This window comes from Pseudomonas sp. Leaf58, assembly GCF_003627215.1.
Taxonomy (GTDB): Bacteria; Pseudomonadota; Gammaproteobacteria; order Pseudomonadales; family Pseudomonadaceae; genus Aquipseudomonas.
On sequence record NZ_CP032678.1, the window covers coordinates 838,460 to 895,118 of the forward strand.

Here is a 56,659-nt window from a genome sequence, read left to right on the forward strand (position 1 = left end):
AACAAGTCGCTGCTCAACATTCACTACAGGGCGCGCTCGGCAGGCGCATGGGCTATTCGCTCTGGCTTCTCGCCCAAGGCTGCAGCCAAGGCCCTGGATCATCTCTACATGCGCAAAATGACCAAGCTGGGCAACAGCTTGCTCCGCCTGGACACCTGGTTTAATGGCCAAGGGGTCAAGTCTTCCATGGGCGTTGGGGTAAAACGACGCCAGCAGATCATGGTCGATGAGTTGCAGCAGGCTCAGGGAGTGGTGAACAGAAACGCTCGGAAAACGCGTTATCCTGAAGCTGACATCACCCCTCCTGGATTAGAACATGGCTAAGGCACCGCACCCAATCTTCGCTGAAGATGCTCCCGATGGCTTGACACAAAACCAGGCAGAATTCGCCCAGGCGTTCGATCACACCGAGAAGGATATGGAGGCTCTTGATCGCGCCTGTCTACTGATCGATGAAGTGCTGGATGCCGTGGCTCAGCCACCTGGCCGCCAGACCCATTGAGCGACTGGGCTTGCCAGCGCCTACAAGCCAAGATCCATGGACAGAAAACTCTCCCGCGTTGTTTCATCCATGTCCTTATGGGTGAGCATCAGCGTGGTTTGAAGCCCCAGTTTGTACAGGTTCTGAAAATGCCTAGGCTCAAGATCCGTGCGCAGGAATTCAGTGACATGCGAAGCAAGGTAGGCCTGCGAAAACTCCCGGTGGGTTGCGCCTCGCGTCCAGCCTTTGTTGGCAATCGTCATGATGACCTGCTCGGCAGGCGAACTGGCTTCAATGGCAGCCACCTCATTGGCCGCTTCCTTGCTGACAACGCCCGTCACGGGGTTCCAGAACAGATTCCGGATTTGCAACGCTGGCACTCCCAATGGCACCAGCAAAGCGCTTTGCCTTGTGTTCAGGCCATGTTCCTGGGCGAACTCAGATCCCCAGCTTAGTAGTGGCAAAAATTGCCAGGCGGCGTACGTAGACCCCAGTAGGGGCGCGGAGGAGGCAAACAAGGCACGAATCCGCTCATCTGCCTGACCAACCTGTTCCTGGTGGATAGCGAGCAACACGCCATAGAACAGCATGGCGTCAATCACCTGGGGCTCACCCGACTCGCTAAGGCGAGCGGGATCATTCAGCGCAAAGGGCAGGCTCGACATTCCCAGCGTTGCTGCCGAGGGCCCGCCAAGGCCCACCACAAGCTGCTCCCGCACAGACTCACCCAGCTCGTTCGCGAGCAGGACAACCAGGTGCAGGATTTCCAGGCAGCCACCCCGGCCAATGTCGCTCAACAGCACGCTTACGCCCAAGCCGAGGGTCTCGTAAGGGTCATCTTGCCATTCACATCGACCGAACAAACCGCTTTGCACTGAGGTCAAGTAGGCTTTGCGATCATGGCTCGCAATGACCTCCAGGCCATCGATCGCAGCGCGAATTTGCATGTCCCGCTCAATTTGAAATGAAGATCGATGATACCGGATACCGGCGAGGGAAAACGGCTGAGTGGATTCAAGCGTTGCGCCAAATCCTGCCAGAATGCCTGCTGCCTTCAGCCGTTAGCGAAACGCTGTGCGTCAGGCGTTCTGGCTTGTAACGAATAAGACTCACTGGTTACGTCAAGCAACTGGTCGGCGATGGTCACTGAACTTCTCCTTTTCTCCATTCTAGGCCCATCGCAGACACCCGATCAAACCTGAACTCAGGTTGCGCCTTCGGTGTTGGCCATACAATGCACAGCGAGGATTTTTCGCAGCAGCACCGCGTCCTCATTAGCCACATGGGGCCAGTTCAGCACTTCGATTTGCTCATGGATCTTGGCAACGGTTTGCGCCGGCAGGTGATCACTAAACAGCAACACGGAAAAGGCCTGACTCACGTCAACATCGTCATACAGCTTTTTCATCCACTGGATGTCCCACGGACTGTCCACGATGAGGGTTTTGCCCGCAAGCATGGCATTAAGTTCACGTGCGACCAGAAACGCATCACGGCCATGGGTGATGATTGTCTCACGCTCGATACCATGCAGGATCTCGGCTACCGGATCCCAATCATCCCAGTGTTCCAGCGGGCAGACCAAGCGATACCAGGTCTGCCCGCCTGGGCCAGCAATACCAATGGAAACAGGATAGGACTCATCGTTGTTGTAGCTGCTGGCTTCGATATCCAGCGTCAGCAGCTCGGCAAGGTCTAGGCTCATGCTTCAGTGCTCCTACGCTTTGGGATCAAACGCCACACCCTGGTCAGACAGGATGACCCTTGCCACATCCCTGGCATCATCCACGCCCCGGTGCCGGGTGCCAGAGAAAGCAAGGTTCTGGCGCTTCACTGCTGCTCCTAGCCCTCGACGCTTGACCCCACTGCGCGTTTTCGAATAGATCATCTTGGCGTTGAAGTGACGCTCTGCAGGAAAGACCATTTCAGCCCCTTTGCGCTTGGCCTCCGCCGTCATCTGGTGCAGGTCGTAGAATCCCCAGGAACACCAGGCAAATTCACCCAGCCCTTCAAGCCACGTCTTGGCCACCTGCATGGCCTCGGAAAAATTGTCAGTGCGCACGATGTCATAAGAGACGTTCGGGTCGTCCTGCACCTTGCCTTCAAGCAGGTCATTGGTAATGGAGGTTAGGCCCACGCAAAAATCCGACAGTATGGGGTGCTCGACAGGTTTGACCAGGATGGAAAGTTCGCGGGAGATGGTCAGTGTTGCTACGTCAATGGCCACCATGCCAATCTCGATCACCTCATAGTGCTCTGCACCGGGGTCATTAGGGTCACCCTTATCCCAGCAAGTCGCCTCGATATCCAGGCAACACAATGACGTCAGAGGCCCAGCCTCTTCAAGAATTTTGTCCAGCACGGTGCTTGTTTGCATAGCCCATCTCCATTTTCTTGCCTCAGTGTAACACGCAAAAATAGGGATTCAGATCTCGCCTGAGTCAGCGAACCGCATGGAGCAGGTATTTTGATCAGGGCGCAGGATGGGTCTTGGCAACTGCACTTGTCTTAGGGCTGTTCACAGCCCAAGGAGAGTGATGGCCAATATATCGGAAAGCGATTGCATGCATGTGCAGGATCGCGTGCAGCCCTGGCACCAACCTCGCACCAGGACTTCATCGATACCCCTGTCGTTGAGCCACGGTAGAGGGTGTTGGACAGTTCAGCGCGCAGGTAGCAGCGAGCTACCAGATATTGCCAATCCCTGGCGTTGATGTCGCCCAGGCCTTTTGCACAGGGCTGAGTGAAGCAGTGAGGCCTTTGACCGTATGTTCGGGTGTCGGCGCATTCATCGCATTCATGACATCGATCATCAACGCGTAACGCTCGGCTTTGGGTGTATGATCCGCCAGGTACGCAGCAATACTACCCAGGTGCTCAGGTCTACCCAGGATGCGCCAGCTATTGGCCTTGCCAGTCAGCGGGCTGTCGACCGTGCTGTGGGCATACACGGCGTTTTCTGGAAGCGTCATGACACGCTGGGTAACCGGGTCGGTAAAGGCCTGGTTGCTGACATTTTTGCGCACCACCATGTGACCCTGCTTGAACACCCCGCCTTTTGTCAGCAGGTCATGAATCGCCTGCGCCAGCACGGGGGCAAAGTCCATGTAGGTCAGTTCTTGAAAGCTAATTGCCCTGTTCATGTCCATTTTAGAGCCCTAAGTCTTGTTCGAGTTTTCCGCTGATGTACATTTCCAGGACATTCTTGGGCAAATGTTCGGAAACACCCACAAAGTCGAATTTCGATGCCAGGAATTTCATGCGCGGCGCCGTGGTTGCCAGCCTGGCCACCTCTACGATGTCCAGACGATCCAACAGGCCTGCTGCCATGTCCTTGATTTTGTCCTCCTGCGAGCGAACGGCTTTGGCCACCCAGGCCTCTGGGGTATCCCCCAGCGCGCTCAAGTCCGCACTGTGACGCTCGCCCAAGCTCGCCCTCAGTCGAGGATGATCGCCCAGGCTGTTGGCATACCCCTGTCGACCTTCGATGTGATAGCTGATCTCCTCGGTAAAGCCCAGTTTCTGGCTTGCCATGAACTCAAGGAAATGCAGCGGCGCGACGATTCTGAATTGAATGTCCCCGAGCGTTTCACGGTAGGTTTTCAGCAGGTCGAGCACCACGGCCAGGTTTTCATCATCGCTTAGGGCACGATCGTAGGTGCTCACACTAAGGCGCTTGGTCTCCTCGGGCCGCGTCTCGTTTTTCATGAATTCCTGGCTCAGCTGTTCACGCTCCAGTGGGCCAGTGAAATATTTGAGCAGACCCGGTGAGCTGTGCAGCTCCACGCCAATGTCCAATTTTGCCAGTTCCCGCGTCTTGGAGGAGAACTCCCGATTGGTGTCGAAAAATGCCGCAGGCACCCCTTTGAGGTACAGCCTGGTATCCAGAGAACTGGAAATCCTGCGTTCCAGCTGCCCTCGAATCTTCAGCACTTCCGGGCGATGGTACTGCACGGCCAGGGCCAATTCCGCTGGCACATTCGCCTTTTCACGGGGGAAATGACTGGGCACTAGAATCACGGCCATCGTTGGGTCGGGTGCGATCGACTCCCTCAGCATCGCAATCTGATCGTTGGCCAGCAACGACATGGCCAGCCGGACTTCCACATCAGAGGTCTTATCGCTCACGCTGGCAAACGCATGCACCGGAGCCATGAAGCGGCCATTGTTACCCTCAACGAGCTGATCAGCACTGACCCTCAGTGCAACGGCGCCATGACGCTCCAGCGCCTTGGCATCGGCTGCCGCAGCCACGGCAGGGTAGTAGTTCGGGAAATGCTCCAGATGCCAGCCGCCCAGCGACGCCGCATAGGTCTGTCCCAGCGCAAAGGCCTCGCCCAGCGTCGCATCTTTGACCAGGGGAAGCTCGCCAGCCAGGGTGACCTTGGGTATGCCAATATTGCGCTCCAGCATAATATCGCCGACGTAATCCACCTGGGCGTTGAATCGGCTTTGCGACCAAAGCCCCCAGGTATTGTCCTGGCCGGTAATGTCAGCAAGGTTGGCACTGGGCGGCATGTCCAGACCCAGAAGGTTCAGCACCTGTAAGGTCGAGCGATCCCATGTGCGGTAGTTGCCCATGATGCGGAAGAACGCCATCTCCTGGTTGATGCGGGTGTAGTGACGCAGATCCTCATGCATCATCAGCCGGATCTCGTCCAGCGAATCCAGTGACTTCAACATGGTCAGAGCCTGAACGTGGTGACCTTTGGAGCAGAGATCCGCAATGAAATGATGCCTGGACTCAGGCGTGGCCTTGAGCGCCACCTCTTCAATAAAATCGAGGTATCCCGGCAGCAGGCGCAATTTGGACGACAGCAGTCTCTCGACTTCTTTTGCCGAATATTGGCTACGCGTCAGGGCTTGACGCCAGACCTCAGAAAATACGTCATCATGGTTTTTCTGCCCGTCATCCTCCCTGTTTCGGATGACAGTATCGAGCCGATAAGCTAAATCTTCGAGCTCGATGAAAGGCGCGGCGACTGCAATGAGATCAACGCGCTTTTCACGCTCGGCAAGCTCAAACAGGAGCAGCAGGGCATCTTTGGTGTTGCTTGGAGGGTAATCTCTGGCCATGTTGGTCTCGCGCCTTTTTTACCAGTATTGCGCGCTGCCAACAGGCGAAGCAAGGTTTAGCCCTTGCTCAGGAATACATTTTTGAAATCAAGTGAACAGCTACCCCCATCGACACCGCGCCGACTGGCACCGCCCACTGCGGCATGCGAGGGGTCAGTGACGATGCCATCTGCAAGGAGAATGCGCAGAACACCGAGGCGATGGCTGAAACCACCCACATGCTGGTGCTGGGGCTCCAACGTCCGGACAGACTGGTCAAGAAAATCATGGCCGTCTGCACCATGTAGATGGAGACGAAAAAGGCATGCCAGGCCAGGACACCGTTCAGGTACGCCTCGGAGAACCGCTGAGTAAACGGCAGGCCTTTGGGCATGGCCAGGATGGTGGGTGCCGACATGAAGCCAATCATCAGAAGGCACGAAACGGCCATGAAGATGCCCGCCTGCAGCCCCATGACCATCGCCGACATGATGAACAACGTCGCGGCGTAGAGGCCGATCCAACGCAGCTTGTAGCCAGGATCTTCCTGGGCCCACGCCTGCATCACCAGGGGTGCGTGGGTAATGGAACCAATCACGTAATGAATGGGGTGTTGAGCGACTTTCAGGAACATGAGGGGTGCCCACTATTTTTCGTTATATTGTGCGCATATGAATCCACAAACCTTTTTCTGGGTCAAGCGAAAGAACTCGGTTAACCAGTTAATTGACAGCTACCAAATTCCTCCTTAGTATTTCCCCCACCCCTTATTGCCTGTAGGAGGCGCATGTGACTTCCATCAACACCATCAACCTGGACAAAGGCCAGCGAATCAGCCTGGACAAGGCGGCTCCGGGCCTGAAGAAAATCATTGTCGGTCTCGGCTGGCGCGAGAGCGGTGTGCCGGGCGTCGCGTTCGACCTCGACGCCAGTGCGTTGATGCTGAACGCACAGAACCGCGTGGGCCAAGATCACCACTTCATCTTCTACAACGCGGCCTTCCAGGTCAGTCCGTGCGGCAGTGTGCGCCACTCCGGCGACAACCTCTCGGGCGCCCAGAACGATGAAGAGTGCGAACAGATCAGCATCAACCTGGAAACCCTGCCCGAGTCGGTGAAGCGCATCGTCGTTGCGGTGACCATCTACAAGGCCACCGAGCGCGGGCAGAGCTTTGGTCAGGTGCGAGACGCCTTTGCCCAGATCAAGAACGAGGAAACCGGTGAAACGGTGGCCCGCTACAACCTGACCCACACCTACGACAAAGAAACGGCCCTGGAAATGCTGGAGATCTACCGCTACAGCGACGGCAACGTCAATGAATGGCGTGTCGGTGCGATTGGCCAGGGTTACTCCCAAGGTCTGAATGGCATCGCGAGCCGATACGGCCTGGACGTCACTGGCGGCTGACAGCCGGCAGCGATGCCGCAAGAAAAAAAATCCCGGCCCAGCCGGGATTTTTTATCGCCTGCATATTGCACCATAATTTTCAGCAATATATATTTAACTCGTAGTGATCGAGACGATACTACTCACGTGCCTGCGGGGCGTGATTTTCCATTTATTGTCGCTCTTGGAGGACAACATGAACCAAGCCCATCTGCTTTTCAACCTGACTTCCGCCTTTGAATCCCTGGCCTCGCGCCAGCAGACGCCCGGCAAAGACTGGTCATACCCACCGACCGATTTGCTCAAAACCGGCGAGAACAGTTACGAACTTCATTTTGCACTGGCCGGCACCCGGCTTGACCAAATTGACATTTCGTCGGAGCTTCAGCAGCTCACCGTCAGCGTCAAGTTCCCGGAACCTGCTGGTGAAGACCAGTACGTCGTCAAGTCGATTGCACGACGCTCGTTCACCCGAAAATTCGCCTTGGCCGAACATTTCCAGGTCGGTGAAGCAACGTTTGTCGATGGTCTGCTCAAGATCAAGCTGGAGCAGGTCATCCCTGAGGCGCTGAAAAAACGCACCATCCCAATTACCTGATACTCCTACGAAGAGGGGGCCCTTGGGCCCCCTTTTTTCATGCTGAGGTACGCATGCTGGACACCATTCTGAAAGAAGCCGCAGAAGCCGGGCGCCTCGATCGCAAAGACCAATCTGAATGTGCCCCTTACCACTCCGCACGGTACAAGGCGCTGCGAGAGAAGCACCCGGAAAAACATGAGCGCAAAATGCTCAAAGCCTACCTGGATGCCCACCGGGGTTATGTCCTGGACGTCTCCAAACTCCCCCCCCACTGTTCAACAGGTAATGCCCCATCATGACAACCCTTGACCGCACTTTAGATGTGGCTGTTCCAGACCAAGAAAAACGCCATCTGCTTGAACTGGACGAGAAACTCCAGCAGCTCCTGGCGGCTAAACGATCGGGAGCAGAGGTGGCTGATGAGGCCGTGCTGTTCGCCTACACCTGCCGAGCAGCAGAAAGCCGCCGCTTGCAGCTGCAGGTACTGTCTCAGCGCGAGCAATGTCGAAATCACCTGGGGATGCTGATGCTCGATTTTCTGCGGCGCCAGGACAACACCAATCCAGAGGTCACATGGCTGCTGCATGCCTTGGGCGAATCCTACCAGACGCCCACCAAAGAACATGTCTTGCAGGCTTTCCGCGCCGAAATCTATGAGCGCGGCCAGCACCTGGATGCTAATAACAGTCTTCGCTGGAATGAGATCGCCTACGGTTTTGCGCTGGCCCGAGGCTGCTCGCAACCGGTGGCGCAGGAAATCATGGTTGACTGGTACGACTACTGCCGCGCCAGTGACACTGCTTGACCGAGCATCATCGACCCCGGCACGCTGTAGCAAACGAGATTGGACTGCCTGAAATGCGCAAAACTTATGTGATTTACCATGCACACTGCCTCGATGGCATGACCTCTGCCGCCATCGCCTACCAAAAGTTCGGCGACCAGGCGACCTATCTGCCGGGCGTCTATGAAAAGCTCCCGTTCGATGAACTGGTAGACTCGGACGTGTACCTGCTCGACTTCACCCTCAAAGAACAGCCGTTGCGGGATTTGCTCGCCAGCGGGAACCAGGTAACGATCATTGATCACCACGAAGATGCGGTGAAGGCCATTGCCCATGTGCCCATCCACGAGCTGATTTTCGACAACGAGGAGAGTGGTGCGAGCCTGACCTGGGGTTATTTCTTCCCGGAGCGTGAGCCACCGCGAATGGTTACCTACGCCAAGGATTACGACCTGTGGAAATTCAGGCATCCAGAAACCAATGGCTTCATCGCCTGGCTGGAGCAGTTCCCGCTGGACATCCAGGTCTTCGCACAGAAGCTGCAAATGGATGATGCTGCTTACACCAAATCCCTGGAAATCGGCACTCCGCTTTACCAATACAAGATGAACCTGGTGGCCTCAATCGTCGATCAGGCACGCCCCTGTGTGATCAAAGGTCATCATGGCTGGATGGTGAACGGGCCATACCCGTTGGCCAGCGTGATCGGTGAGCAACTGGCGCGCAAATACGACACCTATGCCATGATCTGGTCTGAGCGCGCCGACAAGACGGTGAGGCTGTCTTTCCGGGCCACCAGCGGCATCGTTCCCCAGCTAATTGCACAGGCCCTGGGTGGTAACGGGCATAAGAAGGCGGCGGGGCATTCACTGCCCATGGTGGCGTTCCAACGCCTCATTGCCGCCAGTGACAGGGCCCTGGAGCAACCAGAACCCTGATTGATCAGCAAAAGGCGATTACTTAGCGCCCCATTGGCTGTAAGGGCGCTTTGCCAATGACGAGTTGTAGTACTCCAGTCGCCCGGTCACCTCCTCGCCCAGCCACTCGGGGCGGGTGAAGTCTTCACCCTTGGTCTTGAAGCTGATTTCGGCCACGACCAGCCCTTCGTTCTCGCGATGAAATTCATCGACCTCAAACAGATGGCCGGCATGCCGGATGAAGTGACGCGTCTTGTCGATACCGCCCGGCTCACACAGGGCAAACATGAAATTCGCCTCCTCCAACGTCAGCTGCTTGTTCATTTCCGGGCATTCTTCCCCGGATTCATCACTGGGGCCCTTAATGGTCAGCACGCCACGCCCGTCCTGCACCCGCACTCGAACCGTGCGTTCCGGGTTGGAGTTCAGATAGCCCTGGCGAATTACGGCGCTGTGCTCAATCTGCTCGCGCCAGCCTGCCTTGACCAGAAACTTGCGCTCGATTTCCTTGCCCACACTGTTGCTTTCGGCGAACGCGGCACCTGGGTCAGGGCTGTTGGCAGCCACCAGTTGTTGAATGGTGCTGGCCAGGGCATTGAGCCCTTCCTGGTCATCGATGTGGTAATAACCACAGGCCAGGCCATTGAAGTGCTCGCGTGGCGATGGACAGCCCCCGTGGCCATCCACCCGCACGCTGTGGCCGTGTGTAGCATGCAGGGCTTCGGCAGTCTCGACATCCAGGCCCGGCCCCTTGGCTTCCCAGTACCGCCAGCTGCGCAAAAATTCCCAACCGTGCAAATGCCCGCGTACCGAGGTGACGACCTCATTGTTTTCTTTTCGAAGAAACTCGTGACTGAAGACTTCAATGCCGGCGAGGGTCAACTCTTGCGTGAGTATCGCGTCATTATCCGGATGGTTGCCGGCCCTGTTCAAAAACCCCATGGTTTTCTCCCCTGAACTAAACACAGAAAAACCCGGTGCAGGCACCGGGATTTGATTGCAAAAAACGCCGATCAGCCAATCAGGCGCATCAAGTCGTCTTCATTCAGCACCGGAATCTTGAGTGCGTCGGCTTCGGCCAGTTTGCCGCCGCCATCAGCCCCCGCAATCAGCGCGGTGGTCTTCTTGCCCACACTCCCGGAGGTTTTCGCGCCTTTGGCCTCCAGTTTCGCCTTGGCTTCGCCACGAGACATCTGGCTGAGCGTTCCGGTCAGCACGTAGACATGGCCTGCCAGCGATGTGTCTTGTTGCGCCACCGGGGCAATGTCCACACCCAGGCTCAGCATGCGCTCGGCCATGACCCGGATCGGCGAGCCTGGCTCAAACGCCTTGGTCAACGACAGCGAGGTTTTTGGGCCGAAGTCCGGCAGTGCCAGGAAGTCGTTGTAGGTCTTGCCGAGGATCGCGTCGAAGCTCAAGAATTGCTTTGCAAGATCTTTGGCCGTTCCTTCACCTGCGTTGCGGATGCCCAGCGAGCGCAAGAAGCGGTGCAGCTCGGTCTTCTTAGCAGTTTCGATGGCAGCCAGCAGCTTGTTCACACTGGCGTCAGCCATGCCCTCGACGGTGATCAGCTGGTCATAGGTCAGGGCAAACACGTCCGACAGGTCTTTCAGGATACCCATGTCGCACAGGGTCTTGACCGTGGTTTTCCCCAGGCCATCGATATCCAGGACTTCTCGGGACACCGCATTGATGATCATTTCGTCGCGCTGTGCGTCACACACGATACCGCCCTGGCAACGGCGGTAGGCCTGCTTCACTTCAATCCACTTACCCTTCTTTTTGATCAGGTCGGTGTCATTGAGGATTTCGCTGTTGCAGCGCGGACAGTGGGAGGGTGCCTGGATGGGCTTGGCATCGGGCAGGCGCTTCTCGGCGACCGACATCATCATCTGCGGGATCACATCACCGGCACGGCGGATAATGACTGTATCCCCCTCATGCAGATCCAGCCGCGCCACTTCGTCCCAATTGTGCAAGGTCACATTGGACACGACGACGCCGCCCACCTGCACCGGTCTGACCCGTGCCACAGGCGTGGCAAGGCCGGTGCGGCCAATCTGGGTATCGACCTTCAGCAACTCGGTGGAGACTTCCTCGGCGGGGAACTTCCAGGCAATGGCAAAGCGCGGCACGCGCCCGACAAAGCCCATCTCTTCCTGAAGCTCGATTTTGTTGAGCTTGAAGACGATGCCATCGATGTCGTAGTTCAGCGTAGGGCGGCGCTCCAGCAGGTTTTCCCAGGCCTTTTTGCCCCCTCGAACCCTTTGATTACCGCAAGGCCTGGAGTCACCGGGATACCCCAGCTTTTGAGCAGCTCCATCGCCTCGATGTGCGTCTCTGGGCGCAGGCCATCGGCCTTCACCAGGCTGTAGGCGCAGAATTCCAGGGGTCGGCTGGCGGCCACGGCGCTGTCCAGCTGGCGCAGCGATCCCGCTGCTGCATTGCGCGGGTTCGAGTAGGTTTTCAGGCCCTGCTCGATCTGGCGCTTGTTCAAGGCCTCAAAACCATCACGAGGCATGAACACTTCGCCGCGCACCTCCAGGAAGGCCGGGTAATTGCCACGCAGCTTCAGCGGGATGTTGCGTACCGTACGCACGGTGTGGGTGACATCTTCACCGGTATCGCCGTCACCACGGGTAGCCCCAAGGTTCAGGATGCCATCGATGTAGATCAGCGAGGTGGCCAGGCCGTCGTACTTGGGCTCCTCCGCATACTCCAGCTCGGTTTCGCCGAGTTCGACTGCGATGACCTTTTCGAACTTATGGAAATCCGCGTCTTCGAAGGCGTTGTCCAGACTCAGCATGCGCACCGCATGGGTGACCGGTTTCAGTCCGCCAACGGCGACGTAGCCGCCCACCTTTTGCGTGGGTGAGTCGGGCGTCAGTTGCGAGGGGTCGGCAACCTCGATCGCCTTGAGCTCCTGAAACAGAGCGTTGAATTCACCGTCCGTGATAATCGGGGCATCAAGGACGTGATAGCGATGGTTATGCTCGTTCAGCAATTGGCGAAGTTCGGCGGCACGGGGGTTGATAGGCATAGGGGTCTCCTTGGTATAGTGTCAATATAACGCAAAATAGATGCATTGAAAGAGGCAATTCCCGTGGCCGCTAAAAATACCCCGCGAAGCCCTAAAAAGCTGTTATGCCTTGATCTGGATGAAACCTTGATCCACGCCAGCGTCAAGCCGTTTGAGCACTATCAGCTGATTGTGGGCGGTGATTTCATGGCGGTTCGACCGGGGTTGATCGCCTTTCTCGACAGGCTGGCACCCCACTATGATTTCATGCTGTGGAGCGTCTCCGGGGAGGAGTATGTCAACGCCATGTTGAACGTCATCTGGCCCAAAGAGCACGAGCTCAAGGCCATTTACACCGGCAAGCATGCCAGGCCCCATGTGGAAAATGGCTACGGAATTCCCACCTACAAGGAATTGTACAAGGTCTCCCGGCGCCTGCCGTATAGCCGCAGCCAGATCCTTGCCCTGGATGATCGGCCTCTCGCCCACAAATTCAACTACGGCAATTTGGTGCAAATTCAGCCCTTCTTGGGGGATCCGGACGATCGAGAATTTGAAAAGGTGGGCAACCTTCTGGAAAACCTGGCGGGGGTGCCCGACGTTCGTACCGTCGAGAAGCGCTGGTTCAAGATGATGCCTGACATGTATGCCGACAAACGCGCTCAAGGTGCAGGCGAGCCGTCTCCAGGCTCCTGAAGCGTTGCCTCGACGACTGCCAGGCTACGCAGGGTCTTCTGGATCTTTTGCTCGCACATCTGGCAATACTCAAGGCTCATGGCAGGGCCTGATGGGTTGATGACCCTGTCGGCGATGGCAGGGAGGTAGAAATACAGCGAGTTGGTGCCATACACCGGCCTGTCGAGATCCCTGAGCAAATCACTTTTGGTAATGTTGTCGATCAGCCGCTCGATCAGCATGCTGCTGGGCAGGCTGGCGACTTGTGTTCGAGCCTCTTCCGCCTTGATGGACAAATCGCCCAGCACCGTACCTGGCTTGGCCAGATGACTCAGCGTTTCTTTGAAGGGGAAAAATAACCCTCGGGTCTTGTAGGTCGAGGATTTCAGTCCAGACTCAAAACCACAGAACCCGTTGATGGCGGAGTAAAGTCGCTCAGCCTGATTTAGCGTTGGCAACGCTGAAGCCCTGCCTGGCTTGATTAGATCGGCCAATGGCACAAGCGCTGACAGCCGATCATCCAACTTTTTCCTGAGCTCGACAACCGTGGCCAGACTGTTTTTAACGGCCTCGCTGGCCCATGAGCCGCAAAAGCGAAACAGTAGCTCATCCATCAGCTCAGATGTTCGAAACTGAGGCTTCTGATCTCCCTTTAGGTCATGCATGTCCATGTTCACATGGCGCATGGAGTCCTGGATCAGCAACAACAGCAGCTCCACGTCCGGCACATGAGGCCCGACGAGTGAATCCAAGTCCGCAAGGGCAACGCGTCGGGTAGCTGCGTCCGTTTTGGAGGCCATCAGCACAGTATCGAGAAGAATGGGGAGGATAGAGGGCATCAGAAAGGCCTTTTTTCTTTATGTTACAGGCATGGCGCGGAAAAATTCAAAGCCACATATCGCTTTAGCTGTAAATTGACACATTGGCCATTTCTCCCTATAGTCTCGCGATCAAGGAGACTAGCATGAAGCCCGAACTCTACCTAAAAACCCTGAGTGATCAGTGGCCTGTCGTCAGCACGCTGTGGGCCAGCCATGAATCCCGCACCTTCTCGCAAGGCGAACTCTACCGGGTTGCCCGCGATGTCGGTGGCGCGCAGCAAATCGCCGCCAGTGCCATTGCCGCCAGGCTGGTCTCCTGCGCAATTCTGGTCGAGAACAAGCGGGGTGGCCAGGGTTATTCCTTCAATACCCACCTGGTGCCCTTCATCCAGTTCCTGCTGGATGAACAAAAGCTCGGGCTCCTGGCAGAAATCACCGCCAACACCGACACGCTACGCGATCACCTTGATCAGATTCGCATTGCCCTGTTCGAAGGGCGACGCACCGGATTCTTTCAAAAGTGCCAGGAGATGGAGTCGCGGTTTCACACGCTTCAGCGCCTGGTCGATCAGAACACCAAGGCCATCTACCACCTGGTCGATGAAGCCAAGCAGGCTGACCGCAGCCAGCCGATCAAGGAGCGTTACGCCAAGGTCATTACCGCCTGGGATTCCTACGTTCGCCCCGCCCTGGAAATGAAAAGTCCGGGCCAGCCGTTCACCACCTTGATTACCCAGATTACACGGGAATTTCAGGCTTGGCTTGAAGACGCCACCCTGAGCGTATTGATGGCTGACGATGCCCGTCACCAGCTTGAAAGCGTGCATTTCAGGATGCTGGATTTCCGTGAACTGCTCGATCGCTCGATCGACATCATGTCGCGCAAACTGACGCCCCTGATCCAGCAGGCCCGCATCAACACACAGATCTCGCAAGGGGCTTCCATCGCCTTCCGCAGCCTGGCCAAGACGGGCAGCATTGCCGGGGAGCACGACCTGAAGCTTCCTGCCAAGGTCAGGCTGGTACGCCGGGCCGACTCCAATGCCCTGCTGGAGTTCTACAGCTCATTCATGGATGCGGTGGTGACCGAGGAGGCCGAGTCGTTGCCGGTGGGGCTGAAGGTTGAAGCCGCTGCACGCAAGGCTCGACGCGAGACCGTCGCCGACATGATTCATTGGATCAAGACGGCTCGACCGGTGGAAGACATTTGCCAAACCCTCAAGGATCAGTATCCACAGGCCACGGCTCAATCCATCTGCAAAGCGCTCGGCGCCCTCAGTCGTGACCCCGCGACCCGCACCTATGTCATGCGTCACGATGACCGGCAGGAATATCACTTCGAGAACCTCACCGTGATCATGATGCGACGCTCCTTCAACCTGGCCTTGGCCCACAAGGTCGCCCCCTACACAGACGTCCTCGACGTGCTCCCTCAACGCAAACCAAAGGTTGCTGCACACCATGGATAACGCCGAACTGATCAACACGGTCGAAACTGAGGCCGAATCCCTGCGCCTGAACCAGGAAATCGAAGCTTCGACTTTGTACTCAAAGCAACTGCAGCAACTGTTGCCACGCTCTGCCGAGATTATTGGCCTGCTGCAAGCGGGCACGTTCATCAGCTCCAGCGGACACATCAAGCTGCACAAAGAGCTGAGCCGGCACACCCATGCCTATCAGGTGCTCATGGAAATGACCGGCAACACCCTGGTGCATCACCACGTCGGATTCTTCCACCTGCAGCCTCTGGAAACCAGGACGCTGAACCTTCGCGAGCGGCAGATTGCCGCCGCGATGTTTGCCTTGGTCGAATGGCTCTCGGATCAAGGCCGCTCGGTAGAGTCCATGATCAATGCTGAAGACCCCATCAGTATGAACGATCTGAACCTGCTGGTTGAGCACCACCGTGAGCGCCTACAGCCGCTGGGGCTCGGAAGCGTGGATGACTACCTGGTTAATGGCATCAAGAAGCTGGTGGAGGCAGGTGTCATGCAAACGCACACTAATGCCATGAATCAGCAAACCTACACCCTGGGGATCCCCACGTATTACTACCTGGACATTACCCGTAAATTGGCGAAACAGAAGGAGTCGCAGGCCGCCCAGCAAGAGATTGCCGTCATCGATATCGATGCGGCGGCTGAGGATCTGCTCGAATCCCTGGACGAAGAACTCTGAGGCTCACCATGACCAAAGCAAAACGCTCGAACTACGGCATTCGCCACTACTGCCTGATCAACAGCGGCCCCCACCTGTTGAGTGTCCTGCCGCTTTCCGGCCCCCTGTCGATCGCCGGCTCCAACAACGCCGGTAAATCGTCCGCCATCCAATCGATGCAGTACTTACTCTTCCAAAACCAGTCGCACATGGATTTCGGCAATCACGATGCCAAGGCCTCGCGGGAGTTTTACTTCCCCAAGGACAACTCTTTCGTGATGATGGAAGTCATGCTCTCCACGGGCATTTTCATCATTGGTGCACATGGAAAGGGCGCAGGTTCCGGTTACGACTATGAGCTGTTTGTGGCGCGTGGCGAACTCAACACCGATGATTTCCTCGACGACAACCGGCTGCTGTCCTACCGCGAGGTATTTTCCCGCTGGTCTGCCGCAGGTCGTGAATACATGACCGTCTCTCGCGAAGAGATGCGTCAGCTACTATACGGCGAATACGTCAAGGTGCGTGGCGGTAATTGGAACATCACCCTGGCCCCGATTGCCAACGCAGGCGAGCGCCGCTACGGGGTGTTCCGCCAGATCTACAAGAACCTGCTGACCCAGTCGGTGCTCAGGAGCAAGGAATTCAAGGAGCTGATCCTGAACGTGTTCAGCGATAAGCTCTCCAACAGCTCGATCAATTTCACCCAGGTACGCAAAGAGGCGTTCCGTGACCACGCCTTGCTGGCCCATGAAGTGCTCTCGCTGGAGCAGCGTCGCCAGGACATCCTTACCCTGTTCCAGGAGCAGCAAACCCTGCAAGACAAATCTGCTGAAGGCGCCCTACTGACGCGACAGCTCAAGGTCAACGTGGAAACCGCCGCGATGGCCTATCCGGAGCTGCTGCGCAAGTGGGAGGCGGAACTGCTCGAAAAACAGGAAAGCAAGAACCTGCTCAACCAGGGTTACAAGGCCCAGCATGAAACACTCACCCAGTTGCACCGGCAAAAAGGCGTGCATGACGCCATGGCCAAGGAAATCGTGACGCTCAAGCAGCGCACCTCACTGGGCAGCCAGGCGGAAACGGAAGCCAGCCTGCAAGCGGTGCAGCGTGACATCGCCAGTCTCGAAGCCAGCCTGGCGCAAGCCGGGGTGTTCCAGCCGGATGTGATCGAGCGCAAGCTGCGCTCGGTCGAAGCACAGATCAAAACCCTGACTGACAAGCACACCCGCCTCAAGGATGGTGATGGCCTAGCCCACAGTCTGGGCCTGAGTGAAGGCCAGATCAGTGAGGCTTCCCGCCTGCTGAACCCGCAACTGTTCGGTTTGAGCAAGCACTGCCTCAAAGAAGCGACCAAGGGCAATTTCAAGAACTATCTGCTGGCGCACCTCACGCCAGAGGATGGCATGCTGGAGCGCGCAGGCTTCAGCCTGAATGCCCAAGGGATCGCCCCAGTCACCTTTGAACTGGATCAGCTCCCTGAACTGGAGCAGCAAATCCAGCTGGAACGAAACAACCTGCAGGCCTTGCAAAAAGACCTGGCTATTGCCAATGACCAGGAAGGCACGCGCCAGCGCCTGGCTGAACTGAAACAGACCGCCAGAAAGCTCTCCAGCTCTGTGCATGAGTATGAGCGCCTAGAGCAACTGGAAGCTGATTACCTCGACAAGAAGGGGGAGATCGTCGGCTTGGAGCTGCAAATTGAAGAGTTGACCGAAGCCACTGATCAATACGCAGTGAAGCTCGAAGCCCTCAATACCGCCATCCATGCCATTGGCGTCGATCTCGAAGCGCTTCGCCGCAAGCAAAAAGCCGTCCGCGAGGTTCAGGAGAAACTCAGCTACAAGATTGACTTCTTTGGCTTGGCCGAAGGCGATGACGAAGCCTTCCTTTGCGACCTGAGCGAGTTTGACTTCGACGAAGTGTTGGCGCGGCTGAACAGCCTGGAAATGGCAGTACGCTCCATCCAGAACAACGCCAAGGTTTGCCAGGAACGAATCATCGAATCCCTGCCCCAGCTCGCTGAACACCTGGAAGACAATACGCTTGCCCTCAAGGCGAAAGAGCGGATTGATGCCTTGCCACAGACCCGTGAATGGCTGGCGCGCCTGCAAGAAGCGGCGATCATCAAGATTGCCGGCAGCCTGCGCGACCTGCAGGATAACTTCCTGCAGCTGGAGCACGAAATTACCTTGTTCAACCGCAGCATCGGTGCGCGCAAGGTGTCCAACCTCAAGCGTTTCAGCATCGAGTTGCGCCGCAATGACCAACTCCTTGAATCCATCGACACCATGCTGCAATTCATGAACAGCAGCGATTTCTCGGCAGACCTGTTCGGTGGAGTCGGCGAAGAGATTTCCAATGCCGAGGTTAAGCGTGCAATGGATCGGATCTCGCGGGTGGTTGACAATGAAAAGGATGGCAACCTGGAAGTCGCTGACCTGTTTGAAATGGCCTTTACGGTGGTCGACGCCCGTGGGCGCGAAACCACCAGCGAGAAGCTCGATGACATGGCTTCGACGGGGTCAAGCATCGCCCTCAAAATCCTGGTCTTGTCAGCCCTCATTCGCCACCTGATGGACAAAAAGGTCAAGGATGAGCCGTTCCTGCCTTTTTACCTCGACGAGGCAGAGCGTGTGGATGAGCAGAATCAGAAGGTCATTCTGGGCTACGCCCAGGACATGGGTTTCACCCCCGTATTTGCATCAGTTCATCCGACGTTGACCGGTGATTTCGGGGTCAACCTGAGTGAGTGCATCCAGGATGATTCCCGCATCGTCATCCTGCCGGCAGACTGGCAGCACTTTGTTCACCATGACCAGGTCGTGGCCGACAATCAGCTGGAGCTCCCGGCGTGACCGGCAGGGTGAACCGCAAAGTCATCCTGCAGGCACTGGAGGCCCTTCAACGTGAGGGCCTGCAGCCGGCCACCGCCTGGCAGACCCGACTGGCTACCGAGCTCAAGGGTCTGCGCGACATCGGCGTAGTTGCCATCGCCGTCCCTCCAGGCAAACGCACGCCGCAGGTCGTCATCACCGACCCTGGGCGGCTTCAGGCGCGCATTGACGCCCTGAAAGGGGAAGCCATCTCCGAGAATGCCAGTGTCCGGGCCACCAACCTGGGGGTACGCGGCGATACAAAAACGGGCAGCCGACTACCCTACATGCTGATCAATGTCCTCGGTGGGGCTCAGACCGCTTGGGCAAGGCCCTCAGGGGCCTCCCTGGCGACCGCTGGCGGCGATCCAGGGGCATACCAGGGCATCATCCTTCGTGACGACGGCAAAGACGATTATGAGCCCTCAGGGGCCGTGGTGCTCGTCGAGAACCGCGACGTCTGGCTCAACATTCGTCCGTTGCTGCCGAAGCCACTCAGCGCGGCTGCCCTGATTCAGTATGAAGGCTGGCTGTCCGACCGCTTTGCAGCACGCCTCGCGTGCTGGCACCACGCGAGACTGTTTCTGCTGGCCGACTACGACCCGGTGGGCTTTCAAAATCACCTGCGCTTGCAGCACGTGAGGCCCGACGCGCAGATGCTGATCCCGGACATGAGTGATGACCAGCTCGATCAGTGGGGAAATAGCCACGTTTGGCAGAAATCCACCCGCCACCTGTATACTCTTAACGAATGGGCTAGCGCGTGTGATTCTGAAGCAGCCCGATTCTACAATCGCATCGCCAAGAAAGGTCTGGCCATTGAGCAAGAAGCGCTCCTCGGCATCCAGAGCCTATCCTGGCGACCGCTGAAAAGGGTTTACCATGCAAAACCAGCAGGCAATGCTCAGGCTTTATCAAGCCATGATGGAAATCAAGGGGGACAGCTTGACCCTCCCCCTCCCCCGTCGGCTTCAGCTGCCCGTTGTTAAAGAGTTCCGCCAGCTACTGCTGTCGGAGTTGCAGCCGATCTACGACTCCTACATTGAAGCGGATGCAACGATGGGAGAGTTTTTCGGCGGGGCCATCGATTACATCCAGACACTGGAATCAGCCAAGCGCTATGGCGAACAGGCGATTCGGATTGGCTACATGATCTCCAAGCATCAGCGTCTGGGCGGCGCGATTTTTACCGTGTCCGAACCGCTTGAAAAAATGTTGGCCGACACTGGCCTGAAAAACAATATTCCTGTCAAATTCTTCACGCCGCCACACCGGGTCAGCTACATCGAATTCTGCCCAGCTGAACGCAGGGAGACCTTTCGCTTGTCCACCTATGCAGGAGGTGGCACCAACATCAGCGAAGGCTGCTACCTGCAGGAGAAAAAGGTGGACAAGCTTCCGTTGATGACACGCGAAGCTCGCGAGGCCTTGCAGCTTGATCCGCAGCAAGGAGCTAGGATTCTGGATATTGGAATCACTGTCTCCCCCCTGAATAATCAGGAATTAGCGGGCGTCGGCACCAAAATTGCCATTGACACCGTTGATAATTTCACCCTGTACATTCAGGACGAGGCCGAGCCCCTGGCGGACGTGCTGGAGCGTCATTTCGAGTTTTACAATCAGCGGGCGCTGAACTCTGGTGCCAAGAACGGCATCGCCGATCGCGACCTGTTCAAAAGCCGAACAACCGAGATTTTCAGCTATCTGACCAAGGTCTTGATGTACCTCTACATTGAAAAAAAGGCCCGGTACACCGTCAATGAGGCCAGTGAACTGGAGGAGCGCATCCAGAAGGTCGCCGAGAAGAAACGCTCGAAGCTGGAGAAGCAGCTCAACCGCGTCTACGACCGCATCGTGATCGGCCCGAAAAGCTACACCCCGCTGGCCGAACGCATCGCCAGCCAGGGCGCGGCGAAGGGCACCAAGCGCCCGCATTTCCGCTCGGGGTACTTTGGCATCCGGTGGAAAGGCACAGGCCAGGCCAAGCTGCCCGAACTGGTGCGGGTCGACGAGACGATCGTCAACGAGCAGATGCTCAAGGATGCGGATGCCCCGACAAGGCGAGACTACGAAATACGCTGAGCCCCCGCTTCGCGGGGAAGGGGGCGACTGCCCTACAACCCCAGGTCGCTACCGAGGATCTCTTCCCGGTAGCGTTCGCTGACGCGGTCTACGACAAAAGGCAGCCGCCACTCCCGCCACAGTTTGTCCGCTGACTTTTGATCGTACGCAAGCTGAATGAAGGGCTCTTTGCCCAACGCCTGGATCAGCGCTTGCCCCAACGGCTTGCACCCGTTGTTTTTCGCGCCAGACATCACCGCTGCCAGCTCGGCTGTCGGATCAGGCGTACGCCCCACCAGGTCGAAGTACGCGCACGCGCCACTTGTCTTTTGTTCAAAGGCGATGTACCAGTCCGCGCCATCTTGGATGAGCTGTTTCATCACCTGCATGACTGCCTTGGAATCCTTGTCCATCAGCTCCCGGATCACTTCGTGCCCCACCTTCTGGGCGAATTCCGGAAGTGAAGGCACCTGCGTATTGTCATATCTGAGCTTCGCCAAACCGAGCATTTCGTCCACGTAGTGGGCGTAGGATTTGGGCATGAATGCGTTCGTGGCAAGGTAGCGGGTTCGCAGTATCGACGCCGGATCCAGGGGGTATTCACTCAGCCAGGTGGACACTTTGCCAGGATCGAAGACCTTGGAATTTTCGGAACCTTGAGGAGGTACTGCAGATGACCCGCATTGTCGGCCTTGATCGCCGTCCACATCAGAAACTCGACCATCGATTTACTCTGGCACAGGTAACTGATTGCCTGCACAGGCACCATTGCCCCCGATGAACACAGCAACGAACTTGTCCCAGGTTGATGTGGGAAGGCATCCCTGGGGACAGCCCGAGCGCTCAACTTCAGCCGCTGATTGGCTGCGTAAAAAATGAAATCGGCCATGTACAAGGGGCTGCGCATCAGAGAAAACGCCCGCAAGCGTGTGAGTCGCTCGAAGCTGTTATCACCAAAGGGCATCAGGGCGTGAGGGGAAATGGCCTGTATCCGCGTGAGATGATTTTTTGCATGGTCTTGGGCAATCTGTGTAATTGCCGCTAGTGAGTGGTTTTCCAGCACCAGGGCGTGCATTGTCTGGCACGCAATTTCTTCATCCGCTTCGGTCAGGTGCCCAGGGAAAATACTCAGAAAGTCGAGGTTGAATGCAGTGCTCATAAGCCCAGGTCGTGCCCTAAGATTTTTTCGTGGTAGCGGGTGTCTTTGACATCGTGCAGCGCATGCTCAAGGCCCAGTTGGTAGGCCAGAAAGCGGATGCGGTCATTGCGCAGCTCACGGCCCGTGGTCACCGCGTCCATGGCCTGAACCTTCTGGAAGATCACGGTCGCTGCACTCTTAAACCGGGCAATCAACCGCTCCTGATCGACCGTTTCCTCGACCCTTGTCATGAGGTTTTCGAACAGATCGCCCCAGGTCTCATTGGCCCCCTTGAACTCGAATTGACCCGAGATGGCCTGGCGCACAATGGTTTCCATACGCTCGCTGCCCTCGGCCACCCGCATGGCCTGGCTGTAGGCCTTGGCCTGGCACAACAAAAGCGTCTGACGCTCTGCCGAAATGTACTTGTCCAAGGCGGTTTCTTTCAGGGTGGCCCTTGGGATGTCCTTCAGCACCTGACCCACCTCAACCGACTCATTGGCAGCCAGCATCGCATCACACATGGCATGGGCGATTCTGAACCGCGATTTGGCCAGCGCGTCGGCCAGCACCGACTCGCGCATGCTGGTGTTGATTCGGGTCAGGCAATTGCGCTCGTTGTCCCACTGTTTGAGCTGAATGATCGCAAAGCTTTCGGGCATGTGCTTAAGCACGGCGTAGTAGGTGGCCTTGCCGATACCCATCACCCCCTTGATGATGTTGATCATGCGCTTCAGGCAGTGCTGGTCGACGTTAGGGCATATCCATTCTGCGTTCTGCAGGATCAGGTCATTGGCCACGAAGACCGCCTTGGCATCCCGCTCAAGGATGGTGAGTATCAATTCGGAGAGACCACGACTGCGCCCTTCATCACTGAAGGCCAGGATCAAAAATTCAGGCGACATGGCGGCAGGGTGGAACGCCGACATGACATCTGCGATATCCCCGGTTTTCAGGGCGTTCTTGGTGATGACTTCCAAAGCTTGCATGCAAAATTCTCTATCCGTTAGGGTTCAAAGACCAAGGTCATCCATGAGGATGTCCGCACGCCCTACCTCAGACGCTTTCTCCATCCATCCACACTGCGGCATGACCTCGGCGAATACACTGACCGTCGTATCCGACATCTTGCGCGGGTAAATCTTGTGGACATCCACCCCATCCAGCAGGCGCTGCAGGGAATCCTGAAACGCGGCCCATTCGTCTTGACCCAGCACCCCTTTCCAGGCGCGCTTGGCGGTTAGCGCAGCTTTCTCCAGCGGCTTCAACGCGCCGCGATAGAGGTCGAAGGACATGGGAAAACCGGCTTCTTTTGCATCCAAAAGCAGCAGCGGTGCGCCGACGATCATCTGTCTGAAACGCTTGGTGGAAAGCTGCTTTTTGATGTCCACCGCGTTATCCGGAGAAAAGACCGTGAAGGCCACCGCGAGCAATTTTTCCATGACTCGCTGCTGGTCATCGCCAAGCTTGGCCAGATCCCCTCGGATGTCGCGCCAGAAATAATTGGCACCGAGGTCGAGATCCACCTTTTGAAGGGTTTTCGAGCGGGTTTGCTGAAGCAACTGGTCGAAAATGTAATCCTGAAATTCAAAATCCCCCTGCAACGCCGGAGTCAGCACCGACTTCCAATGATCGGTTGAAAACTGATGCAGCTTGTCTGGGGCGTGCTCGATACACAGCTTGTAAAGCTCAAGGTCGCAATAGTAGGCCTTGCCTTGGACATCAGGCTGTTTCAGGTTGTTCTTGTGCACCTTGTCGGCATAGCACCAAAGCCGCTCAGATATTTCAATCATGTCCAGGTAGGCGCTTCTGAAGTCTGACGATTTCCACTCTGTTGAATGGTAGTTCATGCGGAAAACAACTTCCGTGGCCAAACCATTGAGTGACGCGGTTACCCAGGTCGGATCATTGTTGGTAGGCCTGGCATCGACCAGGCGAGCGAAGAACTGCTTAGCCTCGGCATAGTCACCGGACTTGAACAGGAGCGGTAGCAGCTCCTGGGGTTCCGCCAGGCCCTTGGCGACGAACTCAGGAAGACCCTGCAACTGCGGGAAGGCATCGAGCAGCATGCCGTGCATGACTTGCCGACTGAACGGTCTTTCACCGCCCGTCCAGAACAGTTGGTGTATGATCTGTTCCTGAAGCTCATGTTGCGACATGACAATTACCGCCCTTTAAACTGGTGGATCGAACTGATAATCCCAGTGTGCCAGAGGAGCATCAGTCGTGTAACGGGGCAATGGCCTTTGCTGCCCGCTCACGGATCATCTCGCGGATAATCTCTTGCTTGGATACCTTGTTACCGGACTGACAGGAAAGCTCGACAAGGCCCAGGAGTGCTTCGTTGTCATCAGCGGTAAGCGGCACTCCGATGCGGACAGTGCAAGGCTCAGGCTGAAGTCTGGGGCGACCCCGTCCACGCTTGGAAACACCAGTTTCAGATTTATCACTCATACTCGCGCACCTCAACCCCTGCACCAGGAATGGCGATGAATATTTGCGCCTGGCAGTGGTATTCTGTCGTTATCTATATTCCATATACTGCTGGGTGCGAAATGAATAAATCAACGAGACTGAGCATTTCAAAAGAGGAGGGAGCACTCATCCAAGTCTGTGTAGACATGCTGCAAAAAACCGTCGAGGGTGATCCCCGGCCTCTTCTGAACCTGGTGTTGACTACCCGAGAGAAGGCCTTGCAGTTTGTCACCACGGACATCTGGGCAGAGATGGTCAATCATATGGCGCGCTTTATCAACGCCAGCTGCGCGCAACCAGATTACCGAAACGTGCTCAGAAGATGGCGCGACGACTGCGACCGTGCTGTGCAAGAGCTCGATCTTGGCAGCCTGGGCATCGAGCCGTTGCGCTTCATGGAGGATGCGCTGGAACTGCACCTGAGGATGCAACTGCTGCAGTATGGAAGGATTGCTGAAATTCAACGCTACGGCACGTTCTCGACCGCCAGCAAGGATGCGCTGTGGGACTTCGTCAACGGCTGGAACAGCGGGGGCCCCAACCTCAGGAGCGCGGCACCCTCTGCGCGACAGGCCGCGCAATTGATGGACAAGGTCAGTCCACTGATCAAAACCTTGCGCCAGGAGCCAATCTGGCGCGCCCTGGCCTCTAACCAAGAGCGCGATCGATAATCATGAGGGCCAGGGTGGCGGAGAACCCGGCAAGCCCCATGGTTACATAGCGCGTCAGGTAATAGGCCTGTACGTAGGTGTGCAGTGCCTCAATCACTATTTGGCGCTGCGTGCCGACAAGCTTGTCAGACAGCAAGAGATTGTTTTCTGGCATAATGAGGTTGACCAGGCCCTGGCGTTCCAGGCGATCGCACAGCATCAGCTCTTTGAAATACTTTAACGGAGTCGTCATAGGATGCCCCAACACGCTTTGATGCCTGAATTATAATGTTGGATGACATCGTGTCAATCGCCAATATACACATAAAAACGCAATGCTTGATCCGCATCACAGATTTCGCATGCACAGTGACTTTGGCCTAGCGTGTTCGGCATGCCCGGCAAGTTGGGTGCTTATCAGTTGGCCTGGATCAGCAACGCGGCTTGTGTGCTCACCTTGAGGTGCGCTTGTCAGGCTTTATGGTGGGGCGTAAAAGCGCGATCAGGCATTCCCGCTACCAACATGCAGGCACACAGCCTGCGCTCACCACTGCGGGGCATGAGCGCATTACCGGCAACAGACCTTCTTCAATCATCAGCGGAGATCAAGCATGCATCCACTAGCCCCGAAACTAGGCCCTGATCAGGCTGCAGAAAAACTTGGCCGGGATCAATATTGGATTAACTTCGCACGAAGAATTCAGCATCATCCGGTGGTCAAGCAGCAGTTGATGGCCAATCAAGGCGGGCGATGCCCCGTTTGTGCCCGTGGCGTGGCATTGACCGACACGGTGCACCATGTGTCCTACCTGCGCCGTTGCGTGTACACGCACCAGGTGGAGTTTTCCGCCGCGACCCCCAAACGCCCCAACAAAACGGTGACTGCGCCGCCCTGCGAAGGGTGCCCGCAGCTTGAACAATGCGCCAGGCTGCTGGTACTGGTGCATGACAAGTGTCATCACCTCATTCACAAGGTGTAGCAGTCATGCGCTCAGGAGATTCCGGTCTTGCTGCGCCGTTTTCATGCGCACTTCGAGAATCGCGATGATCTGGGCAAGCACCACCTCAGGGGGCTGACTGGCATCAATCACGACGAAGCGCTCAGGGTCTTCCTGGGCCTGAGTGAGGTAGCCGTGCCGGGCGCGGCGATGATACTCAAGCGGCTTTTGTTCGAAATAATCCTTCTCGGCGTTGCGGGCGCGGGTGCGCTCAATGCCGATCTGCGGGTCGATATCGAGGATGAAGACGATGTCCGGCTGGAACGGCCCCAGTGCCACCTGGTTGGCCGCTTTGACGACTTCGATGGGCAGGCCTTCGGCATACCCCTGGAAACTCACTGACGAGGTCGCCCAACGGTCACAGAGGATCAGCTTATCGGCCTGAAGCGCAGGGAGGATCACTTCGCGCAGATTCTGGGCCCTGGCCGCCGCAAACAACAGCAGCTTCGATTCATTGAACAGCTCTGGATATTCATTGTCGAGAATCATCTTGCGCAAGCGCAGTCCAAACCGTGTCGCGCCAGGCTCTTTGCTCAGCACGACATCCCGTCCTTGCTGGGCGAAATGCGCCTCCAGGCCTTCGATCACCATGCCCTTGCCAGCGCCGTTCCCGCCTTCAATGACGATCATGTAACCTTTCATTTTCACCACCTGCTTTTACAATTCCGGATGAGGTAAAAACCAAAACAGCCCGCAGAGCGGGCTGTTTTCAACCGGCGTCAGACCGCACTTTCAGCGTCGGCTGGCGCCGGCAGCAGTTCGATCACATCGCCATCCGCAGGGGCGGGTTCGGCAGCAGCATCGACCACTTCGGCTGCGTCAGCAGCCGGCTTGGCTGGTTCGAGGTCAGCACCGAAGGTGGTGGACACCACGGCACTCGCCAGGCCCACAGCACCGCCTGTGGCAACAGCGCCAGCAGCAGCTGCAGCGGCAACACCCGCGTCGTCCGCACCACCTTGATCATCATCGTCCTTGTCCCCAGCATCGCTGTGCGACAGGCCGAGCAGCTCGTCGATGTTGCAAGCGCCCTTGGCCACGATTTCAAATGGCAGGCCACGCACCTTCTGCGCCATCCCTTGCAGGGCATCGGCGATCATCTCGTTGCTGTGCGCGTAGGTGTCCTTGTAAGCCGCGCTGACCGAAATCAGGACGCTCTCAAAGCGTGCGCGCAAGTACAGGGTCTGACTGGCGTCCAGGGTGGTCTTCATCGAGTCCTTGGACAGGTCGATCAGCTCGATGGTCGGGATGCCTGCACCCACCAGCTTGACCTTAATTTCACCACCCGTTTCCGTGACGAATTTGTCGATGCGCGGCTGCATTTTTTCGCGAATGACGACCGGATCGTCGACGACGTCGGTCATGACCTCCAAGGCTTCTTGCAGGCGGGTGTAGGCTTGTTGTTGTTGTTTGCTGAGATTCATGTGGCCTCCGTTAATTGTGATTCGATTATCACATATATTGATCCGGACGACCACCCTTTGCTACAAGCCGATATCCTCGCCCAGCGCTTCTTCCAGGTGCCTATCCTTGATCTTGGCGTCAGCTGGGCTAATCAGCCCCGCCATGCAGAATTCCAGGCGGTGTTGCAGTGGCACACCTAGCACATCTTCGGCGCTGAGCTCAATCTTCCTGGCGTGCACGATATTTCTCACGGACGCCGACTTTAGGGTCTGTGGGTTGATCCATAAGCGCGACTCAATGCCTCGATCATAAAGGGTGCCAAGGAAGGTCTCTTGGGTTTCATTGGCGGCTTTTTCCTGGATGATGATTTGGGTAAACATGGTGATCATGCGCATTTTTTCACTGTCTGACCAGGTGTTCACCGGGGTGAATACCACGTCCAGCAATGTCCCCCTGCCCTCACACAAGGCAAACATCAGGTCGGGGGTCGGCTCCAGGCTTTGCATGGGGAGTCCGGCCACACAAAACAGCCGAATGGACTCCGAGCGTAATGCCGCCATGATGACCTGTTGCTGAAAGTGACTGTCGAGGATTGTCGGGTGGGCATCGATGGCAACCGTTAGCACCTGGATGGTACGGTTTTCACGCCACTGGCTGTTGAACACAAGGTGACTGGTCAAGAGCGTAAGGCACAGTTCACGCAGCCTACAAGCACCGATCAAGCCAGCTTCCACAGCCTTGACCAGGGCAAAGGCGAGTTCGACCAGGCGGTGCTTGTCCTCGACTTTCTTGTCAAATGTCTCGCAGCAAAAATCCCAGGATGCCGGCACACCAAACTCGCGCATGATAGCTAAAAAATCGCGAGCCCTACCCTCTGTCAGTGCTTTTTCCAGCGGGTGGACAAGGCGCCGTCCCGTGGCGGCCAGTGATTTATGATCAGTCATGCGGGCGCGTCCAGGTCACGGGCACAGCGATGCCGCTGACCACCGAGGGTGAACGTAGGTTTTTTCTGGTGAGTGGTGAGTTCATTAACGCATCGACGACGCCGGAGGCCAGATGAATATTGGCAAAACTCGAAAGACCCGTGCTCAGGTAGTAGCGAGCCAGAGACTCCTTTTCAAAATCGCTGCCGACCAGCATCTCATCTCCCGGCAAGTCAGCCTTGAGAAACATTGCATCGTGCTCAGCAATGGCTGCCTGCAGGGAACCGGGTTTCCATTCGAGGAAGACAGCCATCGCGGTGGTGGACGCCTGCCCCGCATTTTCAAGGTGGGACAGGAAATGCCAGGCTTCAAAATGGTGCTGGACATGAATCAGTGTGCCAGCCAGGTGGATCATGTTGCCCCGCTCATCAGGCGCCAGCCGATCAGTGTCGATCAGACGGCCATAGAGCATGTGGGTCGTGGGTAGTTTGTCGACAAAAATAACCGGCACCAATCCCTGCTTGCTGCTAACCAGTCCAGACAAGCCTGGGTGGCAGCGGTGGGTCAGCACCTCACTTTCCGAGAGGGGTGAACTGGCGATCTCTGATGCGCTGTATGGCACCAGGATCCCCTGAGAAGCCTGAATGTCGATCTCTGAGATTTGCATTGATTGAGCCCTCATTCCTAGCGCACGCCAAGAACGCAGGGCTGCAAGCCCCGCATCTGGTATTCAATCAGTCTAACTCAAAATATGGGGTTTTCGAAAAACCCGCTCTCGATTATCCGCCTTGCTCGAATGCATCTTGCTGATGAGGGGCTTGCTCTTGCACCTGAAATTCACCTTCAAGGTCATCGGCCTGCGACTCCAGATCGGCGATCGTCAGTTCCGAACGGCAGCGGATGTCGGCGCCCAATTTCAGGCCACGAATAAGATCCTCGCCATCTTCATTACGATAGAACTCCCAGCCGGATTCGATCCAGCCATTGCTCTCCCAAAGCTTCAGGCGCTTGTTCAAGTCCGACTTCATGCGGCGTTTGACTTTTGCGTACTCGGAAATTGACCCGCTGAACTTGTGGTAGTTTTCAAGCTTGATGGGGAACACGCCATCACGGTGCGAAGCAATGAATGGCAACAACTTCTTGCCGAAGCGGTCGAGTTTGTCGTAAATCTCAAAGGGCAATAGCGTGGTATTGACACCATCGAAGAAGACGGCGGATATCAGATCCAAGCTCAACAGGGTCTTGCCTGTCATGGAGTTGTGAGCGCGGTTGGCAATGAAGCGCATCGTGATATCCACGGGCTCATCATTTTCAAGCCCATGGGCGATCATCTTGAGCATGGGCCCAAAGCGGTTCTCAATCGACTCCTTGTAGAATTTGCCATCCGGTCGATCAGCAATCGTAGGGCTGGTGAGGATGTCATACAGTCGCTTCAGCGCCATTCGGTCAGCAATCTTGATTTCACCCGTGGCCAGGTCATCCAGGATGGTGCGTGCTTTGGCAAAGTTTGCGCCCGAGTCACCCAGATCCAGCCAGCGCAGAATGTCGGCCAAAAAGACGTGAACCGGCTTGGTTAGGGACTTGCCACGGGCCAGCGTGAGCAGCCTGGCCATGACCACCTCGTGCTCAATGGTCAATCCAGGCCCTTTGTACATGATGCCGCTTTTGCCGAATGAGAAAATCGGTGTCCACTCGGAGTAGACTTTGCCCATCTTGGTGGTGCTGTACAGGGCACTGCGTACAATCGGGTTGGACTGCTCGAAGTACTTCTCGTTGGTGAGGGGAAGGACGCCCTGGCCAGATTCGAACTCAAACTTCGCCTGAAGCTTGGTTTTTCTGTCGTCAATGACCTCTAGGGCTTCTTTGATTTGGGGCGTTGGCATGATTCTTCCGCTCGGGCGTTTCCGTTCGAGCGTAGGATATATTCCATGAATCGCAAGGTGTACCCTGATTATAGACTTTTTTGATATAAGAAGACATCTCTACAGCCCTGGCGGTTTGGTTGACCGGAATCCTGTGTACGCTGACCTGCTCAGGAAGGGTGCGGGTTACCTAGCTACTGCGACCACTGGGCGTGCAATATCTCCCACTCTCCTGCTTCAGGCCACGGAATTCGCGGTGTACACAAGATTCCGGTGTTGCCCCTAGCTGTCGCGCTCACACAATTCCGGTCTGTAATTCGCGCCAAGCCTGACCGAGATTGTCTGTGCAGGGGCTTTCAACGCCTCCCAGCGTGCTGCTCTTCCTTATATAGGCGCTGTACGCAGGATCACGGTGCGTGCACACAGATTTCCGGTCGTAAGCCCCAGATAGCCCCATTGAGCGGGCAATCTCCACTCACGCACATGGCTTTCCGGCAGCCGCACACAGGATAACGGTCAGCGTACACAAAACCACGGTCACCGCAGGCCCCAGGCGGTTGGATTTACCTGGCGCACAGGAAACTCCGGGATGGGTTGAGCACCTGGGTGCGGTTTGAGGTGTTGCGCACAGCAAATTCCGGTACACCCCAGGCTGCGCACACAACTTTCCGGTGAGCGCTCACAGAAATCCGGTGGCCGCCCGCTGATGTCGGCTGCAGGCGGGATAACTTAAGTACTAGGCGCACACAGCTTTCCGGTGACCGCTCAGAAAATTCCGGTTTGGCACAGTAGGAGCGCGGGTCTCGTGGCCAGGACGCGCCAGTGACCGCTTGCAACTGTCAAAAGGCGAGGCAAACAGGGCGTTTGCACACGAAACTCCGGTCGCTGTACACAAAATTCCGGTCTGCGCTCAAAAGATTCCGGTCAGCGCTCAGAAAATCACGGTATATCAACAAGATAGCCAAACTGGCTTGGAGTCCGTCAAAAACAGGCGGCACAAGGCGGCGCGTACACAAATTTCCGGTGAGCGCTCAGAAAACTCCGGTATATCAGTTGGTTAGACAAGATTTTGGCAACTGGCGCACAAGAGATTCCGGTGCGCGCACACAAAATTCCGGTCGAAAGGCGTGCTTCAGGCCGTCAAAGCCATGTCAGGAGCTGTTGGCGCTCAGCAATTTCCGGTAGGTGCTCACAAGTTCCGGTCGGCGTACACGTAACTCCGGTCGGCATCGCGCCCGCGCACACAAGAATCCGGTCAGCGCACATCAAATTCCGGTCGACGCTCCCTCCTGGACGGGAGGATAAGTGTCTGCGGACGTTGATCCACAGCTCGCACATACGAATCCGGTCGCTGCACACCAATTTCCGGTGACTTCGGGGCACCCTGCTCGTTCCAGGCCGCGAGTGAGGGTGCGACCGCTGCCTTGCTGCCCTCCAGCCGACCAGCTGCACACCAAATTCCGGTCTTATCGGGCTCTCGTACAAGAAACTCCGGTCACCGCACACAAGATTCCGGTCGCACTTGGAGGAAAGCTCCAGCTGCACAGCCTGGCACCTGCCCAGGGGTATTGCGAAAGCCTGGCGGACGGTTGTACACAGGACTCCGGCAGGTGTACACGAACTTCCGGTCATATCCACGTCAGACGCTGGATCCGTTGGATGGCGACGTTCACGGCGCACCCGCAATTCCTGTCGGCGCACGTGAATCTACGGTCGATTGGCGAGGTGACGCCCCTATCCTCCCCAATAAACCTCAGTGCTGCGGATATGCTTCGGCTCACGAACATGGGATTCCGGCTAGCGCACACCAATTTCCGGTCGGGAAGGTTTTTCATCGCGGCTCCAGCATCGGCCAGCTACCCGACCAGCTCTCCAGCTGACTGTTTCCAGCGGGGTGTACACATATTTCCGGTCTGCGCTCAAAAGATTCCGGTTGAATTCGGGAAAGCCGCTGTTTTCCTGGAGCGCACAGGAATTAGCGGTATTTCATGTGAATTCGCCCGTGAGCAATGCTTGTCCCCTGTAAAAATTGCACGGAGATGCACGCAGCCCCTATGAATCGGGGCTTACAGCTAACCCGTGGAATTTATATACAAAGTTATTAACTGGTTATGCACAGCTTACTCACAAAAAATCAGGGTATTTTGGGGTTTAGAGCGGAGTTTTGTGTGCGCTCTCCGGACTTTCCTGAGCGCCAACCGTAATCTCATGAGCACGGGCCGGATTTTCCTGAGCGCTTACCGGTATTCCATGAGCGGTAACCGGAATGCTGAAAACGCCCACCGGAAAGCTGGTTACAAGCGTGTACACCCAAAGCCCAACAGGCACGGGCAAAAGCCCCAGTTATCAACAAGCCTTAACCCCGTAGATCTAATCCCACGTTTTTAATCCCGGTTTTCCTAACCCCGTCAGCAGCCCTAACCATCCTTTTTTGTAACCCTTTGGCTTTGCTCACCCGCAAACTCAGGCTCAAAGCCGGCCCTGAAGAATTTCGCCGAGGCTGTAGGCATCGAGCATGGGGTTGTCCATGACCTCATCAAGATCAGCTTGCTGGATGGCTTTGTCGAGAACCCCGACATCGAAACTCGGCAAGCCGAGCTGCCTGCTCAACTCGCTTTCGCGTTGGCTGAGGCTTCGCAATCGGCATAAGGCAAAGCGCAGGTGCCGATCGGGGTGGGCGCTCATCAGATTCCGGGCTGCACGCACACCGGCTTCATGCAACTGCTGACGCACTTCGACAGGGATATGAAAATCTGCCGTGTCAATTGTCCCCGTGCGAAGGATGCCGATGTTGTTCAGCGCTTCTTCGGAGGTGACCTGGGGATTATGGTGGGACATGAACTGTCCCACGGTGGCCGACACCGCCCTGAGCATGTGAATCTTGATGGCATCCCAATGCCGCCGCAGTGAACCAATCCTGGGCAGACCCAAAGCATTCAGGTCGAACTGATACATCTGTCGTTGAATTTCCTCATCGAGCATGATGCGCAGCTTGCTGCCCTTGTTGTTGATCAGTTCATCCACCGCCTGATACTCCAGGTCAGACTCAGTTGAGGACTGAATGAAAGCAATTGTCTGGGCATCGGCCTCTTGCTGAGAGGCGAACTGATCCGTGAACATACGCAGGGGGAGGTTGTTGTTGACCCCGCCGTCAATCAGATTCATACCATTGAACTTCATGACTTTGAAAACCACCGGCAAATTCATACTGGCCCTGACTGCTTTTTTGATGGGCATGTGCTGATGTTCGCCAAAGCGCCCATCCTTGTTGGCAGCTCTGGCAAAGATCGGTTTGAAGAACAAGCGGTTATCAAGTGCGCCAAACCCGTCGTCCACTTTTTTCCCCTCCGTGAACGCTGTAATCGTTCGCTGAACCAGACGTGCGCAAAAGCGGCGGACTGCCCTGGGGGATATAGGGAGGTGGTGATCGGTCATAGCCACCCCAAACTCCTTGAAACCTTCCTGTGGAAACAGGTCGGCAAGTTGTTTGAGCTGAACGAAGGTGACGTTACGCCGGGCTTTTCGAGTATTCAGGGGAGGGGTGATGGATTCAAGAGCATGGGGATTCAGGCGATCCAAGCGGCTCTGAATCACATCGCCGATAAATTCCTCAATCGTTTCGGATTCCGGATCCAGCCTGGATTTCGCGAAGCGTAAACATTGAATGGCGCCCTGATAAGCTTCCGAGCGACCAAATAACCCCACAAATTGAAGCGTTTCAGCTTCTGCTCTGAGCCCCTGCGCATGCATATCGCTGAGGAATTGCCTGCGAGCCTGATGGTAGATCTCTGCAAGGCTAACTTCACCGCGAGCAGCAACACCTTCCAGTCGCTGTAAATGGGTATGGATAACCTCTTCATCCATTTTCAGCCACTGGCTGGTGGTAATTCCAGTGTGCTCGACGAGCATGGGCACCATGTATTCCCGACTGAAATCCTTGAGCATAATGCCTTCAGTCTGGGGTGATGTTTCTGTGGATATTGAGCGCAGATAGCGCTTGCCTCGCACCCGCGCAGCAATGGTTTTGACAGTTTCCGTGAATTGTCGCTGGTATTTCGCAGCCATGCTGATGGGCAATGCACTTTCAGCAAAAAATTGGGCAAATCTGCCGTAATGCACCAGGTGTTTTATCTCTTTTGCCGGGAATCCGAAGGCCATCATGAGGCCAATCAAGGCCCCGGCTGACGTGCCGCCAACGTACTTGATATCCTTCAGGGCGCCGATTTGCTCCAGGTATTCGGCAACACCACTGGCACCCATTTTTTTGGCACCCCCGCCCTGAAAAATCACAGCTTTGGGGGCAAATACAATATCCTGCTTCTTACGCATATTGACCGCTCTGTCACAGGCGCTCTCCAGAATATTCTCTTTCTGCTGGAGGATCAGCTCTGCCTTGCGCCGGTCGGTGGCACTGGCATCAGCCGCCATGCCTTTGGTAATCACACGATTGGTGTCTGCAATGTGATTTTTGAGCACACCCAGCTTTTTCTTCAGGGCGGGGTCAATTTTGGCCAGGCCCCGTTCTAGGTCTTTAAACAGGTGGCGATTGTCACGACCATGGGGGTCTGCAACTGCAAAAAATCGCTCATCGTCTGCCTGATCGCTATGCATGACTCGGGTCAGAATGCCCAGCAGGTAGGGTTTGACCTCTTCCGGATCCTGGTTTTTCATCTGCTCAGGGGTAAACACATAGCTGCCGACGCGCAGGAAAGCCACCCATCCATCGGATATCAGCCGCGCCATTTCGTGAATTTGTCTTTCACGCAAAAAAACCGCAAAAGCTTCCTGCCGCTTGACCTTGATTTCGTGGAGCGAATTACTCATCAGCTTCGACTCGTATCAATATACCTATTATTAAGCGCACAGAAAGCAGTGCAACGACAACTATGCGCGGTACCAGCCAGAACGAGTGGAAAACCTGTGCATGACAACATCGGTAGCAGCGCCAATATCATCAAAAAGACCTTGTAAGGTGAATTCAACAATTGCCCCTCGAAGCACACCATGGTCGCTACGTGAAATTTCGGCCAGGTCACAAATGGCTACTCCTTGGCACATGGGAGCCACTGGCGCGAGCAGCGCCATCTCATTGGCATTTGTCCAAGGTTTGATGTACCGGATCGTGATGGTTTTGTTCTCATTGTCGATGTTGTCTACAGTGCCCCTGACCCGCGATCCTGGCTGACCCCATAGGGCGCACTTCTTGTCCACTGCCGACTGCGGGGGCAAAAGATCGGGGATAAGCCACGCATTGAAGACCGCATCGGCAGCCTCTCGCAGATCAGCACTGCAAGAGTCCACGGCAATGACCTCAACGCGCACTCCCTGGCGCCTGGCTGCTTTAATCAGCGGGGCAAAGTCACCATCACCGGTGAGGATCACCACGCGATCGAGTCTCCCCGCCCCCTCCAGGACATCAACTGCAATCTCCATGTCCACGTTTGACTTGACCACGACACGATCACCCTCATCAAAATGTTTGGCAAGCTTGACCGTGATGTTGTAACCCAGGGCTTTTATGGCTGAGTGATACCCCTGAACGCGGCCAGCCAGCGCAGGATCTTTCTCCAGTCTTACTGGATCAAGGGAAGTGTAAACGTTCATGTGCACCGCTCTGGAGCCTCCACGCAAGGCAAAATCTCGCAGCACGGTGTAGTCCATGGTGAAACCACCACTGGCATTGATATTTGACTGATCAACGAAAATGCCCACCCTATCCTGACTCATGACTCACCCGTCCTTAATTTTTATCGTTCCATTTAATCACAAATCGAAGGCATGTGTCGTTGACAGCAGGGCTTGCCGTTCCTATATTGGAGCGGCTGAAGTACCCTCCCAAGCATTGAGAGTCGAACAATGAGTAAAGTAGCCGAACTGAAACGCCTTGAAGCCGCGCATACTGCGACGCTTCAGCGCATTGAAACGCTTCGCAAAGAGCTTGCTGGCGTGGGAAAGATCGTTGACCATGTTCGCCAGGAAGCTGATAAGTCAGGCATCGATTTGCTTGAAATCTGCTATGCGCTGGTGCCTTCGCTTGAGCCTAAAGTCAAAGGCAAAAAAAACAGTGACGGTGGAGAGCCCGCTCGTCGGCAACAACGACGCCTGAAACGCTACGAAAACCCTAATAACGGTGAAATCATCGAAACCAAGGGTGGCAATCACCGGGGCCTGAAGGAGTGGAAGCAGCAGTATGGCGCCGATGTTGTCGAGTCCTGGGCAACCGTGGTTGATTGATCGATAATTTCACGTCCTTCGACCCTGTTCTACTGGCTGCACTAGCGGTAGGTAAGCAGGGTCGCCTTTTCCTAAAAAAACCTGCAAAATAGAAAGAAAAAACAGGTTTCTATCATGTGGGACATCATTGCCTACGTCGACAGTGAAATTAGCCTGCTACTCAAGCAGCGTGATATCTATTACATTTTCAAATACCCCTGGAAAGAGCCGAAGGCCATTCCCGCCTTGCTCACCACCCCAAGGCCCGAAGCGATCAACGTGCAGACCGACAAGCTACTGGGAGAACTTGTGGTCAGAAGCCGCCTCACAGCCCTTGAGCATGTCTGCAATCTAACCAGAGGTGCGCTGAAAGGAATGCCTGCTGGAAGTGAACGCGAGCTGGTAACAGAAGCCCTGAAATTCGCCCTGCGACGCAAGAAAATGGATTTGATCCAGGCTTCTGAATTTATTCGGATGTTGACATCGTGCGCGCTGCTGACGGTGATTCCGGACAGTTTCTGGAATGCCTGTGCCTCCGAGATGGACGGTGACACGCTCAACAAGCTACGTGCCTCGCTCAATACTCTGGAAGTCTTGCACCCGCGCAACGACGATTGGCTAAACCAGGCCAGCGAATTCCTGGCTCGGGTCGCATGGTCGCAAAACCAGTTCCTGATGATTGAAACCACCTGCCGTCAGTTGTCTTACCTTCATTCCAAATTGCCCGTTGGCGAGGTTTTTGCGGAGCTTCGAAAAAAATCCACGAGCATGATTCAGCGTGAAGCGATTGAGCGTGACATGCTGAATCAGAAGCCTTGGCAAAAAAATGCCGTGCCGACGAAAAAGTCGATCAAAATCGGCCCCCACTCCAAATCAAGGCCTGATCGCCCTGCTGACTCCACCAACAAGAAGAACGCCGAGACTGACGAATGATTAGGGGTTGATGAGTGATCTTGGCCAAGCTATAACAGGGAAGACGTTCTCTCTCGGGGTTTTGACCAAATGGAAGTATCCCTGCTCAAGGATCAGCTAAAGACACTCAATGACAGCATCCTGAGCCTCAACGAATTGTTGAGTGCTGGTCAAGCATGCTTTGCCACTAAAGACTCGGGAGAATTCAAGGTCGGACAAGAGGCAATAAAGGTTATTAAAACGGCCTATGCGTCCCTGTGGTACGAAGAAGGTGTATCCGATGGTCGGGTAACACCTATTTGGCTGGGCGCCATGGCCGTAGATAGCGATGTCCTTGCCGCAGCCGCTCAGGTCAACCGGAACAAGGATCAGTTTCAATCAACAGTGATTGCGGCCAAGAAAAGGCTGCGCGACCTTCATGCGCAGTCGGTGGCTGGCACCGATAAATCATTTCGCAGACTGATGAACGAGATTGGCCTGAGCCGCTTGTCGTTGCGGATGGCCTATCGGCACATTCCCCTTTTGGAAAAAACACCTGAGTCCATTCGCTTCTCGTTTTCATCATCAGGGAAAAGCATCACTCGAATCACTCCCGAACAAGCCCTTATAGAACTGCACGAGACCGGATTCACCGGCTCCCATATTGACTATCAGGCGACAATCCTCAGGAAAATTCACCCGGATACCCCATTGGCAAAGATTCAACACCTGGCGGGCTACTATAAGGCCAATCTCAAGTTTGAAAACGAGCCCTTTCGAAAGACGTTGCCCACCTTTTTGCCTATTTTATACCCCGCTGGGGAGCGGGAGCCCGATCGTCAGCTGGAAGTTCCCGAGGCCTGGTCTACCATCAGGAACCGGCGCAAGGATCAAAAACTCTGTAGCATTCCCTTGATACCGACGCTCAGGATTCACACCTATCTCTCTTAGTCGAGAATAGGTTCCCGAATCAGCGCCTTCCAGTCCATTTCGGGGGGCTGCACTTCGACGGTGCGGGTTTCCACTACGATTTTCTCGATCACTTTTGGCACCAGTGATTCGTTGAGGGCCTGGAACCCCCAGGTTGGCATCAGGTGGACATGGTAGAGCTTGTCGGCCAGACGGGCTTGCACGGTCTCGCATAACAGGAGCGGGGCGGCAGTAGATTCCTTGGTCTTGAGGGAGTAGACGATGTTCAACGCGTCGCGGGTATCCACGCTGACAATGTCAAATTCCTCTTGCAGGATCATGCGCACCTCGCTGTCATAGCCAAGGTGCTTGAAGATAGCCAGGCAATACACCCCTCCTGCATCGGGTCGCCGCACGCCATGCTGAGCAAGGATTTCGGACACCCCGATGATCATGCGGTCTACCTGCAGTCGCACGAACTCCTTGAAAGCCACTTCCAGCTGCGCCTGGCGCAGAATGTTGATGGTCACTGGCGCACTCAGGATTCCGGAGTCATTGGTCAATTCAAGGCGCACGCCATCTGTGACAGTTCGAGCCTGAAACTTAAGCCCAGCTTCAAGCGAAAGATGCTCCACCGACTGAACCAGGTCGCACAGCTCAGCGAGTTCGTTACTGGCCTGAATGGTGTAGCTGAGCCGCCCCAGCGTCATTGTGACAGCCAGAGTCAATTTTGGTTTATTGGGTATTTCAAATGGCAAAATCAAGCTGCCAAATGCATTAAGCTGCATACATGAGCCAATATTAGGCAAAATCAATAAGCGTGGATCCTGCCCGTAGCTGGCTGCAGCATGCAAATAACTATGGGAGTTCTCAGCGAGAGAATTCAATATTCCTTGAAAAATATCGCTTCGCAATTGTTCGAAGGAAAGCTGCATCTCAGACATAAGCACCTCTTTTCCTTTATTGAACCCTGATTCGCCCAGGAAATCCAGAGGATATCGCTTGCCAAGACTGTTGTTTTCGTTATAATCGCGAGGCATTCAGCACCACACAAGGATCAATCTATGAGTTGGCTCAATATTTCGGGATCCGCCAAGGCTCTGGTCTATGGCAAAGAGCTTGAGCAATCAGGTGGCATCATCATTACCCGAAATGAGACCGAGGCAACTACCATTGCATCCGAAATTCCTTTTTTCTACCCAGGCTTGACTGAGCGAGTTGTCTATCTGCCTGAGGGCGAGGTCTTGCCCTACGACCTTGAGACCACGCCGCCGTCGATCAAAGCTGTTCGCGCCACTGCCCTGACCCGCTTGATGTCCGGGATTGAAAACCCAATCCTGGTGATCAGCGGCCCCAATCTGATGCAACCGGTCGCCGCCAAATCATTCTGGCTCGGCTCTCAGTTCGAGCTCAAAATCGGCTCGACACTGCCCGATGGGCATGAAAAGCTGCTGGAGGCCTGGGGTTATACCAAGTCCTTCCGCGTCAAGTCTCCTTCGACCTGGTCGCAGCGCGGAAAGGTTTTTGACATCTACCCGGTCGGTCTGGCTGAGAAACAATCCGGGTCTGAGTACTGCGCCCTGCGCATGCTGTTGGATGATGATCAGCGCATTGAGTCGATTCATCGCCTCGACCCACTGACACAGGATTCCGGCGAAGCGGTTAACTCGGTGGTGATATTTCCGGATCGGGAGTACCCCCTAAACGCTGAACTGACCAACCTGTTCCGCAAAAAGTCATTTGATGTTCACCCTGAGCCACGAGACGAAAAAACCTACAAGGTGATCAGTGAGGGCAAAGACCACCCGGAGCTCTCGACGTGGTCGCATTTTGCCGATCTTGGCGCTCAATACCTCGCCGAGATTTTGAGTGGTGGTGTGATTTACGATGACGGTGCAAAAGCTTCCATTGAGAAGCAGTGGGCGCTGATTCACCGCCGCCATCATGATGTGATTCAGGACAGCTCCCGGATTGTACCTGCCCCGAGTGATGCCTGGGCCTCTCCGGAGCACTTGCAGCAACTGCTTGCCCCTTACCAGTCTTTTGAGTTGGTGGAAAAACCGCGCCCCGATACTGTCGACCTGGGCTACTACCCCAGCGGCATGATCAGGAAGGGAGTTCTCAAAGAGGCCATCGGCGTTTTGGAAGGCATCTTTGAAAGCAACATTCCACTGCTGTTTGTCATCAAAAGCGAGGTTCGCCACCGCCATGTCGCCGTATTGACGGAAATGGCTTCCGGTCACGAAGCGATCTCCGTTGCTAGTTTCGATGCTTTCGCAGCGTCCCGCCCCATGGTTGCCATTACCACAGGTGTCATGGAGCGTGGGTTCCTGGCCGGCAATGAGTACCGCGTCATCAGCGAGAAGGAGATCTTCGGCATCTCCATCGAATCGTCTCTGGACGGTGAACTGGATGAGCACCATCGCCGCGTGATTCTCCAGGGCTTGCATGAGATCAAGCTCGACGAGCCCATTGTCCATGCCACCAAGGGCGTGGGCCGCTTTCAGGGCTTTGAGCAAATCAACATGGGCGGTGGTGCGACAGACATGGTCAAAATCGGCTACGCCGATGATGCCAGCACCTTCGCCCACATTCGCGATCTGGATCTGATCTCGCGCTACTCGGGCGGCGATCCTGAAAAGGCCCCTCTTTCCAAGTTGGGTGATCCGAGCTGGCTTGCGGCACTCAAAGATGCCCAGAAAAGCGCCCTGAAGGTGGCCTCCGAGCTGATCGACTTGCGCAACACCCGCGAACGTGCATCGGGCATTATCCTGAAGATGCCGGGTGATGCTTACGACCGGTTCTGCCACACCTTCAGCTATGAAGAAACGCCCGGTCAAATACTGGCCATTCAGGATGTCATCAAGGATCTGACGTCTGGCAAGCCGATGGATCGCCTCATTTGCGGGGACGTTGGCTTTGGCAAGACCGAGGTGGCCATGCGGGCGGCCTTCCTGATGGCTGATCAGGGTTATCAGACTGTGGTACTTGCGCCGACCAAGCTGCTGGCTCAGCAGCATTACGACAGTTTCGTGAGCCGGTTTGAAGAAACACCGTACAACATCATCCTGGCCAGCCAGCAGACGTTCACCAAAGCCCAGATGAAGCAGCTGGAGTCGGGCGCAGTCTCCATTGTCATTGGTACCCACAAGCTGTTGCAGGGTAATGTCGACTTCAACAACTGGGACTGATTATTGTTGATGAAGAACATCGCTTTGGCGTGGCGCAAAAGGAGCACCTGCGTACCCACAGGGGCAACAAGCATGTCATGACCATGGCGGCAACGCCCATCCCGCGCACGCTCAGCATGGGGCTCTCCAACATTCGCGACATGTCCATCATCGCCACCCCGCCAGCCAAGCGCCTGTCGGTGCGCACCCTGGTGCGTAACGATGAGGATTCGGTGATCCAGGAGGCGTTACAACGTGAGATGGCCCGTGACGGTCAAGCCTTTGTCATCCACAACTTCATTGATTCCATGGATGCTTGCGTGGAGCGAATCCAGCGGATTGTGCCGTCCGCCAGGGTTGCCAAGGTTCACGGCAAGATGTCTGAAACCGAAATGACCCGGATCATGCAGGCTTTCCGCGACCACCAGTATGATGTCCTGGTGGGCACAACTGTCATCGAGATCGGTATCGATGTGCCGAACGCCAATACCCTGATCATCGAGCACCCTGACAGGCTTGGCCTTGGGCAAATGCACCAGATTCGCGGACGCGTTGGGCGATCGACGCGCCAGGCCTATGCGTACCTTCTGACTTCCAAGGAGGGCCCCAAGGAAGGCCCCGTCTACATGCGCCTAAAGGCCATGGAGCAGGCATCAAACTTGGGCGAAGGCTTTGTGATCGCCAGGCACGACATGGAAATCCGAGGGATTGGCGAGATCCTTGGCGAGGAACAAAGCGGTCACGTGCACAAGATCGGTTTCACGCTCTACATGCGCCTGCTTTCCCAGGCCATCAAGGCGCTCGACGAGGGCGGTGATCGCGCCACCCTGGAAGTGGCTGCAATCATGAACAGCGTGGACTTCCCTATGCGAGGCTCAATCCCCAGCCATTTCATCACCGAGGTGGGTGAGCGTTTGGCCTGGTACCAGCGAATCATGTGTAGCGAGTCTGTGGAAGAGGCTGCCCTGAACCTGCGCGAGCTCAACGACCTCTATGGCTACCTACCTGCAGAGGTTCTGGAGTTCAAAGAGTGGGTTAAAGAGATGATTGCCCTCAAGCACTGGCAGCTGACCAGGGTTGAGAGCGTGGACGATGGTGTCCTGGTCTCGGTCAGCCATGGCTCGATGCGGCGCTCTAGCCAGGCAATGATGGCCTTGAACTTCGGGCGCTCGTTCAAACCTGCTGAGCGCAGCAATCAGTTCCGGGTTGAGGGGGTCAGCATTCGGCAGTTTGTCGAAACCGTCGTCCAGGCTACCTTGCATTAAGCGCTCAACGACCTGCCTCGGGGCGTGACGCGGGACACCCAGAACTGATGCTGGGTGTCCTGTGCTGCAAATTGGGCCAGCACGTAGGCTACATCCAGATTGCCTTGCACAAAGGCCTTGATTCGGCTGCTCAGCGTCATTACGGCATGTCCGTACTCCGGGCTCTTGTAGAGCTCTCCTGACATCGGGTGATAGCCATCGTCGACCAAGCGTTGGCTGGCATAGGTGGAAAGCCTGACCTCCCTGACGCACTCGTCATGAAAGTCAAAAAAACCTTTGAGTTCGATCATCAGCACATCGACAGGCATGCACTGGCCTGTTGACCTGAAGTGCAGGGAGCCGTCACCGACCTTGGTACCTGGCTTGAACCCAACGGGCCGGTGGATCTTCAGCAGCCAGTCTGCCAGTGCCATCCACGGGTCTTCGGTGTTCAGCATCGATCTTACGACCCCGATCCGATTGATCTCTTCCACAACATAGATGATACGCATGCGTCCCCCTGGCGGAACTTTGGCGAAATTTTGTTGACGCAGTTCTCAATATGCCATATAAAGGCCATCAGATCTCGGAGGCCTGATGAACACGCTCACCTACATAGACCCCATGTACTCAAGCAAGGCATCTATTAGCTTCGGCCAGTTTATGCTTTCAGTCAATATTGAAGGTCTGAAGGCGGTTAATTTTGTCGAGCCAAAGCTTCCCGAACTCTTGCCTCATGCTTCCGCAGAAGCCATTGCGACCATGCTGAGCATGAGCAACGCGGAACAGTGGATGATCGAGCTGAATTTCGAACAGACGCTGAGCCGCATGGCAGAAGCCTTCCGGATGAAGGACTTTCCCGCCATCGCTGAGCAAGTCGAAGGGCTCAGGGTGACCCATCCTGATACCGAGCTGCGCCCCTACTGGGCAAAAGTGATTCGACCAGGCATTCTGGACAAGGCCGCTGAACTTGGTCTTGACACCTCATCTGAAGATTTCAATGCCGTCCTGACCTGGGCCCATCCCGCCAACACTAGTCGCAGGCTCCACCCCAGGGCTATCCGTTTCATCAGCCACGGTTTCCCCGACCTCTTGAGCCAGTTTCGCTCTGGTCGATCCTCGCTGATCAAGTCTGCCTGACCCGCTACGCCTGACCGTTCCCGGTGAGGACGTGTTCACCGGGAATAAACGCTATATGACCTGCCTTTGCGTCAACCTGCCCCTCCCGTCTCCCCCGTCTCTCACTGTCATCCACACCCCAGCTGCAAATTGAAATAATCCCCCTGACGTGTCAATATTTGCCAATCTAATAACAAGCTATGGGATTGCCAAATGTCCATTCTCGATTTTCCCTTGTATGCGGATCTTCCGCATGCGTTCTGGTCGATATTTATTTTCCTGGGGGCTGCCCTGGGCAGTTTCTTCAATGTTCTGGCGCTACGTTGGCCCGCCATTCAAATTGCCCACAACCATGCCGAGGCGACAGCCTGGGTAAGCCTAAATAAGGGTAAGGTCACAGGCTTGAATCTCAGCACGCCACTGTCACTACTGGGTGGGCGCTCACAATGCCCATGCTGCAAAAAGCCGATCCCTGCCTACCACAATATCCCGCTGCTCTCCTGGTTATTGCTTCGCGGCAAGTCGGCATGCTGCCAGGCACCCATCCGTTTCGTGTACCTGGGGATGGAGTTGGTCGGCGCCGCAGTCTTCATGGCGGTGGCTTTCACCATGGGCCCTACGATGGCGGGCTTGATTACGGGCATCATTGTGATGCTACTGGTGCTGATGGCCAGAATTGACGCTATTGAGGGCTTCATCCCCGATTCATTGTTGTTTTGCACCACTGCGCTGGGGTATGTGTTGGCCATGTCTGGCATCGGCGTGGGCGTTGAACAGGCCATGGTGGCACACCTGGCCGTGTTTTTTTCCCTATATTGCATTTTCCAGGGCATTACCTGGTTGACCAGGGCTAAACCCATGGGCATGGCAGACTACCATCTGTTTTCAATCGCCGCTGTATTGCTGGGTTCGGACGTGCTCTTGGTATTTTTCATGTTTCTGCCCATGCTGATCCTTACCCAGATGTGCAAGCGCTGGTCAAAATGGGAGCCTGGAGTATTTGCCCGCCTGGTCGGTTCGAAAGCCGTTCCAGCGGGCCCGGCAATCGTTGCCAGCACGGTGCTGGCCTTGGGCCTTAGGGCTATCGGCTTGCTTCCCTAACTCTTCAAGGCTTTCTGAGCGGTTTTGATTGGCACGGGTTGCATGAAGATTCCCGCCTTTTTCTGGGCGGGTTGCCAAAGCCACTTGAAATTGTCATCCCCTTTATCAATACTAGCAAAAAGAGGTGGATTTGATGAAAAAATTACTCGGCGCATTACTGTTTTCGCTTTTAATCCCATCCGTGTCCCATGCTGCGGATCTTTCCTGCCTATCGATTCCTGCGAACGACGATATGCTGACCAACACGGGGTCTTTCAACAAGAAAGAATACCGAGAGGAACTGATTGGTCAGCAGGAAAATCCAGCAACCGACCTGATGGGTTGTGCAGCGTCGGTGCTTGATGGAAACAGTGCGGCGTCCTCGGTCAAGGGCAACTGTGGTTGCAAAAAAGCGATCGCCAGTCTGTGCTCGTTCAACATCAAGAAACACCGGATCAAAGCCTCTGGAGGCGCCTCGGTCGCCTGGTGCGCACCGTTTGCGCCCTGGAACCTCTGAAATCCAGGCATGAAAAAACCCGGCGCTGCCGGGTTTTCGTTGTCAGCCCTCAGGCAAATTCGGCGTAACACTCGCCCAGACGCTGGTACAGCAGCTCCATGCCGTCATCAGGCACCCAATTCTTCATCAGGTCTTCCAGGTACAGGTTGTCTTCGCGGCCCGACCAGACCTTGATGTACGTGCCCTGCTTGTCACCATTGTTCTGGCGGAACAGGTTCAGCACATTCTTGGCGGCGTAGATCGAGTACAGCGAATCAAACGAAAGGCCAGCATCTTTCATGATGGCGCGGTACAAGCTCCAGTTGATCCGCTTGGCGCAGGACAAGCCCATCAGCAAGTCCATTTTCTCCAGGGCAGGGAGGTCTTCAATCACGTACTCCACGTTGTCGAAGACAACCACCGTGTCCTCGACTGCCCAGGCTGCCAGCAGATCCTCACGCGCCTTGTCCGGATCGTTGGCAATGCGCGCCACTTCGCTGAGGTAGAAGTGGATGATGTCGACCAATTCCAGCTGCATCTGAACGACGTCTTTGCGCACCGCTTTCCACCACTTGTAGCCATGATGTTCGATCATTTCGCCGCTTTCGACGCTGGCTGCGCGCAGGTAGGCATGGCGGTTCACTCGCCACTGGGGGTCGAATACGTTATTGAGCTGCTCCTGATAATGGAGCATCGTTGCCAATTTGTTGTTGTATCGCGATGGCATCTTCAGACCTTATTGTGCGGGTTGATAAATTTTGTGGATGCCTGCGATTTTTTCACGCATGGCGGGATTGTCCGGCAGGGACGGGCTCACGGAACGCATGATTTCGTTGACGTCCCAGCTGGTCAGGATCATGGCATGCAGGGGCAGATAACCTTTGCTCACGTAGGTGTCGTACAGCTCTGCCGCATTGGGCAGTGGCACGATGAACTCACGCATCTTGTCCGCATTGGTGATCTGGCTGATCGACAGCGACTCCGCTTGATGGGTGACTGGATTGACCAGACTCAATTTGAAATTGGCAGCCTGGGTCTGGGTGCTTGCTGGAGCCTGAGTGGCCGCTGCGGGTGCTTCAGTACTGGCATGGGAGGGTGTCGAAACGACCATAAACGGAATGGCCGTGGCCGCCAGCAGCCCAAGGATGGATTTTTTCATTGTGATGACCTCTCAATCGGATCGGACAACCCGTGTGTTGATGAGTCAATATACCCATAACCCAATATACGGTCAAAGCGTAAACCGTAAAACCACTCAATTTACAGCAAAACCGAAATACAGTAGGATTTCCTGATACAGGAGATCCCCCCGATGATCAAACAACTAGACAATTATCTGCTTGGTCGAAGCGTACGCAAATACCGTGCAGAAGCTCAGATTATCCAGCACCATAGCCTCAGCCTTGGGGGCGTCCCCGATGGGTCGCTTGCCAACAGTTTCCAGAATCTTCGCGGTCGCACCGACCGGGAAGCGATGCAGGTGGGCTTTGCAATCATCGTCGAGATGGCTGATCGAACGCTTGGAAAGCGCCCTTATGAAGTGCAGATCATGGGCGCCCTGGCGATGGCGGATGGCCGTATCGCCGAAATGGCCACGGGTGAAGGCAAAACCCTCACCGCTGCGCTTCCGCTGGCCTGGAATGGCCTGCAGACTCGCGCCCATGCCATGACGGTCAACGATTTTCTGGCCAGACGTGATGCCCAGCAACTTGACCCCCTGTTTGAAGCCCTCGGCCTGACCGTGGGTTATCTGCAGGACAACTTCGGTCGTGAATCTCGCCAGATCGCCTATCAATGCTCGATTGTCTACGGCACCCCGTCGCAGTTTGTGTTCGACTACCTGCGTGACCACATCGTCCATCGCCATGCACAGCTCATGCAGCAAGGCCGGAATTTCCTATTGGTTGATGAGGCTGACTCCATCTTCATTGACGAAGCTCGCACGCCCATGGTGCTTTCGGGCGATGGGGCTCTTGATCCGAGCCTGTGGACTGATCTCTATGCATTTGTCTCGTCGCTGACCCATGAAGACATGCGTGAAGACAAGCGCACACAGCTGGAGAAAATCCTCGTCGACAACCACGGCTACGAATCGCACCTGATCGTCGATCGCACCAAGTCTTCGGCGTTCTTCAGCGAGAGCGGCATCACCGTGGCCGAAGACTATCTGTTGGACAAGGGTGTCATTGCTACCCGCGATGAAATCTGGCAACCGTCACGCTCCCACATCTGGCGTGCCCTAAACGCCTGTGCCAAAGCTGCGCACCTGTTCGTTCGCGACCGGGACTACATCATCGCGGATGACAAAGCGATTATCGTTGACCAGGAGACGGGACGCCTGTCTCACGGCAAGCGCTGGAACGATGGGCTTCACCAGGCGGTGGAAGCGAAAGAGTCCTTGTCCATCAAGCCTGAGTCGGAAGAGCTGGGGCGAATTGCTTTGTCGAATTACGTTTCGCTCTACAGCTCGGTGGGTGGCATGACCGGTACGGCCATGACTGAGGCCAAGGAAATCCATGATCTCTACGGGCTGACCACTGTCCCTATCCCGACTCACCGCCCGCGTATCCGCGTCGATCATCCCGACATCGTCTTCATGACCCAGGAAGGCAAGTGGCGGAAAATTGTCGAGGATGTCAAAACGATCCACGCCACCGGCCAACCTATCCTGATCGGTACCGGCAGCATTTCCGACTCCGAGCAGCTCTCCGCACGCTTCGAATCGCTGGGGATCGACCACCAAGTGCTCAATGCCAAGCAAGACGAGCATGAAGCGATGATTGTGGCCCAGGCGGGGCGTCTGGGCGCCATCACCATTGCCACAAACATGGCTGGCCGTGGCACCGACATCATTCTTGGTGGCAACCCGGAACTGATGGTCGAGGAGGAGGCTGACGAGGAATCGATTGCCCGCGTGGAAGAGGCGTGCCGTAACGAACGGCAGGCAGTCATGGAGGCAGGTGGCTTGTTTGTGATGGGGTGCGAGCGTGGCGACTCCCGCCGCATTGACCTGCAATTGTCAGGTCGTGCAGGCCGCCAGGGCGACCCAGGGGCTTCACGCTTCTACATTGCCCTGGACGACCCGTTGCTCAAGAACTACGGTGGCGATGCCCTCAAGCGATTCTTCCTGGCCCTGGGCCTGGGCGAACATGATGGCGTCGAGCACAGCATGATCAACAGCTCCATCGCCAAAGCGCAGGCCAAGAAACAGGCCATTCACATGACCTCGCGCAAGGAAGGCCTGAAGCAGGATTCGGTCATCGACAAACCGCGCCATGTGTTTTTCCAGCTGCGTGATGAGCTGTTGGCTGAGGATCCGGCAACCATCTTCGACTTTGCCAGCAACAAGGTCGAACAGGCCGTTGAGCGCATGCTGTGCATCTACCTCAACAGTGGCAAGGGTTTCCCGGAGACCTGGAACAAGGCAGGCCTGCGCGACAAGCTGGTAGGCTGGGGGCTGTCCGGTGACTGGTTTGATGGGATGTACGCGGACTTTGAAAATGACCATTACAAGATCCAGGGTCTCAAGGATCAGCTGGTCAACTGGATTCAATTTGATCTGCGGGCCCGCTCATCTCAGCTCCAGGACAAGCGCGATGCCATGATCCATAGCAGCCTGCTGCATGCGATCGACACCCAGTGGAAAGCCATGTTGGAGGAGGCTGACCACATCCGCGCCGGCATCCACTTGCGCGCCTATGCCCAGGAAAAACCCGACCTATCCTTCCAAAAGGAGGTGTTCAGGCTATTCAAGGCCCTGTATTTCGATATCCCGGTGGTGATGATCGATTACGTCTATGCCTGCGTGAGTCACCGTGAAAGCCAGCTTGATCAGGTCGAGGATACCGCCGCAGCCTGATTTGCGTGCAAAGCAGAAGCCCTGGAGGTGATGCTTTCGGGGCTTTTTCCGTTTGAGCGGTGAATAATATGGATATTGGCTTTGAGTTTCCCCTATTATTGGGCATACCAATTGCTCAGCACAGGCCTTCCGATGACGCCCTCTACTGATGCCGTCTCCGCGCAGAAAATCATCAAATACGTCAAAGGCCTCCCGGCCAGAGACAGACAATTGATGGAGGGGTTTTTTTCCCGCACAGAAGGCTTTTTTGACAACCTAGGCCTGGATGACATCAGCCTCATCTCCACGCACCTTCGACTGCTGGGGTTGACGAAGCCACCCGTTGAGCAAACCGATGAGCAACGGATTGAAATGTGGGGGCATTACGGCCTCACAGTCTCTGTTCCTGACGGCAGGGCGAGATTCAGTGGATCCATGATGCTCGCACCACATGATGGCGTCCCCTACTGCGTGAACGAGGATACTCATTATGCCAGAACCGGGAGCGACGACCGTATCCGACACGCGATTGGCCACCGTCAGATGATGATCGATTGCTACCACGCCAAAATCAAGGCTCTGTACAATTACTGCCTGGCGCTGGAACGAGGCCCTGTGTGGGTGCTCACCGGGGGAGGCGCTCGGGTTCAGGCATTCTTTGGCTATGAGCAAGGTTATCTTGCAAATCTCTGCCTAGATTTGCAGGATGTTCCGCGCCAGACGGAGGAACAGCGGGCTGAGCTCGCTGGACGTACCCATTCACTGACGCCGAATTTTGAACACCATGAGCCTCTCTTTGAGCGGCTGGACATACCAGGGGTGAAGGTCTCCCTGCACGATTGACCTTTATCTCCACCCCCTTGAAGAGGTTTTTTCGCATGACGTACCAAGAGATGCAGAAGCTGGTGGCTGACCCTGGCCAGGCCCATGACATGAAAGCGCTGATCGAGTTGATCCCCGCGCTTGCACTGCTGGAGGCGACCCCCCAAGACCCCGTCTATCACGCAGAGGGGAACGTACTTGCCCATACCGACCTGGTGGTGGGCGCCATGGTCAACGGCCAGGACTACCGCAGCGCGACTGAGAATGAACGCTTTGTCTTGTTCTACGCCGCACTGCTACACGACATCGCCAAGCCTTCGACCACGGTGATTGATCCCGTCACTGGCAAAATCGGCCAGCCCGGTCATTCGCGACGTGGCGCGATTGATGCCAGGATCCTGCTATGGCGGGCTGGGGTGCCTTTCGAGCTGCGTGAGGAAATCTGCCGGATCATCACCGTGCACCAATTGCCCTTCTTTGCCCTCAATGGTGACAAGCGCAGCGGCAAGCCGGCTGAGTTCCTGATTCACAAGCTGTCCTGCGAACAGCAGCTGTGGATGCTGTGTGCCATGGCCGTGGCTGACATGGAAGGGCGGGTCTATCACGACAAGCAGAACGTGCTGGCCGACATCGAGCTGTTTCGCATGCTTGCCGAGGAAGAAGGCTGCCTGCGATCGGCCAAGCAATTTCCGGACACCTACACCAAGCTCTGCTACCTGCGCGGCGCCTCGATCTCGCCGGACTACCCGTTCTTCCGTGAGCGCACAGGTTCGCAGGTAACCGTGATGTGCGGCATGCCGGCATCTGGAAAAAACCACTGGGTCAGCCATCACCGCCCAGGGCTTCCCGTGGTGTCCATTGATGATGCCCGTGACGAACTCGGGCTGCGGTATGGCAAGAACAACGGGGCTGCCGCGCATTATGCCTACGACAAGGCCAGGGAGCTGCTGCGCCGACAGGAGCCCTTTGTCTGGAACACCACCTTGCTGTCGTCTCAAATGCGCGCCCAGACACTCGATTTTCTTCATGATTACCATGCGGACGTGCAGCTGGTGTACTTGGAGCAACCCGAGAAGGTCATTTATCAGCGCAACAACCAGCGGGACACTTCCCTGAAAAATGAGGGTATCCGCGATATGCTGTTCAAATGGGAGGTGCCCTTGCCCACCGAGGCGGCCTCAGTGGAGTACCGGATTAACGAGAACAGTCGAAAACCGATCTGTGAGCCTGAGCCCTAAAGGAAAGGGGCGACTGCTTTTGTGAGGCGCCCTTAGAGCAACTCACTTTCCAGGACGGCACACCGCACAATTTCATTGTCGATGCCGTCCAGGTCATCGCGGGTAACCAGGTTGAGCTGCACGACCAGCGCGGCCAGGGAATGATCCTGAATGGTGTTAAGGGCTAGGCGTCGTCGCCAGGCGCCATGAGCTGAAGATTCTTGATGCAGCGCACCGGGGCTGTTTCATAACCGTGCTGTAGGTTGATCAGCGGGAAACCCTCAAATGCCCTGATGTTGGCCAGGACAGGGGCGCCATGCTCCAGGAGCAGGGTCTGGAACTCGGCAGGAAACATCTCCAGGTGATCGATGTCCTGGAAAAATGCCAAGGCCCAAGCGGTTTCCAGTAGCATCGCTTCAATCTGCACGTCACCGACGATGCCGTCACGCAAATACAGATGCCTGCCAAATTCGATGGCCGCTCGGCTGATCTCGGGCGCGAAGGACGCGTAGGTGGTGACGATGAACAGGTTGAAGGATCGGCTAGTGCCTAACAAGACGGCCATATGCCCTTGCTTGGCATCGCTCAAGTGCAACATGTGCAGGTCGCGCAATGCCTGGTATTCCTGCGCCTGCACCAGGTGGTTGATGTGCGCCTTCATCTGGCCAACCGACCAGCCTGGCAGGACTGGCACCACAGAGGCCGTCTGAGAGGCCTCCTGGCGCCGCGCAGCAACGTTATTGGCCATAGGCTGGTTGATCGTCCCGTGGGGCGCGCACGAACGGCGCAGGCGTAGCGGAGAGCTTCAGGGTGCGTTCGCAATTCTTGTCCAGCTCCAGGACGTTGCCAATGGCCTTGCCGTACGCATGAATGCTGCTCAGAAGCACGGTATTGTTCGCCCGAAACTCACGCTTGACGGTGTCGGCATTGCGCATGGCAATCGGGCACGCCAGGTAGGCGTTCTGGTTCGCAAAATTCACGAACGGCGCGAAGTGGAAGCGTTTGTCGACAAAAGCCTTGAGCTGCTTGGGCATGCCATGGCCGCCGCGCATGAATTCCTTGAGGTACTTCTCGTTGGAAATGGGGCCGCAGTTGACACGCTGGATCGGAATGATCTCGATCTCGAAGCCTTTTTTCTTCATGAACTTGAGCCAGCCCGAACCACGCGGGACAAATTCATCCCAGATGGTCGTGACATCGGGTACCTTCTGCTCCCGGTAATCGAACTGGTGATTCAGGCGGCGAATCCCATCCACCTGAACCATGCGAGACTGTCCCGAGTTATCAACGGGGCGCATGATGACGCCGCCGTACATGCCGCATTGACTGTTGGATTCGATCATTTCCAGGATGGTGCTGCGCACCTTGGCCTCGTTGTCCAGATTCAGGGCTTCAAGGCGCTGGTACTGTACATCGACGCCGATGTAAAAGCTCTTTTTCTGATTGATGTACAGGTCGATGGCGAGCTGCTCGCGCATCATGCTGTATTCGAGCAGGCTCATGCCCTCCAGCTCTTCAGTCGATTCGGTCGCCGCCTCCAGGATGGTATTCATCTCCATCAGGCGGATACGCTGCTGTTCGTACTCCGCAGTGTTCATGGGGATACGGTTCATCTCCAGGTATCCCACGCCGATCTTGGGCTTGGCCGCACGATCTTCGGCGCGCAACACTGAGAGCCAGTTGCACGACAGGATGTTCTTTTCGGCATCCACCACCTTGACCTGCTCTGCCAGGAACACTCCCCCTGTCATTGAGCCGGGGCCGTTGGTCTCGTCAGCAAAACAGGGGTTGCGGGCTGTGCGATGGGTTTCACTGAGTGAGGCAAGGTCGGGGATGATGACGTCCTTTTTCTTCTTTGCTTCCTGAATGAACCGCTCTGGCACCGTCAGCTGCAGCATAAACCGCGCCCCCGCCTGGTCAACCCCTTCCACGTACTGGTCAGATGGATGGTCGCCAATCATATAGCGAGTGGGATAGCCTACAAAACCTGCAGTCGACCCTTTCTTGAGTGCTTCGACGCTGCCAAGGATGGGCGTACCTGCGCGGCTTTCTGAAGACATAACGAGTACCTCGAATCAATTTGTGGTCAAATCGTAGCCCCGGATTGGCGATTATTCAAGTCCCTGGGGTATCCGTTGACAATGAAAAAGGATCTGCGTGTAACTGACGCCTATACGTCAATATACGTGCAAATCCTTTGTGTTGCCAAGCGCGGTTAGCGCATGCCCATCGAAGACTCCTGGTGAACCGGTTTCGGCTTGCTGGTGAAGCTGCCGACCAGTCTGGCGAAGAAGCCTTCCTTCTGCGTAGGCAGCTGGGAGTCGCGCATGAACACACCCTCATTGGCCTGCTCAACGCGGGCTTCGTAGGTGGCCGTCACGGCCTTCGACAGCTTGCCAATGAGTAGCTCATGCATGTTGTCCTTGTTTTCTTCCATGAACTGCTTGCCCATGCGATAGGCAGCGACGAACTTGCCACCGGCATAGCTTGGCAACGGAGCGGAGTCGCGCAGCAGGCTCATCTCTTCCGGGTTCAGGGTCTGAACGTCGATCAGCAGCTTGGCCTGGAAGTGCTTGGTCTTGTCATCGCCAGAGTGCAGCTCGGCCCCCGAGACTGCTTGAATCAGGTTGTCGATGCGGATGTTTTCCACGTTCTTTTTGAGATCGCGCAGGTTGTAATGGCTGCTTAGGGACATGACGGCTTCCTCTTATTCTTATTAACTTCAGTTTCCGCAATGAGCAAACACAGTGACAATTCGCACCTGGCGCGGATTCAGTTATAAAATCGCCGTTGTTTTGATCTGGGGCAGCAATCACCTGCTAAATTCAATTGAAAATTATTTTTTCGATAAAAAACCCGGCATTGCCGGGTTGTGTGTGCCTGCAGCTCAGGCGTCCTTGTTCTTGTCGATTTGCTTGAGCATCAGCTCCAGAGTCTTACTCACGATTTCTTCGCTGAGGCGACTGGGCTGTGGCTCGCTCGGGTATTGAATGCGCTCATCGATGATCTCCAGGCCACGACGCGCTTCGGCTTCAGCATCCTCTTCATCCAGGCCATGCTCCATTTCAATCGCTTTCAACTGCTGCAATGGCAGTGCTTCCGCCTGCGCCTTCGGCGACAGAGGCTCTTCATGGGTATCGATCTGCTCTTGAATGGTGTCGTTGATGAGCTCAGAGAGCGATTTATAGATGCCTTTCGCTTCTTCCTTCAGCTCATTGTCCGATTCGTAGGCTTCCCGCATGAATGGCAGGCCCGAACTGACCTGGTGTTGAAGTTCGTCATCCTGGGCCTTGTCGATCTCCACCCTGCGCTCTTCGCGGTGCTGATCGGCAGTTGGCTGGGGTCGCTCAGTGATGGTCGGCTCCACTCGTGCTTTTTGTGGAGCGACTGGTGATGTATCCCCCTTGATTGCTCTCACGAAGGTTTCGTCGAGCAACTGCTCCTGGTATTCCATCAGGCCAAAGGCGAGGCGTGCACTGCCATTGGGATCCTGGTTGCGGTCACGGGCTAATTCGTAGCCGGTGAATAGGGCCTTCAGACCCGCATCAAGATCGGTGTTTTTCAGCTTGCTCAGCGGCAGGCCAGAATCGAAGACCTTGCCAATGTTGCCACGGGCCTGGGTGATCTGTTTGATGGTTTCCTGCCGTGGGCGGTTCACCATCAACATGCGGTTGATGCGGTACTCAGGTGATTGGTTGGGTTCGGCGTAAAACAACCTGCAGCGAACCAGCAAGTCACCAAACATGACATGTGCCTCGCCAGGCTTCTGATCGACCAGGTCGCGAATGGTGATCCGCTTGCGGCGTTCGATGCGGGTTTGCAGGTTGTCGGCGTAACCCGATACCAATTCACCCTTGACTTCATGACCTGCGGTCGCAGCAGTTTCACCTTCGCCCGCACGTTCAACAGCCAACTGGAAAGTGTCGCCCTGGTCTTCAAGCTTCATGAAGACTTTAATGTTGGTGTTGGCTGTTACTGACTTGGCTTCGTCCTCGCCCCCACGTTTAAAGCTCGGGAAGTCCTGGCCGGCGAAGATTACCGCAATACCCAGCGATCGGGCCTGCGCGGCAACTACCGAGAAGCCCTTCACGGAATAATACCCATATTCATCGAGAATAAGCAGGAACGGCACATCGGAGTTGGTGGGTTTGGCATCCATAACTTCTTCGTGGGAGCCTTCCACCTTTTCGCCCAGTGCTGGCGCCAGTGCGCTTCGAACCCCGGCTACGACCAGTTTACCAAGACCTGACAGCGCGTCCGGGTCTTTTTCGAGGGCTGGCAACATCACAAACAGGATTCGGCGGTTATAAACCAAGTCCTTGTAGTCCACCTCACCCATGGGGGCGTTGAAGATATGCGCATAGGTCGAGGACAACTCAGAGAGCACCTCGGTTAGCTGCATTTGCAGGTACCCATGTTGTTCGTAGCACTTTGGCGACAGCGAGCCATTGAGTGCATCGTCTTCGTTATAGCCGGGCAGGTCGAGCAAGTATTTCTTGAGCTGCACAATGCCATGCTCAGGAATATCACGGCGCTGGGTAAGTTCAAGAACCCTATCAAGTGGCATGTAATCACGCAACTTGCCGACGTCCATGTTGATCTCACCGGAATCACGCAGGTAGACCAGGGTGTCCAGCAAGGCGGCGAGCAATGCACTGGCTCGGCCTTTCCACATGTCGTCGCCGCCACCGTCACGCATCAAGCTCACGACCAGTGAGCGCAACTGGGCGGACGGGCCGTAGGCGAAGGGGTTTGTGGTGTTCGACAGGCGTGTCCCGTCGCCTTTTGCACCGGGTGATTTTGAGCCTGTCAGGTAGTTGATCAGCAGCAGGTCATCTTCACGACCCAGGCGCCTGACCATCGAGAAGACCAGGCCAAATACCGTCGTGTCGCCCTTCCCGTCGACGTACATGACCCCGGAACCGAGCAACAGGGCCTGGTAGAACAGCCCCAGCAAGAACCGGGTCTTGCCGCTGCCGGTAGATCCGAACACCAGCATATGGGTACGGGCATCATCGTTGGAGACCCAAAACGCCTCGCCACTGACCTTGTCATTGCCAATCAGGATGATGCCGTTGCCCATCCGCCGCTTGAGAATTTTTTTCGGATCCCCTTTGTCCTCGGGCTTGAGCTTAACGGTCGGGTCGATCTCCAGCGGATCCATCGGTCGGCGCAGAGGGTAGGCCCGACGATTGTTTCGGCTGAGCATGAGCATAATCAAACCGAAGAAGATCATGAAGTCGGAGGCGGCCCCATAACCTATCCAGGGGGTGATGAACGCCGAGCAGCCAAAGAAGGCCGTGACTGCACCACCTGCGATGGCGAAGAAGTCCTTGATCCGATAACGGAACGGGCGCACCTCGCGATGTAGCAACGCCGGATCAAGATCCGCATTCTTGGA

At 55.9% G+C, this 56,659-nt stretch carries 57 protein-coding genes (2 of these 57 cut by a window edge); 26 read left to right on the top strand and 31 right to left on the bottom strand.

Going from position 1 to position 56,659, the window contains the following annotated elements:
• Both DV532_RS29845 and DV532_RS29850 read left to right on the top strand, forming a co-directional pair.
• Positions 1-324 carry the end of a hypothetical protein gene (locus tag DV532_RS29845; protein WP_056797786.1) on the top strand. 504 nt of this gene lie to the left of the window's left edge, so the window shows 324 of its 828 coding nt (coding positions 505-828); its start codon lies off the left edge, out of view; it ends in the stop codon at positions 322-324.
• Positions 317-502, top strand: a complete 186-nt coding sequence (locus tag DV532_RS29850; protein ID WP_056797784.1) for a hypothetical protein — start codon at positions 317-319, stop codon at positions 500-502. The genes DV532_RS29845 and DV532_RS29850 overlap by 8 nt, the downstream gene beginning before the upstream one ends.
• Before the next feature lie 20 nt (positions 503-522).
• Here DV532_RS29850 and DV532_RS29855 read toward each other — a convergent pair whose 3' ends face one another.
• The 6 genes from DV532_RS29855 to DV532_RS29880 form a co-directional block, all read right to left on the bottom strand.
• Entirely contained in the window at positions 523-1,428 is a 906-nt protein-coding gene (locus tag DV532_RS29855) for a hypothetical protein (protein ID WP_056797781.1), read from the bottom strand.
• 257 nt (positions 1,429-1,685) lie between these two features.
• Positions 1,686-2,186, bottom strand: coding sequence for a hypothetical protein (locus tag DV532_RS29860; RefSeq protein WP_056797779.1), 501 nt, complete (start codon positions 2,184-2,186; stop codon positions 1,686-1,688).
• Between the two features lie 12 nt (positions 2,187-2,198).
• A complete protein-coding gene (locus DV532_RS29865; protein WP_056797777.1) occupies positions 2,199-2,858 on the bottom strand; it encodes a 3'-5' exonuclease in 660 nt (219 codons plus the stop codon).
• Between the two features lie 307 nt (positions 2,859-3,165).
• Positions 3,166-3,588 (bottom strand): hypothetical protein, encoded by a 423-nt coding sequence (locus DV532_RS29870; RefSeq protein WP_156675873.1) that lies wholly within the window; start codon positions 3,586-3,588, stop codon positions 3,166-3,168.
• Positions 3,589-3,631: 43 nt separating this feature from the next.
• The gene (locus DV532_RS29875) at positions 3,632-5,557 is read right to left on the bottom strand and encodes a hypothetical protein (RefSeq protein ID WP_056797771.1); all 1,926 of its coding nucleotides are present in this window, start codon (positions 5,555-5,557) and stop codon (positions 3,632-3,634) included.
• Positions 5,558-5,624: 67 nt separating this feature from the next.
• The gene (locus tag DV532_RS29880; RefSeq protein WP_056797768.1) at positions 5,625-6,170 is read right to left on the bottom strand and encodes a hypothetical protein; all 546 of its coding nucleotides are present in this window, start codon (positions 6,168-6,170) and stop codon (positions 5,625-5,627) included.
• Positions 6,171-6,325: 155 nt separating this feature from the next.
• On the opposite strand from DV532_RS29880, the gene DV532_RS29885 reads away from it, so the two are divergent.
• From DV532_RS29885 to DV532_RS29910, 5 genes are all read left to right on the top strand, one after another.
• Positions 6,326-6,943, top strand: coding sequence for a TerD family protein (locus tag DV532_RS29885; protein ID WP_201785241.1), 618 nt, complete (start codon positions 6,326-6,328; stop codon positions 6,941-6,943).
• A 175-nt stretch (positions 6,944-7,118) separates the two neighbouring features.
• Positions 7,119-7,520, top strand: coding sequence for an Hsp20 family protein (locus DV532_RS29890; protein WP_056797765.1), 402 nt, complete (start codon positions 7,119-7,121; stop codon positions 7,518-7,520).
• 53 nt (positions 7,521-7,573) lie between these two features.
• Positions 7,574-7,801: a hypothetical protein gene (locus tag DV532_RS30630; protein WP_156675872.1), complete on the top strand. Its 228-nt coding sequence runs from the start codon at positions 7,574-7,576 to the stop codon at positions 7,799-7,801.
• Positions 7,798-8,307 carry a hypothetical protein gene (locus DV532_RS30635; protein WP_156675871.1) on the top strand — a complete coding sequence of 170 codons (510 nt, stop codon included), beginning with the start codon at positions 7,798-7,800 and terminating at the stop codon, positions 8,305-8,307. The genes DV532_RS30630 and DV532_RS30635 overlap by 4 nt, the downstream gene beginning before the upstream one ends.
• Entirely contained in the window at positions 8,304-9,224 is a 921-nt protein-coding gene (locus DV532_RS29910; protein WP_156675870.1) for a phosphoesterase dhha1, read from the top strand. Before DV532_RS30635 ends, DV532_RS29910 begins: the two co-directional genes overlap by 4 nt.
• Before the next feature lie 18 nt (positions 9,225-9,242).
• Here the strand turns inward: DV532_RS29910 and DV532_RS29915 are convergent, their stop codons facing one another.
• The 3 genes from DV532_RS29915 to DV532_RS31105 form a co-directional block, all read right to left on the bottom strand.
• Positions 9,243-9,719: a CYTH domain-containing protein gene (locus DV532_RS29915; protein ID WP_056800066.1), complete on the bottom strand. Its 477-nt coding sequence runs from the start codon at positions 9,717-9,719 to the stop codon at positions 9,243-9,245.
• 497 nt (positions 9,720-10,216) lie between these two features.
• Positions 10,217-11,509 (bottom strand): NAD-dependent DNA ligase LigA, encoded by a 1,293-nt coding sequence (gene ligA, locus DV532_RS31100; RefSeq protein WP_306109962.1) that lies wholly within the window; start codon positions 11,507-11,509, stop codon positions 10,217-10,219.
• Positions 11,413-12,243: a hypothetical protein gene (locus DV532_RS31105; protein WP_306109959.1), complete on the bottom strand. Its 831-nt coding sequence runs from the start codon at positions 12,241-12,243 to the stop codon at positions 11,413-11,415. The genes ligA and DV532_RS31105 overlap by 97 nt, the downstream gene beginning before the upstream one ends.
• A 63-nt stretch (positions 12,244-12,306) precedes the next feature.
• Between DV532_RS31105 and DV532_RS29925 the strand changes: the two genes are divergently transcribed.
• Complete coding sequence (locus DV532_RS29925) at positions 12,307-12,918, top strand: HAD family hydrolase (protein ID WP_162241117.1); 612 nt, start codon at positions 12,307-12,309, stop codon at positions 12,916-12,918.
• Here the strand turns inward: DV532_RS29925 and DV532_RS29930 are convergent.
• On the bottom strand, positions 12,885-13,736 hold the full coding sequence (locus DV532_RS29930) for a hypothetical protein (RefSeq protein WP_056797743.1): 852 nt from the start codon (positions 13,734-13,736) through the stop codon (positions 12,885-12,887). The two genes, DV532_RS29925 and DV532_RS29930, sit on opposite strands and share 34 nt — an antisense overlap.
• A gap of 125 nt (positions 13,737-13,861) precedes the next feature.
• Between DV532_RS29930 and DV532_RS29935 the strand changes: the two genes are divergently transcribed.
• The 5 genes from DV532_RS29935 to DV532_RS29955 are packed head-to-tail and all read left to right on the top strand — an operon-like array spanning position 13,862 to position 20,833.
• The gene (locus tag DV532_RS29935; RefSeq protein WP_056797740.1) at positions 13,862-15,187 is read left to right on the top strand and encodes a hypothetical protein; all 1,326 of its coding nucleotides are present in this window, start codon (positions 13,862-13,864) and stop codon (positions 15,185-15,187) included.
• The gene (locus DV532_RS29940; RefSeq protein ID WP_056797739.1) at positions 15,180-15,896 is read left to right on the top strand and encodes a hypothetical protein; all 717 of its coding nucleotides are present in this window, start codon (positions 15,180-15,182) and stop codon (positions 15,894-15,896) included. Before DV532_RS29935 ends, DV532_RS29940 begins: the two co-directional genes overlap by 8 nt.
• Before the next feature lie 8 nt (positions 15,897-15,904).
• A complete protein-coding gene (locus tag DV532_RS29945) occupies positions 15,905-18,733 on the top strand; it encodes a hypothetical protein (protein WP_056797735.1) in 2,829 nt (942 codons plus the stop codon).
• A complete protein-coding gene (locus tag DV532_RS29950) occupies positions 18,730-19,740 on the top strand; it encodes a hypothetical protein (protein WP_056797732.1) in 1,011 nt (336 codons plus the stop codon). The genes DV532_RS29945 and DV532_RS29950 overlap by 4 nt, the downstream gene beginning before the upstream one ends.
• Positions 19,634-20,833, top strand: a complete 1,200-nt coding sequence (locus DV532_RS29955) for a hypothetical protein (protein WP_162241116.1) — start codon at positions 19,634-19,636, stop codon at positions 20,831-20,833. Before DV532_RS29950 ends, DV532_RS29955 begins: the two co-directional genes overlap by 107 nt.
• A gap of 32 nt (positions 20,834-20,865) precedes the next feature.
• Here DV532_RS29955 and DV532_RS29960 read toward each other — a convergent pair whose 3' ends face one another.
• The 5 genes from DV532_RS29960 to DV532_RS29980 all read right to left on the bottom strand — a co-directional run bounded on the left by DV532_RS29960 (position 20,866) and on the right by DV532_RS29980 (position 24,404).
• Positions 20,866-21,354, bottom strand: coding sequence for a hypothetical protein (locus DV532_RS29960; protein ID WP_120715531.1), 489 nt, complete (start codon positions 21,352-21,354; stop codon positions 20,866-20,868).
• Between the two features lie 62 nt (positions 21,355-21,416).
• Complete coding sequence (locus DV532_RS29965; RefSeq protein ID WP_120715532.1) at positions 21,417-21,971, bottom strand: hypothetical protein; 555 nt, start codon at positions 21,969-21,971, stop codon at positions 21,417-21,419.
• On the bottom strand, positions 21,968-22,939 hold the full coding sequence (locus DV532_RS29970) for a hypothetical protein (RefSeq protein WP_056797725.1): 972 nt from the start codon (positions 22,937-22,939) through the stop codon (positions 21,968-21,970). The genes DV532_RS29965 and DV532_RS29970 overlap by 4 nt, the downstream gene beginning before the upstream one ends.
• A gap of 24 nt (positions 22,940-22,963) precedes the next feature.
• The gene (locus DV532_RS29975) at positions 22,964-24,109 is read right to left on the bottom strand and encodes a hypothetical protein (protein ID WP_056797722.1); all 1,146 of its coding nucleotides are present in this window, start codon (positions 24,107-24,109) and stop codon (positions 22,964-22,966) included.
• A gap of 61 nt (positions 24,110-24,170) precedes the next feature.
• Entirely contained in the window at positions 24,171-24,404 is a 234-nt protein-coding gene (locus tag DV532_RS29980; protein WP_120715533.1) for a hypothetical protein, read from the bottom strand.
• 35 nt (positions 24,405-24,439) lie between these two features.
• Here DV532_RS29980 and DV532_RS29985 point away from each other — a divergent pair, with 35 nt between their 5' ends.
• Positions 24,440-25,096, top strand: coding sequence for a hypothetical protein (locus DV532_RS29985; protein ID WP_056797720.1), 657 nt, complete (start codon positions 24,440-24,442; stop codon positions 25,094-25,096).
• Here DV532_RS29985 and DV532_RS29990 read toward each other — a convergent pair.
• Positions 25,074-25,328, bottom strand: coding sequence for a hypothetical protein (locus DV532_RS29990; protein ID WP_156675868.1), 255 nt, complete (start codon positions 25,326-25,328; stop codon positions 25,074-25,076). The two genes, DV532_RS29985 and DV532_RS29990, sit on opposite strands and share 23 nt — an antisense overlap.
• Before the next feature lie 358 nt (positions 25,329-25,686).
• On the opposite strand from DV532_RS29990, the gene DV532_RS29995 reads away from it, so the two are divergent.
• Positions 25,687-26,055, top strand: a complete 369-nt coding sequence (locus tag DV532_RS29995; protein WP_156675867.1) for a hypothetical protein — start codon at positions 25,687-25,689, stop codon at positions 26,053-26,055.
• Positions 26,056-26,058: 3 nt separating this feature from the next.
• Here the strand turns inward: DV532_RS29995 and tmk are convergent, their stop codons facing one another.
• The 7 genes from tmk to DV532_RS30035 form a co-directional block, all read right to left on the bottom strand.
• Positions 26,059-26,715: a dTMP kinase gene (gene tmk / locus DV532_RS30000; protein WP_056797713.1), complete on the bottom strand. Its 657-nt coding sequence runs from the start codon at positions 26,713-26,715 to the stop codon at positions 26,059-26,061.
• A 77-nt stretch (positions 26,716-26,792) separates the two neighbouring features.
• Positions 26,793-27,494, bottom strand: coding sequence for a hypothetical protein (locus DV532_RS30005; RefSeq protein WP_056797710.1), 702 nt, complete (start codon positions 27,492-27,494; stop codon positions 26,793-26,795).
• 60 nt (positions 27,495-27,554) lie between these two features.
• On the bottom strand, positions 27,555-28,418 hold the full coding sequence (locus DV532_RS30010; protein WP_156675866.1) for a hypothetical protein: 864 nt from the start codon (positions 28,416-28,418) through the stop codon (positions 27,555-27,557).
• A complete protein-coding gene (locus tag DV532_RS30015) occupies positions 28,411-29,064 on the bottom strand; it encodes a hypothetical protein (RefSeq protein WP_056797706.1) in 654 nt (217 codons plus the stop codon). Before DV532_RS30015 ends, DV532_RS30010 begins: the two co-directional genes overlap by 8 nt.
• 112 nt (positions 29,065-29,176) lie before the next feature.
• Positions 29,177-30,280 (bottom strand): TrfA, encoded by a 1,104-nt coding sequence (locus tag DV532_RS30020; protein WP_177339529.1) that lies wholly within the window; start codon positions 30,278-30,280, stop codon positions 29,177-29,179.
• 2,448 nt (positions 30,281-32,728) lie between these two features.
• Positions 32,729-35,083 carry a patatin-like phospholipase family protein gene (locus DV532_RS30030; RefSeq protein ID WP_056797699.1) on the bottom strand — a complete coding sequence of 785 codons (2,355 nt, stop codon included), beginning with the start codon at positions 35,081-35,083 and terminating at the stop codon, positions 32,729-32,731.
• Positions 35,084-35,143: 60 nt separating this feature from the next.
• The gene (locus DV532_RS30035) at positions 35,144-35,986 is read right to left on the bottom strand and encodes an NYN domain-containing protein (protein WP_056797697.1); all 843 of its coding nucleotides are present in this window, start codon (positions 35,984-35,986) and stop codon (positions 35,144-35,146) included.
• Positions 35,987-36,115: 129 nt separating this feature from the next.
• Here DV532_RS30035 and DV532_RS31110 point away from each other — a divergent pair, with 129 nt between their 5' ends.
• The 3 genes from DV532_RS31110 to DV532_RS30050 all read left to right on the top strand — a co-directional run bounded on the left by DV532_RS31110 (position 36,116) and on the right by DV532_RS30050 (position 38,314).
• Positions 36,116-36,493: a histone-like nucleoid-structuring protein, MvaT/MvaU family gene (locus tag DV532_RS31110; RefSeq protein WP_056797694.1), complete on the top strand. Its 378-nt coding sequence runs from the start codon at positions 36,116-36,118 to the stop codon at positions 36,491-36,493.
• Positions 36,494-36,607: 114 nt separating this feature from the next.
• Positions 36,608-37,405: a hypothetical protein gene (locus DV532_RS30045; protein WP_056797692.1), complete on the top strand. Its 798-nt coding sequence runs from the start codon at positions 36,608-36,610 to the stop codon at positions 37,403-37,405.
• Between the two features lie 69 nt (positions 37,406-37,474).
• The gene (locus tag DV532_RS30050) at positions 37,475-38,314 is read left to right on the top strand and encodes a hypothetical protein (protein WP_056797690.1); all 840 of its coding nucleotides are present in this window, start codon (positions 37,475-37,477) and stop codon (positions 38,312-38,314) included.
• Here the strand turns inward: DV532_RS30050 and DV532_RS30055 are convergent.
• Positions 38,311-39,312 carry a hypothetical protein gene (locus DV532_RS30055; RefSeq protein WP_236707488.1) on the bottom strand — a complete coding sequence of 334 codons (1,002 nt, stop codon included), beginning with the start codon at positions 39,310-39,312 and terminating at the stop codon, positions 38,311-38,313. The two genes, DV532_RS30050 and DV532_RS30055, sit on opposite strands and share 4 nt — an antisense overlap.
• Before the next feature lie 24 nt (positions 39,313-39,336).
• Between DV532_RS30055 and DV532_RS30060 the strand changes: the two genes are divergently transcribed.
• Entirely contained in the window at positions 39,337-41,463 is a 2,127-nt protein-coding gene (locus tag DV532_RS30060; protein WP_120715534.1) for a DEAD/DEAH box helicase, read from the top strand.
• Positions 41,464-41,540: 77 nt separating this feature from the next.
• The gene (locus DV532_RS30065) at positions 41,541-42,707 is read left to right on the top strand and encodes a helicase-related protein (protein WP_120715535.1); all 1,167 of its coding nucleotides are present in this window, start codon (positions 41,541-41,543) and stop codon (positions 42,705-42,707) included.
• Here the strand turns inward: DV532_RS30065 and DV532_RS30070 are convergent.
• Positions 42,704-43,198: a hypothetical protein gene (locus DV532_RS30070; protein WP_056797680.1), complete on the bottom strand. Its 495-nt coding sequence runs from the start codon at positions 43,196-43,198 to the stop codon at positions 42,704-42,706. The two genes, DV532_RS30065 and DV532_RS30070, sit on opposite strands and share 4 nt — an antisense overlap.
• An 85-nt stretch (positions 43,199-43,283) precedes the next feature.
• Between DV532_RS30070 and DV532_RS30075 the strand changes: the two genes are divergently transcribed.
• From DV532_RS30075 to DV532_RS30085, 3 genes are all read left to right on the top strand, one after another.
• On the top strand, positions 43,284-43,826 hold the full coding sequence (locus tag DV532_RS30075; RefSeq protein WP_056797678.1) for a hypothetical protein: 543 nt from the start codon (positions 43,284-43,286) through the stop codon (positions 43,824-43,826).
• 192 nt (positions 43,827-44,018) lie between these two features.
• Positions 44,019-44,906 carry an A24 family peptidase gene (locus DV532_RS30080; RefSeq protein ID WP_056797675.1) on the top strand — a complete coding sequence of 296 codons (888 nt, stop codon included), beginning with the start codon at positions 44,019-44,021 and terminating at the stop codon, positions 44,904-44,906.
• Between the two features lie 133 nt (positions 44,907-45,039).
• Positions 45,040-45,402, top strand: coding sequence for a hypothetical protein (locus tag DV532_RS30085; RefSeq protein WP_056797672.1), 363 nt, complete (start codon positions 45,040-45,042; stop codon positions 45,400-45,402).
• 49 nt (positions 45,403-45,451) lie between these two features.
• On the opposite strand, the gene DV532_RS30090 is transcribed toward DV532_RS30085, so the two are convergent.
• Positions 45,452-46,108, bottom strand: a complete 657-nt coding sequence (locus DV532_RS30090; protein ID WP_082476778.1) for a dUTP diphosphatase — start codon at positions 46,106-46,108, stop codon at positions 45,452-45,454.
• A gap of 9 nt (positions 46,109-46,117) precedes the next feature.
• On the bottom strand, positions 46,118-46,540 hold the full coding sequence (locus tag DV532_RS30095) for a hypothetical protein (protein WP_056797667.1): 423 nt from the start codon (positions 46,538-46,540) through the stop codon (positions 46,118-46,120).
• A 153-nt stretch (positions 46,541-46,693) separates the two neighbouring features.
• Here DV532_RS30095 and DV532_RS30100 point away from each other — a divergent pair, with 153 nt between their 5' ends.
• The 3 genes from DV532_RS30100 (at position 46,694) to DV532_RS30110 (ending at position 51,279) form a co-directional block, all read left to right on the top strand.
• Positions 46,694-49,240 carry a DEAD/DEAH box helicase gene (locus DV532_RS30100; RefSeq protein WP_056797665.1) on the top strand — a complete coding sequence of 849 codons (2,547 nt, stop codon included), beginning with the start codon at positions 46,694-46,696 and terminating at the stop codon, positions 49,238-49,240.
• Between the two features lie 81 nt (positions 49,241-49,321).
• On the top strand, positions 49,322-50,062 hold the full coding sequence (locus DV532_RS30105; RefSeq protein WP_120715536.1) for a hypothetical protein: 741 nt from the start codon (positions 49,322-49,324) through the stop codon (positions 50,060-50,062).
• Positions 50,063-50,097: 35 nt separating this feature from the next.
• Positions 50,098-51,279, top strand: coding sequence for an AAA family ATPase (locus DV532_RS30110; protein ID WP_056797657.1), 1,182 nt, complete (start codon positions 50,098-50,100; stop codon positions 51,277-51,279).
• Positions 51,280-51,442: 163 nt separating this feature from the next.
• Here DV532_RS30110 and DV532_RS30115 read toward each other — a convergent pair whose 3' ends face one another.
• The 4 genes from DV532_RS30115 to DV532_RS30130 all read right to left on the bottom strand — a co-directional run.
• Positions 51,443-52,006 (bottom strand): hypothetical protein, encoded by a 564-nt coding sequence (locus tag DV532_RS30115; protein WP_162949027.1) that lies wholly within the window; start codon positions 52,004-52,006, stop codon positions 51,443-51,445.
• Positions 51,996-53,318 (bottom strand): hypothetical protein, encoded by a 1,323-nt coding sequence (locus tag DV532_RS30120; RefSeq protein ID WP_082476777.1) that lies wholly within the window; start codon positions 53,316-53,318, stop codon positions 51,996-51,998. Before DV532_RS30120 ends, DV532_RS30115 begins: the two co-directional genes overlap by 11 nt.
• A gap of 155 nt (positions 53,319-53,473) precedes the next feature.
• The gene (locus tag DV532_RS30125) at positions 53,474-53,953 is read right to left on the bottom strand and encodes a hypothetical protein (RefSeq protein WP_056797648.1); all 480 of its coding nucleotides are present in this window, start codon (positions 53,951-53,953) and stop codon (positions 53,474-53,476) included.
• Between the two features lie 192 nt (positions 53,954-54,145).
• Positions 54,146-56,659, bottom strand: the 3' portion of a protein-coding gene (locus DV532_RS30130) for a type IV secretory system conjugative DNA transfer family protein (RefSeq protein WP_056797647.1). The gene runs 15 nt beyond the window's last position; 2,514 of the gene's 2,529 nt are visible here — the last part of the coding sequence; its start codon lies off the right edge, out of view; the stop codon is at positions 54,146-54,148.

Bases quoted from the DNA above. Each gene is read 5' to 3' on its own strand.
- DV532_RS30110 (WP_056797657.1), top strand. From the start codon at position 50,098: ATGACGTACCAAGAGATGCAGAAGCTGGTGGCTGACCCTGGCCAGGCC.
- DV532_RS30035 (WP_056797697.1), bottom strand. From the start codon at position 35,986: ATGAGTCAGGATAGGGTGGGCATTTTCGTTGATCAGTCAAATATCAAT.
- DV532_RS30090 (WP_082476778.1), bottom strand. From the start codon at position 46,108: ATGCCATCGCGATACAACAACAAATTGGCAACGATGCTCCATTATCAG.
- DV532_RS30115 (WP_162949027.1), bottom strand. From the start codon at position 52,006: ATGGCCAATAACGTTGCTGCGCGGCGCCAGGAGGCCTCTCAGACGGCC.
- DV532_RS30630 (WP_156675872.1), top strand. From the start codon at position 7,574: ATGCTGGACACCATTCTGAAAGAAGCCGCAGAAGCCGGGCGCCTCGAT.
- DV532_RS30055 (WP_236707488.1), bottom strand. From the start codon at position 39,312: ATGCCTCGCGATTATAACGAAAACAACAGTCTTGGCAAGCGATATCCT.
- DV532_RS31105 (WP_306109959.1), bottom strand. From the start codon at position 12,243: ATGCCTATCAACCCCCGTGCCGCCGAACTTCGCCAATTGCTGAACGAG.
- DV532_RS30020 (WP_177339529.1), bottom strand. From the start codon at position 30,280: ATGCCAACGCCCCAAATCAAAGAAGCCCTAGAGGTCATTGACGACAGA.
- DV532_RS30095 (WP_056797667.1), bottom strand. From the start codon at position 46,540: ATGAAAAAATCCATCCTTGGGCTGCTGGCGGCCACGGCCATTCCGTTT.
- DV532_RS29970 (WP_056797725.1), bottom strand. From the start codon at position 22,939: ATGCAAGCTTTGGAAGTCATCACCAAGAACGCCCTGAAAACCGGGGAT.
- DV532_RS29880 (WP_056797768.1), bottom strand. From the start codon at position 6,170: ATGTTCCTGAAAGTCGCTCAACACCCCATTCATTACGTGATTGGTTCC.
- DV532_RS30080 (WP_056797675.1), top strand. From the start codon at position 44,019: ATGTCCATTCTCGATTTTCCCTTGTATGCGGATCTTCCGCATGCGTTC.
- DV532_RS30075 (WP_056797678.1), top strand. From the start codon at position 43,284: ATGAACACGCTCACCTACATAGACCCCATGTACTCAAGCAAGGCATCT.
- DV532_RS29890 (WP_056797765.1), top strand. From the start codon at position 7,119: ATGAACCAAGCCCATCTGCTTTTCAACCTGACTTCCGCCTTTGAATCC.
- DV532_RS29850 (WP_056797784.1), top strand. From the start codon at position 317: ATGGCTAAGGCACCGCACCCAATCTTCGCTGAAGATGCTCCCGATGGC.
- DV532_RS30050 (WP_056797690.1), top strand. From the start codon at position 37,475: ATGGAAGTATCCCTGCTCAAGGATCAGCTAAAGACACTCAATGACAGC.
- DV532_RS30085 (WP_056797672.1), top strand. From the start codon at position 45,040: ATGAAAAAATTACTCGGCGCATTACTGTTTTCGCTTTTAATCCCATCC.
- DV532_RS30070 (WP_056797680.1), bottom strand. From the start codon at position 43,198: ATGCGTATCATCTATGTTGTGGAAGAGATCAATCGGATCGGGGTCGTA.
- DV532_RS31110 (WP_056797694.1), top strand. From the start codon at position 36,116: ATGAGTAAAGTAGCCGAACTGAAACGCCTTGAAGCCGCGCATACTGCG.
- DV532_RS29930 (WP_056797743.1), bottom strand. From the start codon at position 13,736: ATGCCCTCTATCCTCCCCATTCTTCTCGATACTGTGCTGATGGCCTCC.
- DV532_RS30635 (WP_156675871.1), top strand. From the start codon at position 7,798: ATGACAACCCTTGACCGCACTTTAGATGTGGCTGTTCCAGACCAAGAA.
- DV532_RS29990 (WP_156675868.1), bottom strand. From the start codon at position 25,328: ATGACGACTCCGTTAAAGTATTTCAAAGAGCTGATGCTGTGCGATCGC.
- DV532_RS29985 (WP_056797720.1), top strand. From the start codon at position 24,440: ATGAATATTTGCGCCTGGCAGTGGTATTCTGTCGTTATCTATATTCCA.
- DV532_RS29945 (WP_056797735.1), top strand. From the start codon at position 15,905: ATGACCAAAGCAAAACGCTCGAACTACGGCATTCGCCACTACTGCCTG.
- DV532_RS29965 (WP_120715532.1), bottom strand. From the start codon at position 21,971: ATGAGCACTGCATTCAACCTCGACTTTCTGAGTATTTTCCCTGGGCAC.
- DV532_RS29975 (WP_056797722.1), bottom strand. From the start codon at position 24,109: ATGTCGCAACATGAGCTTCAGGAACAGATCATACACCAACTGTTCTGG.
- DV532_RS30005 (WP_056797710.1), bottom strand. From the start codon at position 27,494: ATGAATCTCAGCAAACAACAACAACAAGCCTACACCCGCCTGCAAGAA.
- DV532_RS29960 (WP_120715531.1), bottom strand. From the start codon at position 21,354: ATGCCCAAATCCTACGCCCACTACGTGGACGAAATGCTCGGTTTGGCG.
- DV532_RS29875 (WP_056797771.1), bottom strand. From the start codon at position 5,557: ATGGCCAGAGATTACCCTCCAAGCAACACCAAAGATGCCCTGCTGCTC.
- DV532_RS29940 (WP_056797739.1), top strand. From the start codon at position 15,180: ATGGATAACGCCGAACTGATCAACACGGTCGAAACTGAGGCCGAATCC.
- DV532_RS29870 (WP_156675873.1), bottom strand. From the start codon at position 3,588: ATGGACTTTGCCCCCGTGCTGGCGCAGGCGATTCATGACCTGCTGACA.
- DV532_RS29935 (WP_056797740.1), top strand. From the start codon at position 13,862: ATGAAGCCCGAACTCTACCTAAAAACCCTGAGTGATCAGTGGCCTGTC.
- DV532_RS30060 (WP_120715534.1), top strand. From the start codon at position 39,337: ATGAGTTGGCTCAATATTTCGGGATCCGCCAAGGCTCTGGTCTATGGC.
- DV532_RS29865 (WP_056797777.1), bottom strand. From the start codon at position 2,858: ATGCAAACAAGCACCGTGCTGGACAAAATTCTTGAAGAGGCTGGGCCT.
- DV532_RS30045 (WP_056797692.1), top strand. From the start codon at position 36,608: ATGTGGGACATCATTGCCTACGTCGACAGTGAAATTAGCCTGCTACTC.
- DV532_RS29980 (WP_120715533.1), bottom strand. From the start codon at position 24,404: ATGAGTGATAAATCTGAAACTGGTGTTTCCAAGCGTGGACGGGGTCGC.
- DV532_RS30010 (WP_156675866.1), bottom strand. From the start codon at position 28,418: ATGACTGATCATAAATCACTGGCCGCCACGGGACGGCGCCTTGTCCAC.
- DV532_RS30030 (WP_056797699.1), bottom strand. From the start codon at position 35,083: ATGAGTAATTCGCTCCACGAAATCAAGGTCAAGCGGCAGGAAGCTTTT.
- DV532_RS30120 (WP_082476777.1), bottom strand. From the start codon at position 53,318: ATGTCTTCAGAAAGCCGCGCAGGTACGCCCATCCTTGGCAGCGTCGAA.
- DV532_RS30065 (WP_120715535.1), top strand. From the start codon at position 41,541: ATGACCATGGCGGCAACGCCCATCCCGCGCACGCTCAGCATGGGGCTC.
- tmk (WP_056797713.1), bottom strand. From the start codon at position 26,715: ATGAAAGGTTACATGATCGTCATTGAAGGCGGGAACGGCGCTGGCAAG.
- DV532_RS29855 (WP_056797781.1), bottom strand. From the start codon at position 1,428: ATGCAAATTCGCGCTGCGATCGATGGCCTGGAGGTCATTGCGAGCCAT.
- DV532_RS29955 (WP_162241116.1), top strand. From the start codon at position 19,634: ATGCAAAACCAGCAGGCAATGCTCAGGCTTTATCAAGCCATGATGGAA.
- DV532_RS29995 (WP_156675867.1), top strand. From the start codon at position 25,687: ATGCATCCACTAGCCCCGAAACTAGGCCCTGATCAGGCTGCAGAAAAA.
- DV532_RS29860 (WP_056797779.1), bottom strand. From the start codon at position 2,186: ATGAGCCTAGACCTTGCCGAGCTGCTGACGCTGGATATCGAAGCCAGC.
- DV532_RS30015 (WP_056797706.1), bottom strand. From the start codon at position 29,064: ATGCAAATCTCAGAGATCGACATTCAGGCTTCTCAGGGGATCCTGGTG.
- DV532_RS30100 (WP_056797665.1), top strand. From the start codon at position 46,694: ATGATCAAACAACTAGACAATTATCTGCTTGGTCGAAGCGTACGCAAA.
- DV532_RS30125 (WP_056797648.1), bottom strand. From the start codon at position 53,953: ATGTCCCTAAGCAGCCATTACAACCTGCGCGATCTCAAAAAGAACGTG.